This is a genomic window from Streptomyces sp. NPDC001634, assembly GCF_040298185.1.
Lineage (GTDB): Bacteria > Actinomycetota > Actinomycetes > Streptomycetales > Streptomycetaceae > Streptomyces.
In genome coordinates, this window is sequence record NZ_JBEOZU010000072.1 from 1 (window position 1) to 52,686 (window position 52,686).

Consider the following 52,686-nt stretch of genomic DNA (forward strand, 5'->3'; position numbering starts at 1 on the left):
CTCCCCCACCTCCGCCTCCGCCCCCGCCGCCCGGGCGGCCCCGGGGCCACGACTGACCGGCCCGGCCCTCCCGCCGTCCGCTCCACGCCCGCACCCTGCGACTTCGCTGCCGCTCAAGGCTTATGTCATCTGCTCGCCACCCACTGTTCCGTGTCCGCTAGACGGACCGGACACGCGGAGGCACTGGGTGCCGGATACGGTGGAAACACCATGAGCGCTTCGCAGACCTCCGACGCCCCCACCCTCCTTGTCAAGATCTTCGGCAAGGACCGGCCCGGCCTGACCGCCGGCCTGTTCGGCATCCTGGCCACCTACAACGTCGACGTGGTCGACATCGAGCAGGTCGTCACCCGAGGCCGGTTGGTGCTCTGCGCCCTCGTGACCGAGCCCCCGTCCGGGCTCGAGGGCGATCTGCGGGCCACCGTCCACAGCTGGGCGGAGTCCAAGAAGATGCAGGCGGAGATCATCTCCGGTATCGGTGACAACCGTCCGCGCGGTCTGGGGCGTTCGCTCGTCACCGTCCTCGGCCACCCGCTCACCGCCAGGTCGACGTCCGCGATCGCCGCCCGTATCGCGGCGGCCGGCGGCAACATCGACCGTATCTTCCGGCTCGCCAAGTACCCCGTGACGGCAGTCGAGTTCGCCGTGTCCGGTGTGGAGACGGAGCCACTGCGCACCGCACTGGTGACCGACGCCGCGGCACTCGGTGTCGACGTCGCCGTCGTCGCGGCCGGTCTGCACCGGCGGGCACAGCGACTTGTCGTCATGGACGTGGACTCGACGCTCATCCAGGACGAGGTCATCGAACTGTTCGCCGCGCACGCCGGCTGCGAGGCGGAGGTCGCCGAGGTGACGGCCGCCGCCATGCGGGGCGAGCTGGACTTCGAACAGTCGCTGCACGCGCGTGTGGCGCTGCTCAAGGGGCTCGACGCGTCGGTGGTGGACAAGGTGCGGGCCGAGGTCCGGCTCACCCCGGGCGCGCGCACCCTGATCCGCACGCTGAAGCGGCTCGGCTTCCAAGTCGGCGTCGTCTCAGGCGGGTTCACCCAGGTCACGGACGATCTCAAGGAGCGGCTCGGGCTCGACTTCGCCCAGGCCAACACCCTGGAGATCGTCGACGGGAAGCTGACCGGCAAGGTCGTCGGGGAGATCGTGGACCGCGCGGGCAAGGCGCGGCTGCTGCGCCGGTTCGCCGCCGAGGCGGGCGTGCCGCTGGCGCAGACCGTGGCGATCGGCGACGGCGCCAACGACCTCGACATGCTGAATGCGGCCGGTCTGGGCGTCGCCTTCAACGCCAAGCCCGTCGTCCGCGAGGCCGCGCACACCGCGGTGAACTTCCCGTTCCTCGACACCGTCCTCTACCTGCTCGGCGTCACCCGGGAAGAGGTCGAGACGGCGGACATGCACGACGGCGCACGCTGAGGCCGCGCGTCGCCCACCGGGTCCGCACCCTCGTACGCCGCCGGGGCCCGGCACCTGTGCGGTGCCGGGCCCCGGCGTATTCCGTAGGGGGTTACTCGCTCGGCGCCCAGTTGTCGATCAGGGTGGCCACACCCGGCTCCAGTGACTTCCAGGAGCCTTCGAAGGAGAGCACGGCGAAGGCGGCGGCAGGGAAGCCGCGCCGGTTCATCCGCTCCCGGGCCTCCTCCTCGGCCGACCCGGAGAGGATCTCGGCGAGACCCTGGATGCCCGGGTTGTGACCGATCAGGATCACGTTCTGCGCGTCGTCGGGGGTTTCGTTGAGCACGGCGATCAGCTCGCCGGGCGAGGCCTCGTAGATCCGCTCCTCATAGACGGTTTTCGGCCGGTGCGGAAGCTCCTGGACCGCGAGCTTCCAGGTCTCGCGGGTGCGGGTCGCGGTGGAGCAGAGGGCCAGGTCGAAGGGGATGCCGGTGTCTGCCAGCTTGCGTCCGGCGACGGCGGCGTCCATACGGCCCCGGTCGGCGAGCGGACGCTCGTGGTCGGGCACCTGTGGCCAGTCGGCCTTCGCATGCCGGAAGAGGACAATCCTGCGGGGTTCTGCGGAGCTCATGGGTCCCAGCTTCGCATGAAACAGGCCAGAGAGCCGAGGGAGTTGGCGGCGCCGGGGGCCCGCCCCCCGTACCGGCGGCTCATCCGGCCCGCCGACCGCCCCCACCCGGTGTGAACAGGCCGTTGTCGCCGCCGGGCGGTCCCGGCGCGGCTCGCGCGGCGGGCGGGCGGTGTCACGGCGCGTGGTGCGTCACGACCTGCTGGACACGGTCGACGAGGTGGCTGAGGGCGGGGTCGCCGCCGGCGTGCGCGTCCGCCGGGTTGAGTATCAGCGCCAGCAGAACGGTGAAGGCGAGCGTGGGCAGCGCGAGGGCCCACCAGGGCAGCCGGATGTCGACGCCGCCCGTGGTCGCCGGGTGGGGCCGGGTGTGCGTGCGGGCCGACATGACTGCCTCCGTGGACTTCGAATGGCCGGTGGTCCGCTTCTCGCGGCCACACTTCGAAGGTACGGACTACGCTGCCCTCAACCCATCCGGTGATCCACCCACTTGACCCTGACACTTACCCCCTAGGGGATGGTGGGGCCAGCCCCACCCCCGGGTCGTGGGCGCGTCCCGTCACAGGGAGGCGAGCGTCACGGGCAGGGGCTCGTCACGGCGATGCGAGCGTCACTGGCAGGGGCTCGTCACGGCGATGCGAGCGTCACGGCGATGCGAGCGTCGCGATGACGGCGATGATCACGAAGATGGCGAAGAACGTGCCGAAGACGAGCAGCATCTTCTTCTGGCCGTTCTGGGGGTTCGGGTCGAGCACGGGCATACCGCCAGTTTCGCACCCCTCCCCCGCCCCGGTTCGGGCGGGGTCGGCCACAGCCGCGCTGCCGTCGCCCCGGCCTTCGCTCAGCGCAGCGCCTCGTCCTCCACCGTCCGGTCCCGGCCTGCCAGGACGCCCACCACGATCTGGGGGACCATCAGCCCGGCCATGAGGGCGAGCGGCAGGCCCCAGCCGCCGCTGTGCTGGTAGAGGACACCGACCAGCAGCGGCCCGGGGATCGACAGCAGATACCCGGTGCTCTGCGCGAACGCCGACAGCTTGGCCACGCCCGCACCCGTCCGGGCCCGCATCCCCACCATGGTCAGCGCCAGCGGGAAGGCGCAGTTGGAGACGCCGAGCAGCAGCGCCCAGGCCCAGGCGCCGCCCGCCGGGGCCCAGTACAGTCCCGCGTACCCGGCCAAACCGCACGCGCCGAGCGCGACCACGATCGGGCCCTGGTGCGGGAGCCGCGTCGCCAGCCGCGGGATGACGAAGGCGAGGGGCACGCCCATCACCATCGTGACGGCCAGGAGCACCCCGGCCGTGCCGGCGGGCACCCCGGCGTCACGGAAGATCTGCGCCATCCAGCCCATCGTGATGTACGCGGCGGTGGCCTGGAGCCCGAAGAAGACGGCCAGTGCCCACGCGGTACGGCTCCGGGTGATGCGCAGCCCGTCGGTCTCAGCGGGGACGGAGGCCGCGGTGGGGGCGCTCCCCGCGGAACCGGCACCCCGCGCGCGTACGAACGGAATCCACGGCAGCACGGCCACCGCCGGCAGGACCGCCCAGACGGCGAGCCCCGACTGCCAGCTTCCGCCCAGCGCATCGGTCACCGGCACCGTCACCGCCGCCGCGGCCGATGTGCCCAGGGCGAGCGCCATCGAGTACAGGCCCGTCATCGAGCCCACCCGGTCGGGGAACCAGCGCTTGACGATCACCGGCATCAGGACGTTGCTGACGGCGATGCCCATCAGGGCGAGCGCACTGGCCACCAGGAAGCCGGCCGTGTTCCCGGCGTACGGGCGGATGACCAGCCCTGCGGTGATCGCGACCATCCCGGCGCATACCACCGTGCCCGGTCCGAAGCGGCGGGCGAGACGCGGCGCCATGACGCCGAAGACGCCGAAGCAGAGCGGCGGGACGGAGGTGAGCAGTCCCGCGACGGTGCCGCTCATGCCGAGCCCGTGACGCACCTCTTCGAGGACGGCGCCGAGGCTGGTGATGGCGGGCCTCAGGTTGAGCGCGGCAAGGACGATGCCGACGACCATCAGCCGCGTCGTCCACGCGCGCGTGGCCGCCTTCCCGGCTTCTGTCCCCGTGCCTGCGGAACTGCGTATCGGTGCGGACGTCAGCGTCCCGGTCTCCCTGTCTGCCATAGCACCATCATAGAATCATAGGATGATTGGTCCGCCAATACCCTTGCGTTACGCTCCGGATCATCCGGCCCTGCACACAGGCCCCCACGAAGGACCGTCATGCCGCTGAGCCATCCCCGTCGATCCGCACTGTCCGAGCAGGTCATCGCCGAACTGCGGAACCAGATCACGTCGGGCGAATGGCCGGTGGGCTCCCGCATCCCCACCGAGCCCGAGCTGGTCGAGCAGCTCGGGGTCGCCCGCAACACGGTCCGCGAGGCCGTCCGCGCGCTCGCGCACAACGGCCTGCTGAACATCCGCCAGGGGTCCGGCACCTACGTGGTGGCGACCAGCGAGCTGGCGGGCGTGATGCACCGCCGGTTCGCCGACGCCGACCCGAACCACATCGCCGAGCTGCGTTCCACCCTCGAGTCGGGCGCCGCCCAGCTGGCCGCCGAGCGGCGGACCGAGCGCGACCTCAAGCAGCTGGACACGCTCCTCCTGCGCCGCAACGAGGCCTGGGAGTCCGGGGACACGGAGGCGTTCGTGACCGCGGACGCGACGTTCCACATGGCCGTGGTGGCCGCCTCCCACAACGACGTGATGACGGCGATGTACGCGGACCTGGGCGAGGTGCTGCGGGACTGGCTGCGCGACGACGTCGGCGAGGAGCTGACACCGGAGACGTACATGGACCACACGGGGCTCGTGGACGCGATCCGTGCGGGTGACGCGGCCGCGGCGGCCGCGGAGGCGGCGAGCTATCCGTTCGGGTGCCGTCCGGGGCGCGCGAAGTCCGCCGGCCGCTGACCGCGGCTCACTTCGCGTGGTCGACCCACGCCGAGCGGACCTCCTCCCAGCACCGGCCGGTCAGCCGTACGGTCATCGCGGGCCCGGCGTCGACCGGGGCGGAGTCGGTGTCGAGGTCCCACCAGCGGTCGCACTCGATGTGCAGGGTCACGTGATCGGTGTCGGGATAGGGGTTGTGGCAGTACGCGACGACATGCGAGCCGGTCACCCGGACACGGCAGTCGGCCCCGAAGGGTTGCGGGTCGGGGGCCTTGCCGGCCTTCACGCCCGCGTCCGGAACGGCGTGCTTCACGCGCGCGTGCGGGACGGCGTCATACGGCAGGGCCATCACCAGCGAGGCGCCGACGAGGAACGGGGCGATACGGCGGGACAGGCGCACAACGGGACCTCCTGGGCCGTACGGCTGCGGGGCGGTGCGTACTCCCAGCGTGCGGGGCGGGGGGTCCCGAACGCCCGGTCAGGTACTCCGAACGGGCGACGCCCCGCTCGCCGCGCGGAGCGGGAAACGGGGCATCGACCTCGTACGACAGGGCGAAGGGCGTGCGTAAGTGATTGCGCAAGCGGTTACGCGCCGTTCGGGGACACTCAGGCGCCGATGGCGTGCAGACCGCCGTCCACGTGGATGATCTCGCCCGTGGTCTTCGGGAACCAGTCGCTCAGCAGGGCGACCACGCCACGGCCGGCCGGCTCGGGGTCCTTGAGGTCCCACTCCAGCGGGGAGCGGCTGTCCCACACGGAGGCCAGCTCGGAGAAGCCCGGGATGGACTTGGCTGCCATGGAGCCGATCGGGCCCGCGGAGATGAGGTTGCAGCGGATGTTCTGCTTGCCCAGGTCGCGCGCCATGTAGCGGTTGGTGGCCTCCAGGGCGGCCTTGGCGGGCCCCATCCAGTCGTACTGCGGCCAGGCGAACTGCGCATCGAAGGTGAGGCCGACGACCGAGCCGCCGTTCTGCATCAGCGGCAGGCAGGCCATGGTCAGCGACTTCAGGGAGTACGCCGAGACATGCATGGCGGTGGCCACGGACTCGAACGGCGTGTTGAGGAAGTTGCCGCCCAGGGCGTCCTGCGGGGCGAACCCGATGGAGTGCACGACGCCGTCGAGGCCGCCCAGCTCCTCGCCGACGACGTCGGCCAGGCGCCCGAGGTGCTCGTCGTTGGTGACATCGAGCTCGATGACCTTGGTCGGCTTGGGAAGCTTCTTGGCGATGCGCTCGGTCAGCGTCGGCCGCGGGAACGCGGTCAGGATGATCTCGGCGCCCTGCTCCTGGGCCAGCTTCGCGGTGTGGAACGCGATGGAGGACTCCATCAGCACACCGGTGATCAGGACGCGCTTGCCCTCGAGAATTCCGCTCATGGTGATCAGTGACCCATTCCCAGTCCGCCGTCAACGGGAATGACGGCTCCAGTGATGTACGAGGCGTCGTCGGAGGCGAGGAACCGCACCGCTGCGGCGATCTCCTCGGGCTGCGCGTACCGGCCGAGCGGCACCTGCGACACGATGCCGGCGCGCTGCTCGTCGGTGAGCACCTTGGTCATGTCGGTGTCGACGAAGCCGGGCGCGACGACATTGAAGGTGATGTTGCGGGAGCCCAGCTCACGGGCGAGGGAGCGCGCGAAGCCGACCAGGGCGGCCTTGGAGGCCGCGTAGTTCGCCTGCCCGGCGGAGCCGAGCAGCCCCACGACCGACGAGATCAGCACCACGCGGCCCTTCTTGGCGCGCAGCATGCCGCGGTTGGCGCGCTTGACGACGCGGAACGCGCCGACGAGGTTGGTGTCGATGACCGAGGTGAAGTCCTCCTCGCTCATGCGCATCAGCAGCTGGTCCTTGGTGACGCCGGCGTTGGCGACAAGGACCTCGACCGGGCCGTGCTCGGTCTCGATCTCCTTGTAGGCCTGCTCCACCTGCTCGGTGTCGGTGATGTCGCACTTGACCGCGAGGAAGCCGGCCGGCGGTTCACCCGAGCGGTATGTGATCGCGACCTTGTCGCCTGCGTCGGCGAACGCGCGGGCGATGGCGAGGCCGATGCCCCGGTTGCCTCCAGTGACGAGAACCGAGCGGCTCAACGGATCACCCTTTCGATAGCGGTCTGTAACCCCTGCAGAACAGGTGCCTTCGTCGAAAACCTATCGGTCCCGCTCGCCGCAGGGGCAATCGGGCACCGACAGTGACGTAGGGGACTCGCTGTCGGATCCCTACAGAAGTGCGGCCTTGACAGGCCCCGAGACGGTCACCGGACGCAAAGGTCCGGCCGTCGGGCGGAAAAATGTGGTCCGTCCGCCCGCTCCCACGACATGATCGGACCCGACAGGCAACGACAGCAGGGAGACCTCCGTGCCTCATTCCATCGACGAAGCCTTCACGGCACTGCCGCTGCGGGCCCTGGCCGACGCCGCGCTGGCACGCGCGCGGGCGCTGGGGGCACAGCACGCGGACTTCCGGTTCGAGCGGGTGCGCAGTGCCGCATGGCGGTTGCGCGACGGCAAGCCCTCGGGGTCGTCGGACACGACCGACCTGGGGTACGCGGTGCGGGTCGTGCACGGGGGGACCTGGGGGTTCGCATCGGGGGTCGATCTGACGCAGGACGCCGCCGCCAAGGTTGCATCGCAGGCGGTGGCGATGGCCAAGCTGTCGGCTCAGGTGATCAAGGCCGCGGGATCCGACGAACGCGTGGAGCTCGCGGACGAGCCGGTGCACGCCGAGAAGACCTGGGTCTCGTCGTACGAGATCGATCCCTTCACCGTGCCCGACGAGGAGAAGACGGGGCTGCTGGCCGACTGGAGCGCGCGGCTGCTCGCGGCCGCGGGCGTCAACCACGTCGACGCCTCCCTGCTGACGGTCCACGAGAACAAGTTCTACGCCGACACCGCCGGGACCGTGACCACCCAGCAGCGTGTGCGGCTGCACCCGCAGCTCACCGCGGTCTCCGTCGACGAGTCGACCGGCGAGTTCGACTCGATGCGCACCCTCGCGCCGCCTGTCGGCCGCGGCTGGGAGTACCTGACCGGCACCGGCTGGGACTGGGACTCCGAGCTGGAGCAGATCCCGGAGCTGCTCGCCGAGAAGATGCGCGCGCCGAGCGTCGAGGCGGGCGTGTACGACCTGGTCGTCGACCCGTCCAACCTGTGGCTGACCATCCACGAGTCCATCGGGCACGCCACCGAGCTGGACCGGGCGCTCGGGTACGAGGCCGCGTACGCGGGCACCTCCTTCGCCACCTTCGACAAGCTGGGCAAGCTGAAGTACGGCTCCGAGCTGATGAACGTCACCGGCGACCGCACCGCCGAGCACGGCCTCGCGACGATCGGGTACGACGACGAAGGCGTCGAGGGCCAGTCCTGGGACCTCGTCAAGGACGGGAGGCTGGTCGGCTACCAGCTGGACCGGCGCATCGCCAGGCTGACCGGGTTCGAGCGGTCCAACGGGTGCGCATACGCCGACTCGCCCTCGCACGTTCCGGTGCAGCGCATGGCCAACGTGTCGCTGCAGCCGGATCCGGCCGGGCTGTCCACCGAGGACCTGATCGGAGGCGTGGACCGCGGGATCTACGTCGTGGGTGACCGGTCCTGGTCGATCGACATGCAGCGGTACAACTTCCAGTTCACCGGCCAGCGGTTCTTCAAGATCGAGAATGGCCGGCTCACCGGTCAGCTGCGGGATGTCGCGTACCAGGCGACGACCACCGACTTCTGGGGCTCCATGGCGGCCGTCGGCGGCCCCCAGACGTACGTCCTCGGCGGCGCCTTCAACTGCGGCAAGGCCCAGCCGGGCCAGGTCGCGGCCGTGTCACACGGCTGCCCGGCGGCCCTCTTCAAGGGCGTCAACATCCTCAACACCACGCAGGAGGCCGGCCGATGAGCGCCCGTAGCAACAAGCCGCACGAGATCGTCGAGCGTGCCCTCGAACTGTCCCGCGCGGACGGGTGTGTCGTCATCGCCGACGAGCACTCCACCGCCAATCTGCGCTGGGCGGGCAACGCGCTGACCACGAACGGGGTCACGCGCGGGCGCACTCTCACCGTCATCGCGACCGTCGACGGCAAGGAGGGCACGGCGTCCGGGGTCGTCTCCCGCTCGGCCGTGACTCCCGACAAGCTGGAGTCTCTGGTCCAGGCCGCGGAGGCCGCCGCCCGTGGCGCGGGCCCCGCCGAGGACGCGCAGCCACTGGTGACGGGCGTGCCCGAGACTCCGGACTTCACGGACGCGCCCGCCGAGACCTCGTCCGCCGTCTTCGCTGACTTCGCGCCGGCGCTCGGCGAGTCGTTCGCACGCGCGCGTGCGGGCGGCCGCGAGCTGTACGGCTTCGCCAACCACGAACTCGTCTCGACATATGTCGGTACGTCGACGGGGCTGCGCCTGCGTCACGACCAGCCCAACGGCACGCTGGAGCTCAACGCCAAGTCGCCGGACCGTACGCGCTCGGCGTGGGCGGGGCGTTCGACCCGGGACTTCAAGGACGTCGACCCGGCCGCCCTGGACGCGGAGCTGGCCCAGCGGCTGGCCTGGGCGGAGCGCCGGATCGAGCTGCCCGCCGGCCGGTACGAGACGCTGCTGCCGCCCACCGCGGTGGCAGACCTGCTGATCTACCAGATGTGGTCGGCGGCGGCCCGGGACGCAGCCGAGGGCCGCACGGTCTTCAGCAAGCCCGGTGGCGGCACGCGCGTCGGCGAGAAACTCTCCGAGCTTCCGCTGACCCTGCGCAGCGATCCGAACGAGCCCGGCCTGGAGACCGCACCCTTCGTCATCGCGCATGCTTCCGGCGACGACGCGTCGGTGTTCGACAACGGGCTGCCGCTGGGAGCCACCGAGTGGATCAGCCGCGGCGAGCTGAAGCACCTGACGTCCACCCGGCACAGCGCGGGCCTGACCGGCCTTCCGCTCGCGCCCTCCATCGGGAATCTGATCCTGGACGGCGGCGCCGACCGGTCCCTGGAGGATATGGTCGCGAACACGGAGCGCGGACTGCTGCTGACCTGCCTGTGGTACATCCGCGAGGTCGACCCGGCGACCCTGCTGCTCACCGGCCTGACCCGGGACGGTGTGTACCTGGTCGAGAACGGCGAGGTCACCGGCGAGGTCAACAACTTCCGCTTCAATGAATCCCCTGTCGACCTGCTGGGCCGCGCCGCCGAGGCCGGGCGCACGGAGAAGACGCTGCCGCGCGAATGGAGCGACTGGTTCACCCGCGCCGCGATGCCTCCGGTGCGGGTGCCCGACTTCAATATGAGCTCTGTCAGTCAGGGCGTATAACCTCGTACTCGGCTGTCACCCGACTGCCCGAAGATCATCCAAGGAGACGCGAGAACCGTGACGGACATCGTCGACGAGCTGAAGTGGCGCGGGCTGTTCGCCCTGTCCACTGACGAGGACGCTTTGCGCAAGGCGTTCGCGGACGGCCCCGTCACGTTCTATTGCGGCTTCGACCCGACCGCGCCGTCCCTGCACGTGGGACACCTGGTGCAGGTGCTCACCGTGCGCCGGCTCCAGCAGGCCGGCCACCGGCCGCTGGCGCTGGTGGGCGGCGCGACGGGCCTGATCGGCGACCCGCGCCCGACCGCGGAGCGCACGCTGAACGACCCGGAGACGGTGGCCGGCTGGGTCGAGAAGCTGCGTCGTCAGATCGAGCCGTTCCTCTCCTTCGAGGGGGAGAACGCGGCCGTGATGGTGAACAACCTCGACTGGACCGCGGGGCTGTCCGCCATCGAGTTCCTCCGGGACATCGGCAAGCACTTCCGCGTCAACAAGATGCTGACGAAGGACTCCGTGTCCCGGCGCCTGGAGTCCTCCGAGGGCATCAGCTACACGGAGTTCAGCTACCAGATCCTGCAGGGCATGGACTTCCTGCAGCTCTACCGGAGGTACGGCTGCACGCTCCAGCAGGGCGGCAGCGACCAGTGGGGCAACCTCACGGCCGGGCTCGACCTGATCCACAAGCTGGAGCCGCACACCGAGGTGCACGCGCTGGCCACCCCGCTGATGACCAAGGCGGACGGCACCAAGTTCGGCAAGACCGAGGGCGGCGCCGTCTGGCTCGACCCGGAGATGACGACGCCGTACGCGTTCTACCAGTTCTGGCTGAACGTGGACGACCGGGACATCTCGCAGTACATGCGGATCCTGTCCTTCAAGTCCCGCGAGGAACTGGAGGAGCTGGAGCAGCAGACCGAGGAGCGTCCGCAGGCCCGTGCCGCACAGCGTGCGCTGGCCGAGGAGCTGACGACGCTGGTGCACGGAGCGGACCAGACGGCCGCCGTGATCGCCGCGTCCAAGGCCCTCTTCGGCCAGGGCGACCTGGCCGAGCTGGACGGCAGGACGCTGGCCGCGGCCCTCTCCGAGGTGCCGCACATCGAGGTCACCGAGCTTTCCCCGGTCGTGGACCTCTTCGCGGAGGTCGGCCTGGTTCCCAGCAAGTCCGCCGCACGGCGCACGGTGAAGGAGGGCGGCGCGTACGTGAACAACGTCAAGGTGACCGCCGAGGACGCCGTCCCCGCCAAGGAGGACCTGCTGCACGACCGCTGGCTTGTGCTGCGCCGCGGCAAGAAGAACCTGGCCGCGGTCGAGGTCACGGGCGTCTGAACCACGGCCGTACGCATGCGCAAGGGGGCGGTCCCGCTGCGGGCCGCCCCCTTCCCCGTACGGTCATGCTCTCTCCTTGCTGCCCTTCGCCGCCGTGTAGGCCATCTCACCGAGGAAGACGAGGACGACCGCGGCGGCGAGCTGGAGGCCGTGGCGGCCCCAGTCGATGCCACGGGTCTCCGCGATGCCGAGGCCGCGGGCGATCGCGTTGCCGGCGATGCCGCCGATCATGCCCATGAGGGTGGTCAGCCAGAGCGGGCTGTGCTGCTTGCCCGGCAGGATCAGCTTGGCCAGCAGGCCCAGCACGAATCCGACGATGATCGCCCACAACCAGCCCATGACTGCCTCCTCGTACGGCTCGACGTGAGCAGTACGCCCAGTTTCTGGCTGTCCGCCATACGGCGCATGTCGGGCAGACCCGTACGCGGTAGTGCGCAGCACGTTCGCCCAGGCAGGAGGTGCCCCGCTCTCGAAGGCGACGGAGGCGCGGCGTAACGTTATGAATGTTCGGACTCGGCTCCTGACCGGGTACGGATCAGGTACGGGCCGGGGAGAGTCCGAGGCAGGCGGGTGGTGGAATGTGATGCGGAAGCTGAACAACGTCGGTAACGCTCAGGTGTTCCGGATCACTGGTGCCCGGCAGGGTCTCGAGGCGGATGTGCGCGGGCGGCAGCGCCGTTACGTCATCTCGATGAGCGTGCGCACGGTCTCGGTGGTCCTTGCAGCCACCCTGTGGAACGTGTCCCGTCCCGTCGCCGTGGTTGCGCTGGTCCTGGGTGCTGTCCTCCCCTACATCGCCGTCGTCATCGCCAACGCCGGACGCGAGAACGCGCCCTCGCTCCCCTCTTCGTTCATCAATGTCCCGACGCGCCCGATGATCGCCCCGCCGACCGGCGAGGGCACCGCTCGTTCGAGTGAAGCCGCAAGCGGCGGAGGCTTCACGGAATCCGAGCCGGAAGACGTCCCGGTGGAGCCCGCGGGGGGAATCCGGAGCGAGCAGCGCGAGCGGACCTGACCACGGCGGATTGCCCGGATGCGGAATCGCACCCCGCACCAAGCTCAGGAAAAGCTCAGATCAATCATGTTGTTCCAGTGCCGGGCAGCGGGTTACCCGTGACATACTTCGTACGCGCTCCGCATCCCCCGTCGGAGCGACAGACCGACGCCGGGCAGCTCCCCCCGTGGCTGCTCGGCGTCGCCTTTGGTGAGCACGCTAGGGTCGTGGATGTGATTGGCCCTGATCCCGACTCGCCCATGTGTTCCGCCAAGGGGTGCCGTGCCGACGCCGTATGGGTGCTCGCCTGGAACAACCCGAAGCTGCACACGCCCGAGCGCCGCAAGACATGGCTGGCGTGCGAGGAGCACCGCGAGTACCTGTCGAAGTTCCTCGGCGTCCGAGGGTTTCTGAAGGACGTCGTCAAACTGGAGGACTGGGAGTCCCCCGGGACCGACTGACGCACCGGCGGGCCGCATCACCCCCCGATCGCCGACATCGGCCTCTCCGGCTGGAGGAACGACGGATCGTCCAGCCCCGAGCCCGCCTTCTTGCCCCACATCGCCAGGCGCCAGATGCGGGCGATCTCCTCGTCGGGGGCACCGGAGCGGAGGGCGCCGCGCAGATCGGTCTCCTCGGTGGCGAACAGGCAGGTGCGTATCTGCCCGTCGGCCGTCAGCCGCGTACGGTCGCAGGCCGCGCAGAACGGGCGGGTGACCGAGGCGATCACGCCGACGCGGTGCGGACCGCCGTCGACGATCCAGCGCTCGGCCGGGGCGGAGCCGCGTTCCCCGGCGCCCTCCGGGGTCAGCTCGAAGCGCTCACGCAGCGAGGCCAGGATGTCCCCCGCGGTGACCATGCCCTCCCGCTTCCAGCCGTGCTGGGCGTCCAGGGGCATCTGCTCGATGAACCGCAGCTCGTAGTCGTGCTCGACGGCCCAGGCGAGCAGGTCCGGGGCCTCGTCGTCGTTCAGGCCCGGCATCAGGACGGAGTTGACCTTGACGGGGGTCAGGCCCGCCTCACGGGCGGCGTGGAGGCCGTCGATGACGTCCTGGTGGCGGTCCCGGCGGGTGAGGGATTTGAAGACGTCCGGTCGCAGGGTGTCCAGCGAGACGTTGACCCGGTCCAGTCCCGCCGCCTTCAGGGCCGTCGCCGTGCGCTTGAGGCCGATGCCGTTCGTGGTGAGGGACATCTGGGGGCGCGGCTGCAGTGCGGCGACGCGCTCCACTATCCCGACCAGGCCGGGGCGCAGCAGCGGCTCACCTCCCGTGAAGCGGACCTCCTTGATGCCCAGGGAGGTGACCGCGATGTCGATCAGACGGACGATCTCGTCGTCAGTCAGCAGATCGGGCTTGGCAAGCCACTGCAGGCCCTCTTCGGGCATACAGTACGAACACCTCAGATTGCACCGGTCGGTCAGCGAAACCCTCAGGTCGGTGGCCACCCGGCCGTAGGTGTCGATGAGCACGTGGGCCCCCTCCCTCTTCGCGGATCACGCATTTTCCGTCACTTGCGAGCCTACGTGACCCCACTGACAACGACAGCGGCCGGATCCCACGAGCCGCGACGCGGCCGCGTCGTAGATCCCTACGACGCGGCCGTCGGTACGGGCGGGTCAGTGCGCCCCGGTGCCGGTCAGGGACCGCACCTCCAGCTCCGCGTATTTTCCGGCGTCCGGCTCCTCCTTCGACAGGAGCGTGCCGACGACGCCCAGAAGGAAGCCGACCGGGATGGAGATGATGCCCGGGTTCTCCAGCGGGAACCAGTGGAAGTCGACGTGCGGGAACATCGACGACTCCTTGCCGGAGACCACCGGCGAGAACAGCACCAGGCCGACGGCGGTGACCAGACCGCCGTAGATCGACCACAGGGCGCCGCTGGTGGTGAACCTCTTCCAGAACAGGCTGTAGAGGATCGTCGGCAGGTTGGCGGAGGCGGCGACCGCGAAGGCGAGGGCGACCAGGCCGGCCACGTTCAGGTCGCGGGCGAGGGCTCCCAGGGCGATGGAGACGGCGCCGATGCCGACCGTCGCCCAGCGGGCCGCGCTGACCTCCTGCTTCTCACTGGCCTGGCCCCGCTTGATGACGTTCGCGTAGATGTCGTGCGCGAACGACGAGGACGAGGCCAGGGTCAGCCCCGCGACCACCGCGAGGATCGTGGCGAAGGCGACCGCGGAGATGCTGGCCAGCAGAATCGCGCCCCAGTTGGAGTCGACGCCGCCCAGGTGCAGGGCGAGCAGGGGGGCCGCCGTGTTGCCCGCCTTGTTGGACGCGATGATCTCGTCCGGTTTGATCAGAGCGGCGGCGCCGAAGCCGAGGGCGAGGGTCATCAGGTAGAAGGCGCCGATGAGGCCGATCGCCCAGTTCACGGACTTCCGGGCGGCCTTGGCGGTGGGCACCGTGTAGAAGCGGATCAGGATGTGCGGCAGGCCGGCGGTGCCGAGCACCAGGGCGATGCCGAGCGAGATGAAGTCCAGCTTCGTCGTGCCGGTGGCGCCGTACTTCAGGCCGGGCTCCAGGAAGGCCGAGCCCTTGCCGCTGTTGTCGGCGGCCTTGCCGAGCAGGTCGGAGATGTTGAAGTGGAACTTCAGCAGCACCAGGAAGGTCAGCAGCAGGGCGCCCGCGATCAGCAGCACGGCCTTGACCATCTGCACCCAGGTGGTGCCCTTCATGCCGCCGATGGTGACGTACACGATCATCAGGACGCCGACGAGGGCGACGATGCCGATCTTGCCGCCGTCGCTGGTGATGCCGAGCAGCAGCGAGACCAGCACACCCGCGCCCGCCATCTGGGCGAGCAGGTAGAAGATCGACACGACGATCGTGGAGGTGCCGGCAGCCGTACGGACCGGGCGCTGGCGCATGCGGTACGCCAGCACGTCGCCCATGGTGTAGCGGCCGGAGTTGCGCAGCGGCTCGGCGACCAGCAGCAGGGCCACCAGCCAGGCGACCAGGAAGCCGATCGAGTACAGGAAGCCGTCGTACCCGAAGAGGGCGATCGCGCCCGCGATGCCGAGGAAGGACGCCGCGGACATGTAGTCGCCGGAGACGGCGAGGCCGTTCTGGAAGGCGGTGAACTGGCGGCCGCCGGCGTAGAAGTCGGCGGCGCTCCTGGTCTGGCGGCCCGCCCACACGGTGATGACGAGGGTCGCGGCGACGAACACCGCGAACAGGGTGACGATCAGCGGCCGGTGCTTGCTCGCCTCACCGGCGGCCAGGACGAGTGCGGGGCTCATGCGTCGCCCTCCATCCGGGACTTGATGGCCTCGGCCCTGGGGTCGAGCTTGGCGGCGGCGTGCCGCGAGTACCACCACGCGATCAGGAACGTGGTGAGGAACTGGGCGAGGCCGAGCACCAGGGCGACGTTGATGTTGCCGATGAGCTTGGTGCCCATGAAATCGCCCGCATAGTTCGACAACAGGACGTAGACGAGGTACCAGGCGATGAACGCCACGGTCAGCGGAAAGGCGAACGAGCGGTGGGAGCGGCGCAGTTCACCGAATTCGGCGCTCTCCTGTACCGCGGTGAACTCCTCGGTGGACGGGAGGCCGGCTCCGGTCGTCGAGGGGGGAGGTGCGTCGGTAGCCACGGTGTCTCCTCGCGTTGCGGGTACGGGCATGCGGTTCTGACCTCACAGTGACGTGGATCACGTAGCTGATTGCGACGCTACTGCTCCGTTGCGTGATCCAACAGGGGGCCTCGATCGTCCTCGTGCTCCCTGCCCAAGGGCACGGCGCCACGCGTGGACCGGTTCAACTCCCTTTACTTTTTTCGTACCTCCTCCAAGGAAGTCATTGCTGACCAGTCCGGACGACAGATAGCTTCGCCTCTGCACCACCCGTCATGTACCTGCCGGACGCCACCCGCGGTCCGGCTCGTTCACGTTTTCGGATGTTGTGGAGATCCCATGGCTCATCTGCGTTCCAGACGCCGACTCGCCCTCGCCGTACCGGTCGTGCTGTCCCTCACCGCCTCCCTGGGCTTCCTGCCGGGTGCCGCATCGGCGGCCCCGCGCACCGCCGCCACCGCACAGACCGCCGAGGGACCCGAACTCGCCTACGTGGTCAACGCGAAGACGGACCATCACACGATCGCGACGGTGCAGCAGGCAATAGCCGAGGCCGGCGGCACGATCGTGGTGACGTACGACAGAATCGGTGTGATCGTCGTCCACTCCGCAAACCCGGACTTCGCCAAGACCCTCCGTACGGTCCCCGGGGTGCAGTCCGCAGGCGCGACCCGGACCGCGCCGCTGACCGCCGCGGGCACGACGGACGAGGGCGCCGCGCAGTACCTGACGAAGGCGGAGGCGGCGAAGATCACGAGCGCCTCGGCAACCGCGGGCGACAGCGAGCCGCTTGAGGCCGACCAGTGGGACCTGCGCGCGATAGGCGCCGACAAGGCCGCGAAGATCAACCCGGGCAGCCGCAACGTCACGGTGGCCGTCATCGACACCGGCGTCGATGACACCCACCCGGACCTCGCCCCGAACTTCTCCGCGTCGCAGTCCGCGAACTGTGTCGGCGGCAAGGCGGACACCTCGTACGGCGCCTGGCGGCCCGCGAAGCCCGAGCACTACCACGGCACCCATGTCGCCGGCGAGATCGCGGCGGCCCGCAACGGCATCGGCGTCGCCGGTGTCGCCCCGAACGTCAAGGTCTCCGCCATCAAGGTGGCCGACCCGGTCAACGAGCTCTTCTACCCCGAGAGCGTCGTCTGCGCGTTCGTGTTCGCCGCCGACCACGGTGTGGCGGTCACGAACAACAGCTACTACGTGGACCCGTGGCTGTACAACTGCATGGACGACCCGGACCAGCGGGCCATCGTCGACGCGGTCAACCGGGCCCAGCTGTACGCCCAGCGCAAGGGCACCCTCAACGTCGCCTCGGCGGGCAACTCCAACGACGACCTCGACTCGCACTCCCTCACCGACGCCTCCAGCCCCGACGACTCCACCGCGGTGACCCGCACGGTCGACCCGCACGAGTGCTTCGACGTACCGACCCAGCTGCCGGGCGTGGTCACGGTCAGCGCGACCGGGGTCACCAACGCCAAGTCGTACTACTCCAGTTATGGCGACGGCGTGATCGACGTCGCAGCGCCGGGCGGCGACAAGTACCAGATCCCGGACACGCCGTCGAAGAACGGGCGCATCCTCTCCACGATGCCGAACAACCAGTACGGCTTCCTGCAGGGCACGTCGATGGCGTCGCCGCACGTTGCGGGCGTGGCCGCGCTGCTGAAGTCCGCGCACCCGTGGGCGACTCCGGTGCAGCTCCAGGCGCTCCTCAAGGCTGAGGCGGACAACCCCGGCTGCCCGACGGCCCCGTACGACGGCAACGGCGACGGGGTCGTGGACGCGACCTGCGTGGGCGGCAAGCGCGTGAACGGGTTCTACGGCTTCGGCATCGTCAACGCACTGCGAGCCGTCAAGTAACCCTTGGCCTGCGCGCATTGACCTGCGCGCGAAGGGGGCCGGGCCCTTGTCCGGCCCCCTTCGCCATGATGATCCAGTACGCCGGGCATAGTGCCCTCATGACCGATACGGACGTGGCATGGGCGGCGCTGGGCGGGGACCCCGGACTGGTGCCGAGGATCTCTACCGTCGTACGGGAGGGGGTGCTGTCCTCGCGCCTGCCCGTGCGGGAGGTGGCGCGGGCCTGTGTCGGGGCGTGTGCTCTGGCCGCCGCCGAGTGGGGCGCACGACGGGCCGGGCTCCCGGACCTGCCCGAGGTGCGGGTCGACGACGGCGTCGTGGCCACCGCCTTCCACAGCGAGCGGCATCTGCGCGTGGACGGCCGTGAACCGGTCAACTTCGCGCCGCTGTCCCGTTTCTGGCGCGCGGCGGACGGCTGGGTGCGCACGCACGCGAACTATCCGCATCACCGGGCGCGGCTGCTGGGCGCCCTCGGGCTGGCTGCGGACGCGTCCGTGGAGACCGTGGCCGCCGCTCTCGCCGAGCGGTCGGCGGTCGAGGCGGAGGAGAGCGTGTACGCGGCCGGAGGGCTCGCGGTCGCGCTGCGCACGCCTAAGGAGTGGGCGGCGCACGAGCAGGGGCGCACCGTCGCCGTACAACCGCTGGTGGGCCGTGAGCGGCTCGACAAGGCACCCGCACGACCGCTCGCACCGCTCTCCGGGGAGCCGCTGCTGCCCGCGGCGGGCCTGCGTGTCCTGGACCTCACCCGGGTCATCGCGGGCCCGGTGGCCACCCGCACGCTGGCGCTGCTCGGCGCGGACGTGCTGCGGATCGACAGCCCTCGGCTGCCCGAACTGCCCGATCAGCACGCCGACCTGGACATCGGGAAGCGCTCGGCCGTCCTCGACCTGGCGGCGCCTGCGGACCGGCGGACCTTCGAGGAGCTGCTCGCGGAGGCGGACGTGGTCGTCACGGGCTACCGGCCCGGCGCGCTCGACGGTTTCGGGCTCGCCCCCGAGCAGCTGGCCGAGCGGCGGCCCGGACTGGTGGTGGCGCAGTTGTCGGCGTGGGGCGCGTACGGGCCGTGGGGCGGGCGGCGGGGTTTCGACAGCCTGGTGCAGGTCGCCACGGGTATTGCGGTGACCGAGGGTTCGGTGGAACAGCCGGGCGCGCTGCCCGCGCAGGCTCTCGATCACGGCACGGGGTATCTGCTGGCCGCGGCGGTACTGAGGTCCCTCACCGAGCAGTCGGAGGAGGGCGGGAGCCGGGTCGTAAGGCTGGCGCTGGCGCGGACGGCGGCCTGGCTGACGGACGGGGCCGCCCGGGACGCCGGGCGTGCGCAGACGGCGTACGAAGGCGCTGATCCATGGCTCACCGAGACGGACAGTGTGCTGGGCCGACTGCGGTACGCCCTGCCGCCGGTCCGTTTCGCGGGCGGGCCGGTCGACTGGGCGCGGCCGCCGGGGCGGTGGGGGCAGGATCCGGCGCGGTGGGCACAGGTCCCGCTCGGAGGGTGATGCGCCGTACGGCCGGAATCATACGCATGGGCGGAATGCCACTCTCTCAATTGCCCTGGCACGGTTGCCCTGTTCTATGACGGCTGGCGAAGATCGTGAGGTGAGCCCGACACGACCCGCAGCCGAAGCCGACGGAGGTGCGGCGGGCGTCGCTCCCGTGCCCGTCCCGGTCGCCGCCCCCGTCCCCCGCCCCTCCGTCCGCCGAGCGGTCACACTGCTCGCCCTCGTGGCGGTCGCCGCGCTGATCCCGCTGCTCGGACCCTCGGCCGCGCTGCACGGCACGGGCGAGGCGGCCGCACCCGGGGTCGGCGGCATCGGCCTGCTGCGCACGGTCCTGTTCGTGGCATTGTGCATACCCGTGGGCGAGCTCTTCGTCGCCCGGCTGGCCCGCCTGGTGCCGGGCGCGCCCCTGGCGGACCCTCCGCGCAGCTGGGCGCCGTACGCGGCCGGCGCGGGTGTCGTCGCCGCGCTCGGGCTCGCCTCGGTCGTGGCCACCGGCAATCTGGTCCCGCACCGGCTCGCCCAGATCGACATCGGCGGGCTCTACCGGACCCGGGACGGCTCACTGGCCCTCCTGGAGGTCAACGCGTTCCTCGTGGCGGGGCTGTGTGCCCTGTCGCGCAGGCCCTCCCTCCAGGTGTGGCCGCTGGCCGCCGTGGTCGTCGCGGAGGCGCTGCGGGCCCACCCCGCGCCGGAGCACGGCCCGCTGGTGGGCTCCAGCCTGACGCTCGTTCACCTCACCTGCGCGTCCCTGTGGGTGGGCGGTCTGCCGCACGTCCTGCGGATGGTGCGGCACTGGCGTGCGTCCCTGGGGGTGGGTGCGGCGTTGTTGGGGCTCTACGCGCGCGTGGCGACCGTTCTGTTGGCCGCGATCACCGCGACGGGGGTGTGGAGTGCTGTGCGCCGCATGCCGCCGGGCACGATCCTCGACCAGCTGACGGCGACGGCGTACGGCCGCACCCTGCTCGCCAAGCTGCTGCTCGTGGCCGCCGTCGCCGCGCTCGCCCTGATCGCGCGCCTGCGGATGCGGCGCGCCGCCGACCCGCTCGGCGCCTGCACTCCCGCGCGTGCGGAGGTGGTGGCACTGGGCCTGGTCGTCGCGGTGTCGGGGCTGCTGACGGCGCTGCCGCTGCCGATCCGCTGGTCGTGATCGGCTGCCTGTCCCGCTGGTCGGCGTCGTCGAGGCGGCGGACCTCGACCCCTCGCCGGTCTTCGACCGGACCGTCGGGCTCGGTACGCCCACAGGTCGCTGCCGCAGATACAGGCTCACAGCACGCGGACGACGGCGTCGGTGGGCAGAGCTGCACCACGGGCTCGGGCACGTCCTCCACGCGCATGTCGTAGGGGGCGTGGATGGTGGTGGCGCGCAGGGCGAGGGTCCTTCTCGTGCGATCGGTCGTGCGGGTGCGCTCAGGAGGTGGTCGAGCGCACTTCACCGTACGCCGCCGTCGGCGCCCGGCGCTCGTCGAGGGTGCCCCGGACCAGCAGGAACTGCGCGACGCAGTAGGTGAGCATGATCCAGAAGTCGGGCCGCGGGAGCTGCGGCCAGTCGGCGACGCCGGTCGCGATGAGCGTGTCGGACAGCATGAACAGCGCCCCGCCTGCGCCCACGAGAGGTCCGAGCCTCGTCGCGCCGAACGCCATCGCAGTGAGCAGCAGGCTGTAGCCGGCGACCGGGATGCGCAGGCCGGCCGGGAGGTCGGGCCACAGGAGCGTGACGGTGGTGACGAGGGCCATGGCGTAGGCAGCGGCGAGCCATGCTCCACGCGCGCGTGGAGCGCCGTGCCGCCCGAAGAGGACGAGATAGCAGACGTGCCCGGCCGCGAAGGAGGCCATACCGACGAGGAAGGCGGCGTCGGCGTGGGACAGCAGCAGGACATCGCCGCCCCACCCGAAGAGCAGCGCCGCGATCAGCGGGCGCGGTCCGCCGCGCACGCGCGCTTGGAGCGCGAGCAGGGGCATCAGGAGGGGCTTGGCGACGATGTGGCCCGGGTGGTACCCGGCGACGAGGGACGCGAGGTCGGCGACGACCGCCGCCCCGAAGAGAACGAGGAGCACGCGCGCGAGGCGCTCGCCGTGCGGTCTCACGCGGCGGGCTTCTCGGCGACGGGCGCCGCCGTCACGACGGTCCTTGCGGCCGGCTGCCAGCCGGGCCCGCGGAACACCCGCCCGGCCCGTTCCCGCCAACTGCTCGCGGCCCTGATGTCCTTGGCGATGGCCACGTACTCGTGCGTGGCGACCTTCAGCGGGTTGTACGTGCTGATGTTCTTGGTCAGCCCGTACACGGGCCGCTCGGTCTCGGGGACGAACGACCCGAACAGCCGGTCCCAGACGATGAGGATCCCGCCGAAGTTGCGGTCCAGGTACCCGCCCTGGGACGCGTGGTGCACGCGGTGGTGCGACGGCGTGTTGAAGACGAACTCGAACCACCGGGGCATCTTGTCGATGCGCTCGGTGTGGATCCAGAACTGGTACACGAGGTTCGCGGAGGAGCAGAACGCCAGCGCGGCCGGGTGCACACCGAGGGCGACCAGGGGCACGTAGAAGGGCCAGACGGTGAGCGAGGTCCAGGGCTGGCGCAGCGCGGTGGTGAGGTTGAACTTCCGGCTGGAGTGGTGGACGACGTGGCACGCCCACAGGATCCGGATGACGTGGTGCCCGCGGTGGGACCAGTAGTAGAAGAAGTCCTGCGCCAGCAGCATCAGCGGGACGGTCCACCACAGGACGGGGACGCGCAGGGGCGTGAGTTCGTAGATCGCCGTGTAGATCGCGACGATCGGGATCTTCCACATGAAGTCGAAGAACAGACTGCCGAGCCCCATGCCGACGCTCGTCGCCGCGTCCTTCGCGTCGTATCCCTCCTCGTCGTCGTCGGGATGGATGCGGTAGCTCACCACCTCGATCACGGTGAGCAGCACGAAGGCGGGTATCGACCACAGCACGACATCGGGCAGGTTCGGCATGGGTGCACCGTAGAACCGCTGGTCGGCCGGGGCTAGACGTTGTTACCCACAAGTATTACCGGGGGTATGCGCTTGCTTGTTGGTGATCTCCGCCAATGCCCGGGCTAGACCCCGGCGGCCCCCAGCAATGTCCCGGCCGCATATGTGACACCCATGGCCAGCGCCCCGCCCGCCACGTTCCGCAGCACGGCCCGCCCCGGCTTCGCCGCGCCCAGTCGTGCGCTGCTCCAGCCGGTGAAGACGAGTGCGGCCAGGACGGACACCACGGTCACGGGGAGCCGCAGGTCCGTGGGAGGCAGCACGATGGCCAGCAGGGGCAGCAGCGCGCCCACCGTGAACGCCAGGAAGCTGGCCCAGGCAGCATGCCACGGGTTCGTCAGCTGGTCGGGGTCGATGCCGAGCTCCACGCGCGCGTGCGCACGCAGCGCGTCCCGGTCCGTCAGCTGGGCCGCCGCCTCACGGGCCACCTCCCGCGTCAGGCCCCTCCGCTCCAGCAGTTCCGTCAGCTCCTCCAGTTCCTCCTCCGGCTGCTCCCTCAGCTCCCGCCTCTCCAGGGCCAGCGCCGCCTTCTCCGAGTCCCGCTGGGTCGACACCGACACATACTCGCCCGCCGCCATCGACATGGACCCGGCCAGCAGCCCGGCCAGGCCCGCCGTCAGCAGGGCCGAACGGGCCGTCGTCGCGCCCGCGACACCAACCACGAGGCCCGCGGTGGAGACGATGCCGTCGTTCGCGCCGAGGACCGCGGCCCGCAGCCAGTTCAGCCGCTCCCCCAGCGCGCCCCCGTGGGCCTCGTCATGCGTTGGTGGTTCCGTCACACCCCGGAGGATGACACCCCGGGCATCACCAGACCCGCACCGACCCGCCCCGCGCGAACACCGGGCTCGTCGCGTCCGCCGGGGGTACCGCGAGGGGCTGTGCCAGTTCCTCCACCGTCGGGCCCACCTTCGCCGCGATCGGGTCCAGGACGGACAGGTCGAAGCCGTACACCCGTGCCGCGTTGCCTCCGACCATCGCCGCCACCTCCTCGCGCGGCACGTCCGCGTACGCGAACCTCAGGCCCTCCCGCGAGTACGGGTACGTCCCCTCGTCGTGCGGGTAGTCGCTGCCCCACATGATCTTGTCGAGGCCGATACGGTCCCGCAGCGGCACCTCGTGCGGGCGCATGAAGCTCGCGCCGACGAAGCAGTTCGAACGCCACACCTCCGAGGGGCCCTTGCCCATCGACGCCGCCAGGCCCGCGCCGAACTTCGCCTCCGCGGTGGACGCGCGCGTCGCCGCCGTGACAAGACGGCCGTGGTAGTAGTCCAGCATGTCGAGCACGCCGGGGATCCAGCCCGAGCCCTGCTCGGTCAGCACCAGTTTCAGCCCTGGATGGCGGCGGAAGGCCCCGCCGAAGACCAGGTGCCAGAGCGCGCGGTGCGAGAACCATGTCGTCTCGACCATGAACACCGCCCGGGCGGCCGGTTCGTCGCCCAGCGGCGGCGACGCCGATCCCGCGTGGTGGTTCACGGGGACGTCCAGTTCCTCGCACACCGCCCAGATCGGGTCGTACGACGGCGAGTACAGCTCGGGCAGGCCCGAGCCCGGCGGTGTGCCGGGCAGCAGCAGGCCGCCGCGCAGGCCCGCCCCGACCGCCCATCTGATCTCCTCGACCGCCGCCCGTACGTCGTTGAGGAAGATCTGGAAGACGCCCGCGCGGCGGTCGGGGGCCACGGAACAGAAGTCCGCCAGCCAGCGGTTGTGCGCTTTGAGGCCCGCCCACCGCAGCTCGAACTCCTCCCGCGTCGGCGCCGGAGCCGACAGCGATCCGGACGGGAAGAACGGCGGGATCGTATTCGGGAAGACGACCTCCGCGACGATCCCGTCCGCCTCCAGCTCCGCGAGGCGCTTGTCCGAGTTCCAGTTCCGGTCGGCCGCGTCGGCGAGCAGGTCCTCGTACGGATTGACGTACGTGGCGGCCCACGCGTCGAAGTCGTCGTGGTACCGCTTTTCCAGATACGGCCTGTAGTCCAGGAGGTCGGCCCCGGCGTGGCAGTCCGCCGAGATCACGGTGTAACGGTCCTCGCTCACCGGTCCACCCCCAGGACCGGGAAGTCCTCGCCGGTCAGCCAGTGCCTGCCCACCTCACGCGAGCGGGCCCAGGACGCCTCCACGGCCGCCTGGTCGTCGGACTGGCCGAGGTCCGCCGGGGTGGGGCCGATGCGCCGGGCGACCGGGGTCAGCTTGTCGACGTCGAAGCCGAAGACCTCCGCCGCGGCCAGGCCGAGCATGCGGCGGGTCTCCGCCACGGGGATGTCGTGGAAGGTGCGCTTCAGCCACGCGCGCGTGTCGGGCCAGGTGCCCTCGGGGTGCGGGAAGTCGCTGCCCCAGAGGATGTTGTCCACGCCGATCTCGTACCGCTGGGCCAGTTCACGCCGTTTGGTGTTGGTCGCGCAGACGAAGACCTGACGGTCCAGGTACTCGTGCGGCGGCCGCTTCAACTCCGCGAAGGGCGAGAGCTTCTTGCCTCCGTGGGCTCCCAGGTAGAGGCGGTCCATGAACCACAGCAGGTTGGGCAGCCACCAGCATCCCGACTCCGCCACTCCGAACCTCAGCCCGGGGTGACGTTCGAAGGCTCCGGACCAGAGCAGGAACCAGAGGGGGCGGGCCGGCCACCAGGTGACCTCGGAGACGTAGATCCCCAGGTGGTCGCCGTACTCGTGGCGCGGTGCCGCCCCCGAGTGGGTGAGCACCGGCATCCCGCACTCGGCCGCCGCCGCCCACACCGGGTCGTAACGGCGGTCGTGGTACGGCTCCTTGTCGACCCACATGGAGGGGATCATCAGCGCACGCAGGCCCGACTCCCTGGCGCGGTACACCTCGGCGACGACGCGGTCGGTCCGAGCCGTGACGGGCAGCAGGGCCACCCCGCAGTGCCGTTCGGGGTGTTCGGACACGAAGTCCGCGAGCCAGCGGTTGTGCGCCTGCGCGCCCGCCATGCCCAGCTCCGGGTCCTGGTCGCCGGAGAGGCCGAGTCCCACGCCGAAGGGCGCGGCGGTCTGGCTGTCGACCGCGTCGGCATCCGGGAAGACCACCTCGGCGGCCACGCCGTCGCCGTCCAGTTCCTTGAGGCGCTGCGCGGTCTCCCATCCCCCGCGCAGGCCCTCCTCGTTGTCCTGGAACCACTTGGTGGCGAACGCCTCGTTGCGGATGCCGAGCCGTGTCATCTCCTCGCGGCGGCGCTCGCGCCCCGCGAGGAACTCGTCGAAGTCCCGGTGGAAGCGGGTCTCCAGGTAGGGCCGGTACTCCTCGGTGGGCAGCCCGGCGTGGCAGTCGGAGGAGATGATCAGGTACGGGTCCTGGCCGATCACAACAGCCCCCTCATCAATCGAGGATGAAGCTCTCCAGGTACGACGGGTTCGCGCGGTCGAGCATCGACCGCGCCCGCGCCGTGATCTGTGCGTCGCTGTGCTCGCTCTGCGGCAGCAGCCAGAAGCGGTCCGCGCGGATGCCGTCCACGACGAGGTCCGCGACCTCCTCGACCGGCGTGAACCGCACCTGGTGGCCGGCGTCCTTCATGGCCGCCTCCCACTGGGCGAGGCTGCGGTAGGGCGTCCTGCGTGGCTTCTGCTTGGCGTAGCGGGCGGGCCGGTTGCGGTGCGACTCCCACAGCCCCGTGCGCAGCATGTGCGGCCCGGGGAAGAGCACGGAGGCGCCCACGCGCGCGTGCTCCGCCTTCAGGTGCGCGTACAGGGACTCGGTCATCGTCACGACGGCCGCCTTGGTGACGGCGTACACGGAGGCCGTGGGCAGCGGTGCTATGCCGCCGTCGCCCGACGAGGTGTTGACGACATGGCCCGGCTCGCCCCCGGCGATCATCCGCGGTACGAACGCCTGGACACCATGGAAGACGCCCCACACGTTGACCGCGAAGGCCCAAGCCCAGTCGTTCGGGTCGTGCTCCCACATGCGGCCCTCGGCGCCCGAGCCGACGCCCGCGTTGTTGCACAGCACATGCACGGCGCCGAAGCGTTCGTACACGTCGTCCGCGAGCGCCAGTACCTGGGCGCGCTCCCCGACGTCCACCACGCGCGCGTGCACGACGGCGCCCTCCTCGCGCAGCAGGGCCGCCGCCTTCTGAAGGGCGCCCTCCTCCACGTCCGCGAGGACGACCCGCAGGCCCTCGGCCGCGAACCGACGCGCCATCGCGAGCCCGATGCCGCTCGCCGCGCCCGTGACGACGGCGACCTGTCCGGCGCTCAGCCGCATCACACGCTCCCCTCGGGTGGCCCGTCGAGAACCTGCTGCGGGTCGTCGTAGCGCTGGTGGACATACGGCAACAGAGCCTCGGCGCTGACGCGTTCGGCCACCGTGCCCCGCTGATCGCTGGTCTTCTCACCGATGGTGATCTCGACGAGCCGGCGCACGGGAAGGTCCGCGACGGGGTCGTACGCCGACTCGCGCAGGACCACGTCGCCGGTGATGCGTTCCAGCCTGCGCACCTTCTCGTTGCGCACGCAGTGCACGAGGACCGGGCCGGCATCGAAACCCGAACCGTCCACCGCCGGCAGGAACTTGAAGTAGAAGTCGGTCTTCCGGGTCGGCTCCGGCAGGGGCAGTTCCCCGCTCACCGCGCCGCGCACCTCCACGAAAGCGATGCCGTGCCGGGCGAGGAAGGCCCGGACGACGAGCCCGTCGCGCTCCACCGTCACCTCGCCGAGCTTCTTCGGCTCCCCGAAGACCTCGCGGCCCGCGGTCAGGGCCCGTTCGTGGGTCATCGGCATGACGAGCGGGTACCAGCCCTCGACGCCGTCGTGCGCCGCGGCGACCGCGAACGAGCCCGCGCCCAGCGGGTATCCGGGTAGGTCGACCTTGCTGATGTTCACCCGCACCAGGGGGCGCCCGGTGGGTTTGAGCGGGGGCGGCAGCACCGCCGCGACCGCGTCCGGGTCGCTCTCCCAGACGGCCACCACACCCGTGGACCAGATGTCGGGGAGCTTCGCCTGCGCGGTGCGCGAGGCGGCGATCTCCGCCTCGGTCCGCGCGCCGTAGCGCACTCGTGATGCCATGTCGTACCGCCCTTCTTCTGATGGGCCGTCACCTGTAACACAGTTACAGCAGACCTCGTTCCGGGTAAACAGGTCTGCACGAGCGGAAAGCGGAGGGGGTCATGGCGAGAGCGGCACTCACCCGGGACGAGGTCCTGGACGCCGCCGCGGACCTGGTGAAACAGCACGGCCCGGACGCGCTGACGATGCGCAGGCTCGCCGCCGGGCTGGGCACCGCCGTCACCTCGATCTACTGGCACGTCGGCAATCGTGAGTCCCTGCTCGACGCGCTCGTCGAGCGGACCGTCGCCGACCTCGGCGAGATACGTCCCTCGGGGCGCACGCCCGCGCAGCGCATCGTCTCCGTCGCGCGCGCCCTGCGCCGGCAACTGCGCGACCACCCCCATCTCATCGCGATGGTCCACGAACGCGGTCTGACGGAACGGATGTTCCTGCCCGCCCAGCAGGCGCTGGTGCGCGAGGCACACGCGGCGGGGCTGCAGGGCGCCGGGGCGGCCGACCTCGTACGGGCCGTGCAGTTCCAGGTCGTCGGTCACGTTCTGGTCGAACGCAACCGGGAGCGCGCCCCGGTGCAGCGCCCCGGCGAGGAGGAGCTGTGGAGCGCCGCGCCCACCGGGGGCGATCCGGCCCTGGCCCGTGCGCTGGCCGGCCCGGTGGACACCGAGCGGCTGTTCGCCATGTCCGTACGGGCGTTGGTGCGGTCCCTGCTCCCGCCGGCCGCGTCGGAGTGACTCACCGACGCACGTCCTGAAAGCCTCACGGGCGAACAACCCGGACAATGAGTGACAGCTCCGGCCGCGAACTCTTGTGCGGCGCGCCGGGGTTGCGCGCGCCCGCGCGAACGCGGCGCGACCCGGCTCCCGGCGACGGGCACGCGCGGCACTGTCGGTCCCGGCCCGTATCCTCAGTGACCATGCTCGAAGACCCTACGACCGCAGCGTCCCCGGCCCCCTGGCCGGCCGCGTATCCCGAGGGGTACGCGGTCGTCGACGTGGAGACCACCGGCCTGGCCCGGGACGACCGGATCATTTCGGCCGCCGTCTACCGGCTGGACGCGCGCGGCGAGGTCGAGGACCACTGGTACACGCTGGTCAACCCGGAGCGCGATCCGGGCCCCGTCTGGATCCATGGTCTGACGAGCGAGGTACTCGAAGGGGCGCCGCTCTTCCGGGACATCGCCGGGGATTTCGCCGCCCGGCTCGACGGCCGCGTCCTCGTCGCGCACAACGCGGTCTTCGACTGGTCGATGATCGCCAGGGAGTACGCGCGCGCGGAGCGCGAGGCGCCGGTCCGTCAGCGACTGTGCACCATCGCGCTCTCCAAGGAACTGGGCCTCCCGCTGGCCAACCACAAGCTGGAGACGCTGGCCGCGCACTTCGGTGTGGTCCAGCAGCGGGCGCACCACGCCCTGGACGACGCGCGCGTGCTGGCCGAGGCGTTCCGCCCGAGCCTGCACGCCGCCGCGCGCGACGGCGTGCGGCTGCCGCTGCTGGAGTGCCGCCCGCTGACCGAGTGGTCCGCCTCCCCGACGATCGGCCGCCAGGCATCCGGGGGCTACCGCCCCGGCAGTTGGCGCCCCTCTCGCAAGCGCCCCGTCTGCCCCTACCCCAACCCGGGGCGGTACGAAGAGGGCAAACGACTCAAGCAGGGCATGCGGGTCGCCTTCTCGGGGGACACCTCGATCGACCGCGAACTGCTGGAGGACCGGGCCGTCGAGGCAGGGCTGCACGTCGCGACGAGCCTGTCCCGGCTCACCAGCCTGCTCGTGACCAACGACCCCGATTCGGGCACATCGAAGACGGTGAAGGCGCGGCAGTACGGGACGCCGGTGGTGGACGAGGCGGCGTTCGGGCAGCTGCTGCGGGACGTCGAGCCTGCGGCGGAAAGCGGGGCGCCTGCGGCGGAGAGCGGGGCGCGCGCGACGAAGCAGGGGGCGCCCGCGGGCACGGAGGCGGCGGTGCGGGTTCCGGAGGGACGCTGACGGACGTACGGGTGATTACCGTGCGACTCGCCCGGCGCCCGCTCGATCGCGCGGCGGCGACGGCCCACCCTGTGGCGCATGGCGAGATGTGAAGTTTGTGGCAACGACTACGGAATGACCTTCGAGGTGCATGCGCAGGGAGCGGTGCACGTCTTCGACTGTTTCTCCTGCGCCATCCACCGGATGGCGCCCATCTGCGAACACTGCCGGGTCCAGATCATCGGCCAGGGGGTCGAGGTCGACGGACACTTCTACTGCGGAGCCCACTGCTCCCGCGCGGAGGGGAAGGTGGGGATCGTCGACCACGTCTGAGCACCCCCCTGAAGGCACCCCACGTCCCGAGATGTACGGTCGTGGGGTGTACCGCTTCCTGCTGTCCCGCCAGTGGGTGATCCTCACCCTCGTGGCCCTCCTGCTCACCCCGACGATGATCAGGCTGGGTTTCTGGCAGTTGCACCGCCACGACCACAGGCAGGCGCTGAACAAGGTGATCAACGACTCGCTGGCGGCACGGCCCGTGCCCGTCGAGTCGCTCACCTCGGTCGGCGGGACGGTCGCGCACGGCGACATCTACCGCCGGGTGACCGCGAAGGGCCACTTCGACACGGCGCACGAACTGGTGGTGCGCCGTCGTACGAGCTCGGACGACCAGGTCGGCTATCACGTCCTGACCCCGTTCGTCCTGGACAACGGCAGGACGTTGCTCGTCAACCGCGGCTGGATCGCCTCCCCCGCCTCGCAGACGGCCTTCCCGAAGATCCCGGCACCCGCCGGGGGTGACATCACGGTCACCGGCCGGCTGATGCAGGACGAGACGACGGCCGCAAGCGGCATCAAGAACGTCAAGGGGCTGCCGGACCGCCAGATCATGCTGATCAACAGCGAGCAGATCGGCACGCTCCTGCGCGAGACGGGCGACACCTCCGCGAAGGACGTACTCGGCGGCTACATCGAACTGACCTCCCCCGCCCCCAAGGGCGGCAGCCCCGAGTTGATCCCGTCGCCCAAGGAGGACACCAGCTGGATCGGACTCGGTGACATCAACCTGCCGTACGCGGTCCAGTGGTGGCTGTTCGCGGCCGGCGTCCCCCTCGGCTGGGTGATCCTGGTCCGCCGCGAGGCCCGGGAGCGGGCGAGGGCGGCCGAAGAGACGAGCGACGAACCGGAGCCGGCCGCGGTCTGAACCGTCCGGTCCATGGGCCGGTCCACGGACCGCGCCCGGCCCACGGACGGCCCACGGACCGGACGCGCCCATGGATCAGCGACGGCTGCGTGTGTTCGACAGCGCGTACGCGCCCAGCAGGCAGAGGCCGCACCCCGGCACCCAGGCGAGCTGGTACCAGTAGAAGAACGGCGTCCCCGCGAGCCGCGGGGACGCACCGGCGTACCAGGGGACCCACAGCAGGCCTGCCGCGGGGGCCAGGAGCAGCACGGCGACCGCGACGCGCCGTAGCCGCTGATGACCGGTCCGTGCCATGACCTGCACCCCTCTCCCGCTCGGGGACCGCCTGTGCAAGAGTTGCCCACCCGCCCGAAACGGTTGACAGCGGATTTCCCGCAGATTTCCCGCCGGTTCCGTGTCCTCCGATCCGACCGTCCGCGCAACTCTCCAGCGAGGGCTCAGGCACACCAAGGACGGTGACCCATGGCCGACGGCGCCATGACCGCGACGTTTCTCGCCGTGATCGGCGGAGCGTCGCTGCTCGCCGTCACGGCACGCCATCTGCGCCCGAGCGACCGACTGCCCTCCCTGGAGGGCTGGGCCCTGGCCGACCGGAGCCTCGGCCCCGTGTGGACCTGGTTCCTGCTGGGCGGCACGATCTTCACCGCGTACACCTTCACCGCCGTACCGGGACTGGCGTACGGCAACGGTGCACCCGCTTTCTTCGCGGTGCCGTACACGGTGATCGTCTGTCCGCTCGCCTTCGTCCTGCTGACCCGGCTGTGGACCGTGGCCCGCCGGCACGGCTATGTCACCGCCGCCGACTTCGTGCGCGGCCGGTACGGGTCGCCGCCGCTGGCCCTGGTGGTCGCGCTGACCGGGATACTCGCGACGATGCCGTATCTGGCGCTGCAACTGCTGGGCATACGAGCGGTGCTCACGGCCGGGGGCGTGTATCCACGGGGCGCGGCCGGCGATGTGGTGATGGTGGCCCTCTTCGCGGGGCTCGCGGTGGCGACGTACCGGCACGGACTGCGGGCGCCCGGCGTCATCTCCGCGCTGAAGGCGGTGGCCGTGTTCGTCTCGCTCACCGCCGTCTGCTGGCTGGTCCTCGACCGGCTCGGCGGCCCCGGCCCGGTCTTCGACGGCGCGGCACGGCGGCTCGGCGGCACGGACCCGGCCCACTCCCCGCTGCTCCTGACCCCCGCCCAGCAGCCCGCCTACGCCACGCTCGCCCTGGGCTCGGCGCTGGCGCTGCTGATGTACCCGCACGTGCTCACCGCCGGTTTCGCCGCCGACGGCCCACGCACCCTGCGCAAGGTCTCGGTGGCGCTGCCCGCCTGGACCGGGCTGCTCGCGCTCTTCGGCTTCCTCGGCATCGCGGCGCTCGCGGCAGGGGTGCGGGCGCCGAAAGGCGGCGCCGAGGCGGCCGTGCCGATGCTGGTCGACCGGCTGATGCCGGGGCCGCTGGCCGGGCTGGTGTTCGGCGCGATCACCGTGGGGGCGCTGGTCCCGGCCGCCGTGATGTCGATCGCGGCGGCCACGAGTTTCGTGCGGAACGTGTACGTCGAGTACGTCCACCCGACGGCCACTCCCAAGCGGCAGGTGCGCATCGCCAGGACGGTGTCGCTCACCGCGAAGGTGGGGGCGGTGGCGTTCGTGTTCGGGCTGCGCGACCAGGACGCCATCAACCTCCAGTTGCTCGGCGGGGTCTGGATCCTGCAGATCTTCCCGGCCGTGGCCGTGGGGCTGTTCACCGGGCGGCTGCACCCCCGGGCGCTGCTCGCCGGGTGGGGTGTGGGCATGGCGGCCGGCACGTTCCTGGTGGTGCGTGAGGGGTTCTCCTCGATCGTGCCGCTCGGCACCGGGCACCCGCCGCTGCAGATCTACGCGGGGCTCGCGGCCCTGCTCCTCAATCTGACCGTCGCCGTGGCCGGGACCGCGGCCCTCGAACGCCTCGGCGTCCCGCGCGGCGCCGACGCGACCGACCTACCGTCGCGCCTGACCGTCAGGCGGCGCCCCGAGACGGGAGCGAACAACCCGTGAGACGCAGACACAGCACGCGCACACCGGTTCCGCAGGAGCCGCTCACCCCGGTCCCGCAGGAGCCGCTGCTGGCGCAGACGGCCGTCCCGGCCGAGGCGCTCGCCACCGCGGCCGGGCCCCTCAGCGCTGCGGCAGGACCCCTCACCCCCGCGGTGAGCGACCCGGCCGACCTGGAACGCGAGGTGGGTCTCGCCCGCCTGTTCGAGATGCACTACGCCTCGATGCTGCGCCTCGCCGTGCTGCTGGGCGCCGACGACCCGGAGAACGTGGTGGCCGAGGCCTACTACCAGATCTACCGGAAGTGGCGGCGGCTGCGGGACACCGAGGCGGCGGAGGCGTATCTGCGCTCCACGGTCTGCAACCTGACCCGGATGCGCATACGCCATCTCCAGGTGGCCCGCAAGCACGAGGAGAAGCCGACGGAGGAGGTCGTCGCCTCCGCCGAGAGCACCGCGCTCCTCCACGACGACCAGCGTGTGCTGATCGACGCGCTCCAGCAGTTGCCGGCCCGGCAGCGCGAGGCGCTCGTGCTGCGGCACTGGCTCGGGCTGAAGGAGCAGGAGATCGCCGCGGCGATGGGGATCTCCTGCGGATCCGTCAAGACACACACGGCGCGCGGCATCGCCGCCCTGACCCAGGCGATGGAGGCCCGGCGATGACGCATCGAGATGCGACTCCGTCGCGTGGCACCAGTCCGGACCGGACGGAGCGGGAGCTGCGCGAGGCCCTCGCCGCGCTGGCGGACGGGGTGCGGGCCGCGCCCGACGCCTATCGCACGGCGCGCGGCGAGTGGCTGCGCCGCGAGCGCCGGCGCCGGCTCGTCCTCGCCGTGCTGATCGCGGTGGTCTTCACCCTGGCCACACTGATCGGCCTGTGGGTCCTCAACCAGACCCCGTCGGACCCCGGAGTGATCTTCTCCGGCGCGGGTACCACGATGACCGAGAGGGTGAGCCACTGGGCATCGTAGGCGACGTGTTCACTCCCCCGGCCCCGCCTCTGATTGCCTCGTCGGCCCACCGGGAACCCGGAATTCCGTGCACCTGCGCATCGAGGACTACGCGCTCATCGGCGACCAGCAGACGGCCGCGCTGGTCGGCCGCGACGGCTCCATCGACTGGCTGTGCCTGCCCCGCTTCGACTCGGCCGCCTGCTTCGCCAAGCTGCTCGGCACCAAGGACCACGGCCACTGGAGGATCGCGCCGAAGGGCGCCGACCTGTGCACCCGCCGCGCGTACCGCCCTGACACCCTCGTCCTCGACTCCGAGTGGGACACCACGGACGGCTCGGTCCGCGTCACCGACTTGATGCCCCAGCGCGAGCACGTCCCCGACGTCGTACGGGTCATCGAGGGCCTCGACGGCCGTGTCACCCTGCGCAGCGAGCTCCGGCTGCGCTTCGACTACGGCTCGATCGTGCCGTGGATGCGCCGGGCCGACGGCCACCGCGTGGCCGTCGCCGGGCCCGACTCGGTGTGGCTGCGCAGCCACCCCCAGGTGCACACCTGGGGCAAGGACCTGGCCACCCACTCCGAGTTCACGGTCGGCAAGGGAGAACAGATCGCCTTCGTCCTCACCTGGCACCCCTCGCACCAGCCCCGCCCCCCGCTGGTCGACCCGTTCGAGGCGCTGGACAGCAGCGTCGAGGACTGGCGCGCGTGGACGGCGCAGTGCCGTTACCGGGGCCGGTACCGGGATGCCGTGGTCCGCTCCCTGATCACCCTCAAGGCCCTCACCTACGCACCCACCGGCGGCATCGTCGCCGCCCCCACCACCTCGTTGCCGGAGTCGCTGGGCGGCGTCCGCAACTGGGACTACCGCTACAGCTGGCTGCGCGACTCGACGCTCACCCTGCAGGCGCTGCTGGAGGCGGGCTACCACGAGGAGGCCGAGGCCTGGCGCGACTGGCTGCTGCGCGCGGTGGCCGGCGATCCGGCGGACCTGCAGATCATGTACGGCCTGTCGGGTGAGCGGCGGCTGCCGGAGTACGAGTTGTCCTGGCTGCCCGGCTTCCAGGGGTCGGCGCCGGTCCGGATCGGCAACGAGGCGGTGAAGCAGCTGCAGCTGGACGTGTACGGCGAGGTCATCGACTCGCTCACGCTGGCACGGCGTTCGGGCCTGCCGGTCAAGCCGCATATGTGGCGGGTGCAGTGCGCGCTGATGGAGTTCCTTCGGTCGGCCTGGCGGCAGCCGGACGCGGGGCTGTGGGAGGTGCGCGGCGAGCGCCGCCACTTCGTGTACTCGAAGGTGATGGCGTGGGTGGCCGCCGACCGTGCGGTCCAGGCCCTGGAGAACCACCCCGGACTCGAAGGCGATCTCGAGGGCTGGCGGGCCATGCGCGACGAGGTGCACGGGGAGGTGTGCGAGCGCGGCTACGACCCGGAGCGGAACACGTTCACGCAGTACTACGGCTCGCGCGCACTCGACGCCTCGCTGCTGTTGATCCCCCGCGTCGGCTTCCTGCCACCGGACGACCCCCGGGTGACCGGCACGATCGACGCGGTACGCACGGAGCTGGCACACGACGGTTTCCTGCTCCGGTACAGCACGGACCGCTCCGACGTGGATACGCTGCCCGGCAGCGAGGGCGCCTTCATCGTCTGCTCGTTCTGGCTCGCACAGGCCCTGCACCTCAACGGCCGTACGGACGAGGCCCGCGAGCTGTTCGAACGGCTGGTGGGGCTCTGCAACGACGTCGGTCTGCTCGCGGAGGAGTACGACCCGGTCGGCGACCGACTGCTCGGCAACTTCCCGCAGGCCTTCAGTCATCTCGGCCTGGTGGGGACCGCCCTCGCCCTCTACGGGGACGAGACGGCAGGATAGGGGCCATGGATCTTGGACTGAAGGACCGGGTGTACGTCGTCACCGGCGGCACTCGAGGACTGGGCAACGCGGCCGCGCGGGAGCTCGTCGCCGACGGGGCGAAGGTGGTCGTCACGGGCCGCGACCAGCAGCGGGCCGCCGAGGCCGCGGCCGAGCTGGGCGGGAACGCGGTGGGCGTGGCGGTCGACAACGCCGACTCCGGGGCGCCGGCCCGGCTGATCGCCGCGGCGCGCGAGCACTTCGGCGGCTTCGACGGCATTCTCATCAGCGTCGGCGGGCCGCCGGCCGGGGGTCTCGCCGACAACACGGACGCGCAGTGGGCGGCCGCGTTCGAGTCGGTGTTCCTCGGTGCGGTGAGGCTGGCCCGCGCGGCAGCCGCGGAACTGACCGAGGGCGGCGTCATAGGCTTCGTGCTGTCCGGTTCCGTGCATGAGCCGATCCCGGGCCTGAGCATCTCCAACGGGCTGCGCCCCGGACTGGCCGGCTTCGCCAAGTCGATCGCGGACGAGCTGGGCCCGCGCGGCATCCGGGTGGTCGGCCTGCTCCCGGCGCGCATCGACACCGACCGCGTCCGTGAACTGGACGGTCTCTCAGCCGACCCGGCGGCGGCACGCACGGCCAACGAGTCCCGCATCCCGCTGCGCCGCTACGGCACCCCGGAGGAGTTCGGCCGCACGGCCGCTTTCCTGCTGTCGCCCGCGGCGTCGTATCTGACGGGCATCATGGTTCCGGTGGACGGCGGCTACCGGCACGGGTTCTGACCCACGAGCGTGACCCGGTGCCCCGCCCGCCCCGGCCGTCAACTCACCCTCTCGGGCCGGTGCTTGACGCCGTGCAGCCGCACCTCGACGGGCAGCGCCGCGAGACCTGCGGAGTCACGGGCATGAACCAGCGGCCCGGCGGCCAGGCGGTGCAGCGCGTCCAGGGGATCCACATGCGGTGCCAGCACGAGCCGTATGCGTGCCCGGGGCGCGCTGCGGCGCCCGGTCAGCAGCACATGCGCCCGTTCGACGCCGTCCAACTGTCCCGCCTCACCGGCGAGTACGTCCTCCAGGGCCCGTCCGCGCAGCAGGGCGCCCTCGCCGTCGCCGGTGTCGACGAGCACCTCCACGAGCCGGCGCCGGCGCAGCACCGCCGACAACCGCCACAGGGCGAGCAGGACGAGCAGGGCGAGCACGGCGATGACGGTCGGCCACCACCAGCCCTGGTCCCGCCACCGGGTGCGCTCGGCATCGCTGAGCAGGACGTCGTGCGGCCCCTGGTGGATCCACCACGAGGGGGGCGCCGTGCCCAGCCCGATGGCGAGCACGGAACCACCGAGGACGAACAGGACCAGGCCGACCAGCCCGATCAGCACACGATTGGCGATCCGCGGCACCATCCCTCACCCCTTCCGTCCGGGCCGCCGCACATGCACCGACAGCGAGTGCGGTCGATGGAGGCCGAGGCCCCGGACCGCGTCGGCGAGCGTCGCATCCAGGTCGGCACGCACATGGTCGAGCTCCCGGAAGTGCGACACCACCCGTACATCCGCCCTCCTGCGTCCCAGGCGGACGCGTACGGACTGCACCCCGGAGACCTCCATGGCCCGGTGGCGCAGCACCGTCGAGGCGGCGACCCGGTGCAGTCCGGCCCGGATGTCGGTGTGCGCCGGCCGCATCGTCAGCACGCCGCGCATTCCGGGCGTCGTGGCGAGGACCAGCAGCCAGAGACCGATGACCGCCACCACGCCGGCGCCGACCAGCACCCAGGTGTCGTCGAGGGGCCGCTCGGCGAACTGCCGGGCGAGGGTCTTGCGCCACTGCATGGCGGGCCGGTGGGCCCGGACGGCCGCGATGTCGTACAGGAAGAGGCCCGCGCCGATCAGGAGGAGCGTCGCGACGACGCCCGCGGCGACGCGGCGCGACGACCAGAAGCGGCCGCCTCCGCCGTGCGGTTCGTCGACCGGCTCGTACGCCGCCGCGGACGAGGACTGCCCGAGTCCTCCGTCCGCGGTCTTCTCCATGACCGGGAGCCTCTGGGTGCTCTCATGGCCCTGGGACTCGCTCATTGCGTCCTCCCGTGTGCCGTGCCGGGTGCCGGTACCGGATGCAGCCGTTCCACCTGGACGGCCACCTCGTGCACCTCCATCCCTGCCAAGGCGCCTACCCGCTCGGCGACCCGGCGACGCACGGCACGGCACCGGCCACCGATATCGGTGGGGTAGTCGAGTTCGACGCTGATGTGGACGCGCGCGGTCTCGTGGTGCACGACGACCGTCGCGTGGGGCGTCGCGGCGTCCGGCGGCAGCCGGTCGAGCGCCTCGCGCGCCGCCTGCGTGGCGATCTTCGCGACAACGCGGTCGGCGATCCGGGTGGCGCCGCGCGCGCCCGGCGGCACCACGGTCCGGGGCCGCCCGACCTCGCCGCTGTGCTCACGCTCACCGGTCCGGCCGGGCATACGTCACCTCCGCCGGTCGTGACGGGGGCGGAAGAAGTCACCGAGATCCAGATCCCCCTCCAGGAACCGACCGACGACAAGGCCGACAGCGCCCAGGGCTGCCACCAGCAGGAACGCACCGAATCCACCGAAGTACCCGGCGAACCCCAGCGCCATTCCGGCGATCATGCCGATCACGGCCAAGCTCATGCTGCGCTCCTCAGCTCGCGGTCACCCGGCTACTGGAGCCGCCCCTCTGGTTCTTCTTCCTCTTCCTCCGGCAGATGAACATCGCTGACGGCGATGTTGACCTCGACGACCTCAAGGCCGGTCATGCGCTCGACGGACGCGATGACGTTCTCCCGCACGGCGCGCGCGACCTCGGCGATGGACACGCCGTACTCGACGACGATCTCCAGGTCGAGCGCGGTCTGCACCTCGCCGACCTCGGCCTTCACACCGCGGGTGGCCGCGGCCTTCGCGCCGGGTACCCGGTCGCGCACGGCGCCGAAGGTACGGCTGAGCCCGCTGCCCATGGCATGCACACCGAGCACGTCGCGCGCCGCCATCCCGGCGATCTTCTCCACGACACCGTCGGCGATGGTCGTTCGCCCTCGGGTCGCCGGATCGCCGCCGCCCCGCCGGACGGGCTTACGCATCTGCGGAGTCTCCCTCGCCCCCTCGGAGGTCGTCTCCGGCCGGTTCTGCTGCGTCATGTCGCTCATCGCCGTACGTCCCTTTCGGTCGTCCTCCTTTGCCCACAGTAATTTGCCCGCAGTTGAAAGGGGGGTTCCTCGGGCGCGTGCCGGGGATGCGGCAGGCTGGAGGAATGACGGCGCAGCGGTGGACGCAGACTGCGGGACGGCAGACCGGACTCGGGCGACTGCTGCCGCTGGGCGGCCCGCGCGACGGCGCGTGGATCGCGGAGGGGGCGGCCGTCTCGGGGCTACGGCATGCGCTGGACGGTACGCGCGGGGTCCGGCTCGGCGCGCTGCGGATCGTGCTCGCGGACCCGGAGGACGGGGGCACCTCCCACGCCGTTGAGGCAGTGGGGGAGTACGAGACGGCGGTGCCGCCCCCGCCGGGTGCGCTGCCGCCCGGGCCGCTGCGGATCGGCGCGGAGTTCGCCGTCGTGGTGGATCCCACCGCTCCGGACGCCGAACCGCTCCCCACGACCGCGGCCCGCCTCCGCTTCGTCCTTGCGATGGCGGCGGCGGAACGCCTCGGTCTGACGGTGACGGAGGTGGACCTCCATGTGACCGGCCTGCTGGACGAGGAGCCTGCCGCCGTACGAAGCCCCGCGCCGCCCCCGTCGGCGGAGCGGGATCCGGCGCTCGGGCCAGACGAGTCGGCGGTGGCCTCGGCGGTCCGGCCCGTCCCGGGCGTGGTCCGTCTCATGGGCGCGTTCGGCGGCCTGGGGCGTGCGGTGCACATCGAGGAACGGCAGGACGAAGCGGCCCTGCCGCGCCGCCACGTCCGGGTGGAAGTGGCGGTCGCGGCGGACAGGCGGGCGGTGGATGTCGCCCGTGCCGTACGGGGAGCGGTGACGGAGGCCCTGCTGGACCACCCGTCGGTCGCCGTACTGGTGACGGCCGTCGTGGCCCAAGGCCTGCCTTTGGGATCAGGGCCCGCGACGCCGAGCTGATCCCGAAGAAAGACAGGTCCTAGTCGCCGACCCCGGCCAGGTCCCGCAGCCGGCGGGCCTGCGCGGCCCGCTCCGCGGCGCGTTGCTCCTCGTACGGGCGCTCCTGCGCCCCGTGCAGCAGTGCCTTGGTCTCGATCACGGCGTCACGGGGCGCCGCGAGCAGTGCGGACGCCAGGTCCCGTACGGTGTCGTCGATCTGGTCGCGCGGCACGGCGATGTTCGCGAGCCCGGTGTTCACCGCCTCCTCGGCCAGGACGAAGCGGCCCGTGGCGCAGATCTCCAGCGCACGGGCGTAGCCGACCAGGCTGACGAGCGGATGCGTGCCGGTGAGGTCCGGTACGAGGCCCAGGCTGGTCTCGCGCATGGCGAACTGCACGTCGTCACCGACGACGCGCAGATCACACGCGAGGGCGAGCTGGAACCCGGCACCGATCGCATGCCCCTGCACGGCGGCGATGGACACGATGTCGTTGCGCCGCCACCAGGTGAAACCCTCCTGGTACCCGGCGATGGTCGCGTCCAGCTCCGCGTCGCTGCTGCGCGCGATGTCGACGAAGGTCGGTTCGCCCTCGATCCCCTCGGGCGTGAACATCTGCCGGTCGAGCCCGGCCGAGAACGACTTGCCTTCGGCGCGCAGCACAACCACCCGCACGGAACCGGGCAGCGCCCGCCCGGCCTCTGCCAACGCCCGCCACAGAGCGGGGCTCTGGGCGTTGAGCTTGGCCGGGTTGGTCAGCGTCACCGTGGCGATCGCCTCGTCGACGGTGAGCCGTACGCCGTCCTTGTCGAGTACCGGGTCGAGCGAAGCCATGGGGCGCCTCCGATGGGTGCGGTCAGGTGAGGACGCCGTACCACGACATCCACAAGTGACTGCACAGTAACCACCCGGCCGGTCACCCGACCGACCGGGTGGCCACCACCGAAGCCGATGGGCCGCCCGGCGTCAGGCCGACGTGGCTTTCTTGCCCCGCGTCGCCCCGCCACGCCCACGCAGCGTGACACCCGACTCGCTGAGCATCCGGTGTACGAAGCCATACGAGCGGCCGGTCTCCTCGGCCAGCGCCCGGATGCTCGCACCGGAGTCGTACTTCTTCTTCAGGTCTGCCGCGAGCTTGTCGCGCGCGGCGCCGGTCACCCGGCTGCCCTTCTTCAGAGTCTCGGCCACCCGTGCCTCCTCATGGGAAGTGCGCTCTGGTCCCCTCATGATCACCCCTCGGGGGCGTGATGGCCACCCATTCGGCAAGGTCCGTGCGACAAGGTTGTGACGACAGGAGCGCATCCCCACGAGTGGAATCTGGGGTTCCGCCCGGCGTCGTCCGTACACCCGAACGGGTTCATCCAGGAAGCACCAGGTCAGCGACGCGCGACGGCCGACCCCATGGGACGAAAGGGCCCAGCCGTCGATTCGGTGTAGGACACACCTCGGTACGAGGAGATCTCACACAGATGATGGATCACGGATCGGCCGAATGATCCATACGCAGTGGATCAGTCATTCGATCAAGCGTTCCTGACCGCCCGCGGCGCGGGTGGTCAGGAACGGGCGGTCAGGCGAGGGCGACGAGGTCCGCGTAGTCGCTGCCCCACAGATCCTCGACGCCGTCGGGCAGCAGGATGATCCGCTCCGGCTGCAGCGCCTCGACGGCACCCTCGTCGTGGGTGACCAGGACGACCGCGCCCTTGTAGGTGCGCAGCGCGCCGAGGATCTCCTCACGGCTGGCCGGGTCGAGGTTGTTGGTCGGCTCGTCGAGGAGCAGCACGTTCGCGGACGAGACCACGAGGGTCGCGAGCGCGAGCCGGGTCTTCTCGCCGCCGGAGAGGACGCCGGCCGGCTTGTCGACGTCGTCGCCGGAGAACAGGAACGAGCCGAGTACCTTGCGGACCTCGACGAGGTCCATGTCGGGCGCGGCGGAGCGCATGTTCTCCAGGACCGTGCGGTCGGCGTCGAGGGTCTCGTGCTCCTGGGCGTAGTAGCCGAGCTTGAGGCCGTGGCCGGGGACGACGGCACCCGTGTCGGGCTGCTCTACGCCCGCGAGGAGTCGCAGCAGGGTGGTCTTGCCGGCACCGTTGAGGCCGAGGATGACGACCCTCGACCCCTTGTCGATGGCCAGGTCGACGTCGGTGAAGATCTCCAGGGAGCCGTACGACTTCGACAGGCCCTCGCCCGTCAGCGGGGTCTTGCCGCAGGGCGCGGGCTCCGGGAAGCGGAGCTTGGCGACCTTGTCGGACTGGCGGGCGGCCTCCAGCCCGGCGAGGAGCTTGTCGGCGCGGCGGGCCATGTTCTGCGCGGCGACCGTCTTGGTGGCCTTGGCGCGCATCTTGTCGGCCTGCGCATTGAGCGCGGCGGCCTTCTTCTCGGCGTTGACGCGCTCCCGCTTGCGGCGCTTCTCGTCGGCCTCGCGCTGCTGCTGGTAGAGCTTCCAGCCCATGTTGTAGATGTCGATCGTGGAACGGTTGGCGTCCAGGTAGAACACCTTGTTGACGACCGTGTCGACCAGGTCGACGTCGTGCGAGATGACGATGAAGCCGCCGCGGTAGGTCTTCAGGTAGTCCCGCAGCCAGATGATCGAGTCGGCGTCGAGGTGGTTGGTCGGCTCGTCGAGCAGCAGGGTGTCCGCGTCGGAGAACAGGATGCGGGCCAGCTCGATACGGCGGCGCTGACCACCGGAGAGCGTGTGGAGCGGCTGGCCCAGCACCCGGTCGGGCAGATTGAGCGCGGCTGCGATGGTGGCGGCCTCGGCCTCGGCGGCGTACCCGCCCTTGGTGAGGAACTCGGTCTCCTGGCGCTCGTACTGCTTGAGGGCCTTCTCCCGGGTGGCGCCCTTGCCGGTGGCGATGCGCTGTTCGTTGTCGCGCATCTTGCGGATCAGGACGTCGAGGCCGCGGGCGGACAGGACGCGGTCGCGGGCCAGCACGTCCAGATCGCCCGTGCGCGGGTCCTGCGGGAGATAGCCGACCTCGCCGGAGCGGGTGACGGTGCCCGCGGCGGGGATGCCCTCGCCCGCGAGGACCTTGGTGAGCGTGGTCTTGCCGGCGCCGTTACGGCCGACGAGGCCGATGCGGTCGCCCTTGGTGACGCGGAAGGAGGCGTTCTCGATGAGGATGCGGGCACCGGCGCGCAGCTCGATACCGGAGGCGGAGATCACGGACAGACTCCAGGGAGGTGGCGGGATGGGCGGCTGAGGACGTTCCCGCCGTCTAATGCGCGAGGAGAATGGCCATGGGCCCAAGTCTAACGGGGCCGGGCAAGCGCTTTTCCGGTGTGCGGGCGTTCTGTGGTGTGACGCTCATTGCCCTGCCGGTCGCCCCGGTCCGGTGCCGAGCGGGGGCGGTGCGGGAGAAGCCGCCGCGTCGCGGGCGAAGCGTAGGCGCGGATGCGGCGGGTGGTCGTGCGACACGGCCGGTGTGTCCCCCGTTCGGACCATGGCGCGCCACCCCGCCCCAGGGACCGTACGAAGATGCATCGGCCCGGACCCGATCGGCCCGGCTCGCCCGGTCCTCCCGGCTCGGGGGCGTTGTCAGTGGCCGGTGCAAGACTGGGCGACAGGTCTTGATTCCCTCCGGCAGGACACCAAGGGAGTGATCGGAATGGCGGGCATGGACGGCAGGCGTCCGAGCATCTACCCGACGCTGCTGTACACGGACGCGAAGGCGGCCATCAAACAGCTCACGGAGGCGTTCGGCTTCACGGAGCTGTCGGTGTACGAGGGCGAGGACGGCTCGGTGCTGCACGCCGAGCTGGTGCAGGGCAACGGCGCGGTGATGCTCGGTTCGAAGGGCCGCGGCGGTGCCTTCGACGAGGCGATGAAGAAAGCGGGTCCGTGCGGGGTGTACGTCGTCGTGGACGACGTCGACGCACACCATCAGCGGGCCGTGGAGCACGGCGCGGAGATCCTGATGCCCCCGACGGACCAGGACTACGGTTCGCGGGACTACATGGCCCGGGACGCCGAGGGCAACATCTGGAGTTTTGGCACGTACGCCCCCGAGATAGCCGTCTGAGGAAGGGTCAGCTGCCTCCGGTGTGGACCTGGAATGCGGCGCGGCGCACGGCCCTGGCGAGCGCGGGGTCCGGGTGGGCGGCGGCGAGCGCGACCAGCACCTGCACGGTGCGGGGGTGCCCCACCGCGCGCACCTCGTCGAGAAGCGCCGGCACCGTGGGCTGCACCGCGGACTCCAGATGGCGTACGAGGAGCGGGGCTTCGCCGTGGTCGGCGACGGCCGCGGCGGTGTCGACCCACAGCCAGGTGGCCTCCTGACGGGTGAGCACCTCGTGGGCGTCCTCCGGGTCGGTGCCGTCGTGCTCGGCGAGCCAGAGCAGGGCGTAGGGGCGCAGCGGGGTCTCGTCCGCGGCGGCGCGCACATCGGGCTCGGCGGGGGCTCCGACCACGCGCAGCGCCTCGAAGGCCAGACCGCGCAGGAGGGCGTCCTCGCCCCGGGCGGCGTCGAGGAGTTCGGTGACGGCGCTGCCTACGGTGCGGGCGGCGAGCCAGGCGCGGTACTCGGCGCGTGCCGCGTTCGGGCGCAGCTGGGCGCAGCCGCGGAGCATGTCCTCCGCGTTCTGCTCGATGTTCCCGGCGGGGCTCTGGGCGGCGACGCAGATCTGCTCCAGTTTGACCCAGACCGCCCAGCTGCCGAGGGGCGTGAGAGTGGCCTGCCCGTCGGCACAGGTGAGGGCGCCGACGTAGGCGAGCGCGTCGAGGGCCCAGTCGAGCAGGGGCGCGAGCGGGGTGTCCTCGACGGAGTTCTGGTCCGGCGCCTCGACGGGGTGAGAATCGGAAGGGGCGGCGCGAAGCGCCTCTTCATAAGGGGGGTGGTGGGCGACGGGCGGGACATAGGGGATCTCGCACCGCTCGGTGCGCAGTTCCGTGACCCGCTGCGCGAGGAGGTCGAGAAGCTGCTCGACGGGGACGGGCCCGGCGGACAGCTGCAGAAAGGAGAGCACTTGGGGCATGGCCGAGACGACCTCGGCGACCGCGGCGTGCTGGTGGTCCTCGGGCTCGGGGTAAGCGAGCGACCAGGCGTCGAAGAAGGCGACCCAGCCGCGCAGTACGGCGGAGTCGTCGCGGTTCCAGGCACGAAGACGCCAGCCGGGGCGGGCGCTGTCGCCGTGCACCTCGACGAGTCCGGCCAGGCGGGCGGTGTCCCAGTCGGCGCGAACCTGAGCGACGGTCAGGCCGAGGTCGGCGGCGGCGCGTTCGGCAGTGGTGTCGGAGAGGGTGCCCTTGCCGTCGGAGGTCGCGCCCTCGCGTCCGGGGCGGAGCGCGGCATCGGCCCAGTGGGCGACACGGGCCGCGTCGGCCAGGCGGGTACGGGCCATTCCGGCCAGTTCAGCGGGTGGGGGTGTGCCCTCCGGCGGCCGGGGGGCGGGGCGGCGCGAGCGGCGCTGGGTCACCGCTCGGGGAGCGGCGGCCAGGGGCCGCGGGCCGACGAGTCGGAGCCTGGAGTCGCGCGGGTTACGGGACGTCACGGGTGCAGTCTTCCGGTTGACGGTCCGAAAACCCAAACGGAATGTCACGACGGGCGACAGGGCTGGCCAACGCACGGGGCGTGGAGAGGGCGTACACAGGGGGAAAGGGCTTGTCCGGCGGGGCCAAGCGGAAGAGGGTGCTCGTGGCCGGGCCACCCTGGCCCGGCCGCCGTGGACACCCGTTACATGAGCGGGGTCAGAAAGCGCCTCATGGCCTCTTCGTAGGCCTCGGGATCCGCGTTCCACATGGCGCCGTGCGGAGCGTCCCGCACCGTCTGCAGGGTGACCAGGTCCCTGCGGCTGTCCGCCAGACGGCGGGACGGCCCCCAGGGGGCGATCGCGTCGTCCGGGCCATGGAAGATCAGGACGGGCACCTTGAGGTGCTCCGGGTCGGCGGCCGCGTGGATGCGGTCGCCGTGCAGACCCGTGCGGCCCTGGGCGGCGCGCACGGCCAGCGGCAGCAGCGCTCCGGGGGTGCGACGGGCCGAGGCGAGGGCACGCAGCGTGGTCTCCCAGCTGAGCACGGGCGAATCCAGGACGAGCCCGGAGATCCGCTCCCGCAGCGCGGAGTGCGCGGCGGCCCGCAGCGCCATGGTGGCGCCGATGGACCAGCCGTGCAGCACGACGCGCGCGGCCCCGTGGCGCACGGCGTAGCGGATGGCGGCGTCCACGTCGCGCCACTCGGTCTCGCCGAGGTGGTTGAGGCCGTCCGGGGGACGGGGTGCCCCGAGGTCGCCCCGGTAGGCGAGGTCGAGGACCGGGAAGTGGTACCGGGTGAGGAACTCCATGACGTTCATGGGGTGTTCCCGGGTGGTGCCGAGCCCGTGCACGGTGATCACCCAGGTGTCGCGGACGCCGGGCACGAGCCAGGCAGGCAGGGTCCCCGATTCGCCGGGCACATCGACGTCGGTGTGGTCGAGGCCGAGGGCGGAGCCCGGGTCGCCGATGTACAGGCTGGGGGTGAGCCAGGCCTTGTCGCCGGGTTCGAGCGTGCCGTGGGTGACGCGTTCCAGGCGGCGTACGACGGTGTCGGCGGAGTGGGGGGCGGTGTTCAGGACCGGGCCGACGACCGCATGGGAGCCGTCACCGGAGAGGCCGTAGGTGCCGGGGCGCTGGGATGCCAGGTCACGGGTGAGCGTGATCTGACCGGCGGCCGTGGAGTGCACGGTGAGGCGGGGCTCCGTGGGCAGCGGGCGGCCGGGCGACGCCTTGAGCGCGGCGTCGCTGGCGAAACGGCCCGCGGCGATACCGGCGGCACCCGCGGCTATGGCTACGGTGACGGCTGCGGCCGCCGCTTTGACAGTGCGCACCCATCCAGTCTCGCGGCGGATCCCGCCTCCGGCCAGCGGACGGCTCCACCGGGGTCGCCGAGGGCCTCCCCCTACTCCCGGGGCTGCCCGTACCCCCGCAGCCGTTCCCCGGCCTCCGCCACCTGCTCACGGGTGAGCAGCGTCGGCGACAGCCCCGGTACCGACGACGCCGTCAGCCATACGCGGCACATCCACTCCAGCTGGGCGGTGCGGTCGTAGGCCTCGGCCGGCGAGGCGCCGTAGGCGATCGTGCCGTGGTTCTGGAGGAGGCACGCGGTGCGGTCCGTCAGCGCGCCCAGTATGTTCTCGGCCAACTCCGGGGTGCCGTACGTCGCATAGGGCGCGACCCGGACCGCCCCACCGAGCGCGCCGGCCATGTAGTGGATCAGCGGCAGCTCCCGTACCAGGGTGGAGACGGCCGTCGCGTGCACGGCGTGAGTGTGCACGACGGCCCGCGCCCCCGTCGTGCGGTAGACGGCCAGATGCATCGGCAGTTCGCTCGTGGGGCGCAGCGAGCCGAGCACCTGCCGCCCGTCGAGGCCGACCCCGACCGCGTCGTCCGGCGTCAGCCGCTCGTAGGGCACTCCCGTGGGCGTGACCAGCACGGTGTCCCCGACGCGTACGGAGACATTGCCGGACGTGCCGACGACCAGCCCGTCCGACACCGTCCGGCGGGCCGTCGCGACGAGCTCCTCCCACGCCCGCGCCACCTCGCTCCCCGCATCCGGACCCCGCCCGCCCTGTGTTTCCTCCCCTGCGTCCCGCGCGTCATGTCGCTGCTCAGCCATGCCGCGATCCTGCCAGGCGGGTGCCCGGCCGTCGGTGACCTCGGGCACTGTAGGCCGGAAGCCATGCATCCGTAAGGGCGCATATACGGATACATCTTCTTCAAGCAGGGATTGGCCTGTGATCGACCGACTTCGGGTGATCTTCCAGTAGCCTCTGGACGATTTGTCGTCCACGTCGCCATTCCGGGGGGAAACATGGCCCGTGATCGCAAACCGTCCCGTCGTCATGCCCGCGTCATCGCAGCCGCATTGTCCGTGACGGCACTCACCTTGGGGGGAACCGCTCTCGCCGGGATGCCGGTCTCGGCGGCCGGCGAGCCGAAGGGAAACGACGTCTCCTCGCACCAGAAGGACGTCGACTGGGCCGGCGCGAAGGCGAGGGGCGCCCGGTTCGTCTACATCAAGGCGACCGAGTCCACCACCTATCGAAGCCCCTACTTCAGCCGGCAGTACAACGGCGCCCGCAACGCGGGCATCCTGCGGGGCGCGTACCACTTCGCCGTGCCCGACCAGTCGTCCGGCGCCACCCAGGCCTCGTACTTCGTGCGCAACGGCGGCGCCTGGCGTGCGGACGGCTGGACGCTGCCGCCCGCGCTCGACATCGAGTACAACCCGTACGGCAAGGACAAGTGCTACGGCCTGAGCAAGGCCGGAATGGTCGCCTGGATCAAGTCGTTCAGCGACGAGATCAAGCGGGAGACCGGCCGCCGCCCGGTGATCTACACAACGGCCCACTGGTGGAACACCTGCACCGGCGGCAGCCGCGCCTTTGCCTCGAACCACGCCCTGTGGATCGCCCGCCACAACTCGGCGGACGCGGGGGCACTGCCCGCCGGCTGGTCGTTCTGGACGTTCTGGCAGTACGACAACGGCGGCAGTTTGCCGGGTGACCAGAATCTCTTCAACGGCTCCATGGACCGGTTGAGGGGCTTCGCGAGGAACTAGCCGAGGGACGAACAGCGGGACGAACAAAGGCCCCGAAGGCTTCCGGAAGCCTTCGGGGCCTTTGTTCGAAAGCGCGACCGTCGCCGCTCCGTCGCAAGCGGAACGGCGGCGCTCCGATCGGTACACCCCCAAGCCTGCTTCAGTTCACCTTCCGTTCACCCAGGTTGCCTACGGTTCACGCGCCACTGACCTCCCACAGAAGCCTGGGTAAATGGAACACATCACGCTCCTCCTTGGAATCGTGATCGTCACCGCTCTCGTGTTCGATTTCACGAACGGTTTCCACGACACAGCCAACGCGATGGCGACGACCATCTCGACCGGCGCCCTGAGGCCCAAGACGGCGGTGGCGATGTCCGCCGCACTGAACCTCGTCGGCGCCTTCCTCTCCGTCGAGGTCGCCAAGACGATCTCCGGCGGCATCATCAACGAGCAGGGCATACGCGTCGAAGTGATCTTCGCCGCTCTGGTCGGCGCCATCCTCTGGAATCTGTTGACCTGGCTCCTCGGTCTGCCCTCCAGCTCCTCCCACGCCCTCTTCGGCGGTCTGATCGGCGCCGCCGTCACCTCGGCCGGCTGGTCCGCGGTGAACGGCTCGACGATCGTCACCAAGGTCCTGATCCCCGCGGTCGCCGCACCACTCGTGGCGGGACTGGCCTCGATGCTGGCGACGCGCCTCTCCTACGCCATCGGCAGCCGCACCGACGAGAAGACGACCGCCAAGGGCTACCGCGCCGGGTCGATCGCCTCGGCCGGCCTGGTCTCCCTGGCGCACGGCACGAACGACGCCCAGAAGACGATGGGCATCATCACCCTGGCGCTCGTCACCGGCGGCGTCATCGCGCCCGGCTCCAACCCTCCCACCTGGGTCATCGTGTCGGCCGGTCTGGCCATCGCACTCGGCACCTACCTGGGCGGCTGGCGCATCATCCGCACCCTGGGCAAGGGCCTGACGGACCTTGCGCCGCAGCAGGGCTTCGCCGCCCAGACCAGCGCAGCGACCGCGATCCTCGCCTCGTCGCACATCGGCTTCTCGCTCTCCACCACCCAGGTCTGCTCCGGCGCGGTCATGGGCGCGGGCCTCGGCCGCAAGGGCGGCGTGGTCCGCTGGTCCACCGCGACCCGGATGTTCGCCGCCTGGTGCCTGACGCTCCCGGCCGCCGGCCTGGTCGGCGCGGGCGCCGAACTCCTCACCAAGCAGGGCACGTGGGGCAAGATCGCCACCGGTGTGCTGCTGGTCGCCGGGGCGGGCGTCATCTGGACCCTGTCCCGCCGCAAGCCGGTCACGGTCGACAACGTCAACGACGTCGAGGCGGAGCCCGCGGGCGTCGTCACGGCGGCGATCGCCGCGGTGACCCCGCCGCCTGCGGGCCCGGTCGTCACGGCCGACGCCGCGACGGACGCCGCCTCCGGCCTGAAAGCCACCATCCCGGCCCCGGACGCCGGCCCCTCCGCGGAGCCGACCCGCCCCGCGACGGTTTAAGGAAACACACCAATGAAGATCGACTGGGCAGCCCTCGGCTCCGTGTTCGGCGTCAGCCTCGTGGTCACCGTGGCCCTGGTGGGCCTGTTCACCCTGGGCGTGGCGGGTCTGACGAAGAAGGAATCGACCAGGGGCGGCAGCGCCACTCTGGCGGTCACCGGCGCCTACGCCTGTTTCGCCGCGTGCACGGCGGCGGTGGGCTACGGGATCTATCTGATCGTGTCCTGACACCGGGCGGACCGTCCGCCGCTTCCGCCGCTCTCGTAAAGCCCCCGCAGGGATTTTGATCTCTGCGGGGGCTTGCTCATTTGATCTTTACATGCCGCATAAGCCAATATTTGCGAAGTTATGCCACATTACCTATGGTCTACACCACATGGCGACCTGCGTCGAAGAGACATGTGTCGGACTGCCAACGGTCTGGCCGCTCTCGTCGAACTCACCTAGTCTATTAGATGAGTTGCTGCTCGACGTTGGCCGCTCGACCAGTCGAGGACGACGTGTAGCAAGGAGCGACATGGCCAGGGACATCGATCCGAGTCTGAACCGACGCAGGCTCCGCATCGAGTTGCGGAAGGCGCGTGAGGAAGCCGGCCTCACACAGCGGGAGGCTGCGAGCGCGCTGGAATGGTCCCTGTCGAAAGTGATCCGGCTGGAGGCCGGGACGGTCAGCCTCAGCGTCACGGACCTGCGCGCGCTGCTCCAGCTGTACAGCGTCACGGAGCCCCATCTTGTGGCCGAGCTGGAGGACGCCGCCCGTGGCTCGAAGGGGCCGTCCTGGTGGGCTCCGTACAACGACATGGTGCAGCCGACGTTCGCGCAGTACCTGGGCTACGAGAGCGCCGCGAGCTCACTCCGCCTGTACCACCCGACGCTGATCTCCGCACTGTTCCAGACCGAGGACTATGCGATGGCCCAGCTCGCACCACGCGCGACCCCCGAGCAGGCACGGCGCTCGGCGGAGCTGCGCACCACCCGTCAGGAGCGCCTGTTCGACCGGGAAGAGGGGCCGGAGGTGGAGGTCGTGCTCGACGAGGGGGCGATCCGGCGGGTCGTCGGCGGCCCGGGCGTGATGCGCCGGCAGTTGGAACACCTCAAGACGATGTCGCAGCACCCGCGGGTCACCATGCGGGTGCTGCCGTTCTCGGCGGGCGCCCACTACAGCGTCGCCGGTTCCTTCATCGTGCTCGGCTTCAAGGACGACGACGACCTGCTCTACCTCGAAAGCATCACCGACAGCGTGGTGGACCGCGACGACCTCGGTCTCACGGCGCAGTACCAGGAGTGCTTCGAGGACATCAGCAACAAGGCGTACGTAGGGGACCGCATGATCGAGCTGATCGACGCGGTCAAGGAGAGTCTCGACAACACCTGACCCGGGGGACGGACCGGGCAAACAACGGGGAGGGCCCATGGCGGTCTTCGGGTTCCTTGAGTGGTGCAGGCGGCTGCACGTGGCGCGTTTCGTCGTGGCGGGGGAACCTCCCGCTGTCCCGCCGGAGGCGGGCGGCACCGAGGAAGACGGCTCCGCCGGCCTCGACGACGTCACACTCAAGGCCTACGCCATGCAACGACGGGAGTGGGCCGAGGCCCTCATCGACGTCGAGAACGCCAGGGTGGACGGCGAGATACGCCTCCTGGCGGTCCGTCTGCTGCTCGGGACGGCGTGCGGCAGCGTTCTGCTGTTCAGCATCGCCGTCTCCGCCCGGGTGGCGCCCAGCCTGGGGTTGGGCGCCCTGACCCCCCTCACCACCACGGTGCTGGGGGCACTCGGCGCGGCCGTCGTCACCGCCCTCGCGGCAAGTGCGGGCAGGGCCCTGCGCGGTCGCTCGGGAGAGACGCGCGGTCCCGGGGTCAACGGCTCTGCGAGCCCCGCGGACGAACGGCCGCCGCAGCACGATCCAGAACCCGGAGACGTTCCGTGACCGGGGTGAGGCCCCACCACAGGCCGGCACAGGAGGCGGCCACGACCGTCACCACCAGCCAGACGAGGGCCCGCGCCGGGGATCCTGGCACGAGCAGTGCCGCCAGCGCGCCGATACCGACCGCGAACACCCCCGTCATCAGGGAGAAGAGTGCCAGCGGGGCCGCCGCCGACAGCGATGTGCGCGGAACGTGAGGACCTCCCGCGCGCGCCGAGACTTCCTTGGCCCTGTCCCCCATGTGGGTCCCCTCCCGTCCTCTGGACGGATCGTCAGAAATCGTCCACTGCCGGGTTCTCAAGTCCAGCCAGCAAACCACACCATGCGGCACGGCGAAAGACGAGCACCGGCCCAGCGCGCCGTTTCGAGTCACGCACCAGAACGTGCGCCCCCTCGACGGCCACCTCGAGGCAGTTGTTGGTGTCCCCTCCCGAATAACTGCTCTTCCACCACACATGCGCCGACGACACCCTGCCGATCACACCGACCTCCCTCTCACCAGTCAGCGCACCGACACAGCGCCCTACCGTGACTCACCCGAGCGCCGTGTCCCGCCGCCGCCCGCAGGCAACGGAAGCCGGCCACACCAGGTTCGTCTCCCCGCAACGAATCACCCAATGCCGCTCGTCGGCGCTCTCCGCGTCCGTCATGCCGTATTCGTTCGTACTGTCGTTCCCTAGTCTTCCCACCTTCCGCGCCTGGAAAGAGCCCAGAAACCGCCGATTCGGGCAGCTGACGATATTTCAGCGGTGTGGGGCTCAGCACACCGCAGCGTCGCAGGTCAAGAGCAAGTTGACGGGTGTTCCGGGGGCGTGGTGGACTGCCGGGGCCAATACGGCGGCAGGAGAGGAAGCCGGTGCGAGTCCGGCGCGGTCCCGCCACTGTCACCGGGGAAGAACTCCCCGGGAGCCAGGAACTCTCACCGCCGGTCTCGTCGAACCAGGGCGCGGACACCCTGAGTGAGGACATATCGCCATGCGCGGCTGCCGATCGAGGTTCAGTACCCGACTCCTGCCCGACCCCGCGGCCGGCTGAGCCGATGGGTGCCGATCGCGTCTTCGCGTACGGCGCCGCCGCCGGCCTTCTCGGTGACCTGCTGCTCGGCGATCCACGCCGCGGGCATCCGGTCGCCGCGTTCGGGCGGGCCGCGGGCGCCGTGGAGCGGAAACTGTGGCGGGACCACCGTGGGTGGGGCGCGCTGCACACCGCCGTGTGCGCCGGCGGCGCCGTGGCGCT

Annotated in this window: 57 protein-coding genes, 1 pseudogene and 1 riboswitch; of the genes and pseudogenes, 27 read left to right on the forward strand and 31 right to left on the reverse strand. The window is 71.0% G+C overall.

Going from position 1 to position 52,686, the window contains the following annotated elements; translation table 11 throughout:
* Nucleotides 1-210 precede the first annotated feature (210 nt).
* Nucleotides 211-1,422, forward strand: coding sequence for a phosphoserine phosphatase SerB (serB, locus tag ABT186_RS35070; RefSeq protein WP_351928494.1), 1,212 nt, complete (start codon nucleotides 211-213; stop codon nucleotides 1,420-1,422).
* A gap of 91 nt (nucleotides 1,423-1,513) precedes the next feature.
* Here serB and ABT186_RS35075 read toward each other — a convergent pair whose 3' ends face one another.
* The 4 genes from ABT186_RS35075 to ABT186_RS35090 form a co-directional block, all read right to left on the reverse strand.
* The gene (locus ABT186_RS35075; RefSeq protein WP_351928496.1) at nucleotides 1,514-2,032 is read right to left on the reverse strand and encodes a SixA phosphatase family protein; all 519 of its coding nucleotides are present in this window, start codon (nucleotides 2,030-2,032) and stop codon (nucleotides 1,514-1,516) included.
* Between the two features lie 172 nt (nucleotides 2,033-2,204).
* Entirely contained in the window at nucleotides 2,205-2,417 is a 213-nt protein-coding gene (locus ABT186_RS35080; protein WP_351229226.1) for a hypothetical protein, read from the reverse strand.
* A 256-nt stretch (nucleotides 2,418-2,673) separates the two neighbouring features.
* Nucleotides 2,674-2,790: an SGM_5486 family transporter-associated protein gene (locus ABT186_RS35085; RefSeq protein ID WP_107309247.1), complete on the reverse strand. Its 117-nt coding sequence runs from the start codon at nucleotides 2,788-2,790 to the stop codon at nucleotides 2,674-2,676.
* Nucleotides 2,791-2,870: 80 nt separating this feature from the next.
* Nucleotides 2,871-4,160: a CynX/NimT family MFS transporter gene (locus ABT186_RS35090; protein ID WP_351229228.1), complete on the reverse strand. Its 1,290-nt coding sequence runs from the start codon at nucleotides 4,158-4,160 to the stop codon at nucleotides 2,871-2,873.
* 99 nt (nucleotides 4,161-4,259) lie between these two features.
* Between ABT186_RS35090 and ABT186_RS35095 the strand changes: the two genes are divergently transcribed.
* Nucleotides 4,260-4,949: a FadR/GntR family transcriptional regulator gene (locus ABT186_RS35095; protein ID WP_351229230.1), complete on the forward strand. Its 690-nt coding sequence runs from the start codon at nucleotides 4,260-4,262 to the stop codon at nucleotides 4,947-4,949.
* A 7-nt stretch (nucleotides 4,950-4,956) separates the two neighbouring features.
* Here ABT186_RS35095 and ABT186_RS35100 read toward each other — a convergent pair whose 3' ends face one another.
* From ABT186_RS35100 to fabG, 3 genes are all read right to left on the reverse strand, one after another.
* Nucleotides 4,957-5,328 carry a hypothetical protein gene (locus tag ABT186_RS35100; RefSeq protein WP_351928498.1) on the reverse strand — a complete coding sequence of 124 codons (372 nt, stop codon included), beginning with the start codon at nucleotides 5,326-5,328 and terminating at the stop codon, nucleotides 4,957-4,959.
* 206 nt (nucleotides 5,329-5,534) lie between these two features.
* Complete coding sequence (gene fabI, locus ABT186_RS35105; protein ID WP_351229234.1) at nucleotides 5,535-6,302, reverse strand: enoyl-ACP reductase FabI; 768 nt, start codon at nucleotides 6,300-6,302, stop codon at nucleotides 5,535-5,537.
* A 5-nt stretch (nucleotides 6,303-6,307) separates the two neighbouring features.
* Complete coding sequence (fabG, locus tag ABT186_RS35110) at nucleotides 6,308-7,012, reverse strand: 3-oxoacyl-[acyl-carrier-protein] reductase (protein WP_351229236.1); 705 nt, start codon at nucleotides 7,010-7,012, stop codon at nucleotides 6,308-6,310.
* Nucleotides 7,013-7,280: 268 nt separating this feature from the next.
* On the opposite strand from fabG, the gene ABT186_RS35115 reads away from it, so the two are divergent.
* Genes ABT186_RS35115 through tyrS form a run of 3 tightly spaced genes read left to right on the forward strand, consistent with a single transcriptional unit; the run spans nucleotide 7,281 to nucleotide 11,521 of the window.
* Entirely contained in the window at nucleotides 7,281-8,804 is a 1,524-nt protein-coding gene (locus tag ABT186_RS35115; RefSeq protein WP_351229238.1) for a TldD/PmbA family protein, read from the forward strand.
* Nucleotides 8,801-10,195, forward strand: coding sequence for a metallopeptidase TldD-related protein (locus ABT186_RS35120; protein WP_351928500.1), 1,395 nt, complete (start codon nucleotides 8,801-8,803; stop codon nucleotides 10,193-10,195). The genes ABT186_RS35115 and ABT186_RS35120 overlap by 4 nt, the downstream gene beginning before the upstream one ends.
* A 57-nt stretch (nucleotides 10,196-10,252) precedes the next feature.
* The gene (gene tyrS, locus ABT186_RS35125) at nucleotides 10,253-11,521 is read left to right on the forward strand and encodes a tyrosine--tRNA ligase (protein ID WP_351229242.1); all 1,269 of its coding nucleotides are present in this window, start codon (nucleotides 10,253-10,255) and stop codon (nucleotides 11,519-11,521) included.
* 63 nt (nucleotides 11,522-11,584) lie between these two features.
* Here tyrS and ABT186_RS35130 read toward each other — a convergent pair whose 3' ends face one another.
* Nucleotides 11,585-11,860, reverse strand: coding sequence for a GlsB/YeaQ/YmgE family stress response membrane protein (locus tag ABT186_RS35130; protein ID WP_351229244.1), 276 nt, complete (start codon nucleotides 11,858-11,860; stop codon nucleotides 11,585-11,587).
* Nucleotides 11,861-12,104: 244 nt separating this feature from the next.
* Here ABT186_RS35130 and ABT186_RS35135 point away from each other — a divergent pair, with 244 nt between their 5' ends.
* Nucleotides 12,105-12,536: a DUF3099 domain-containing protein gene (locus ABT186_RS35135; RefSeq protein ID WP_351928502.1), complete on the forward strand. Its 432-nt coding sequence runs from the start codon at nucleotides 12,105-12,107 to the stop codon at nucleotides 12,534-12,536.
* 239 nt (nucleotides 12,537-12,775) lie between these two features.
* The gene (locus ABT186_RS35140; RefSeq protein ID WP_351928534.1) at nucleotides 12,776-12,976 is read left to right on the forward strand and encodes a hypothetical protein; all 201 of its coding nucleotides are present in this window, start codon (nucleotides 12,776-12,778) and stop codon (nucleotides 12,974-12,976) included.
* A 17-nt stretch (nucleotides 12,977-12,993) separates the two neighbouring features.
* On the opposite strand, the gene moaA is transcribed toward ABT186_RS35140, so the two are convergent.
* The 3 genes from moaA to ABT186_RS35155 all read right to left on the reverse strand — a co-directional run bounded on the left by moaA (nucleotide 12,994) and on the right by ABT186_RS35155 (nucleotide 16,103).
* On the reverse strand, nucleotides 12,994-13,983 hold the full coding sequence (gene moaA / locus ABT186_RS35145) for a GTP 3',8-cyclase MoaA (RefSeq protein WP_351928504.1): 990 nt from the start codon (nucleotides 13,981-13,983) through the stop codon (nucleotides 12,994-12,996).
* A 147-nt stretch (nucleotides 13,984-14,130) separates the two neighbouring features.
* On the reverse strand, nucleotides 14,131-15,750 hold the full coding sequence (locus ABT186_RS35150; RefSeq protein WP_351229250.1) for a monocarboxylic acid transporter: 1,620 nt from the start codon (nucleotides 15,748-15,750) through the stop codon (nucleotides 14,131-14,133).
* On the reverse strand, nucleotides 15,747-16,103 hold the full coding sequence (locus ABT186_RS35155; protein WP_351229252.1) for a DUF485 domain-containing protein: 357 nt from the start codon (nucleotides 16,101-16,103) through the stop codon (nucleotides 15,747-15,749). The genes ABT186_RS35150 and ABT186_RS35155 overlap by 4 nt, the downstream gene beginning before the upstream one ends.
* Before the next feature lie 318 nt (nucleotides 16,104-16,421).
* On the opposite strand from ABT186_RS35155, the gene ABT186_RS35160 reads away from it, so the two are divergent.
* The 3 genes from ABT186_RS35160 to ABT186_RS35170 all read left to right on the forward strand — a co-directional run bounded on the left by ABT186_RS35160 (nucleotide 16,422) and on the right by ABT186_RS35170 (nucleotide 20,597).
* Nucleotides 16,422-17,951: a S8 family serine peptidase gene (locus tag ABT186_RS35160; protein ID WP_351928506.1), complete on the forward strand. Its 1,530-nt coding sequence runs from the start codon at nucleotides 16,422-16,424 to the stop codon at nucleotides 17,949-17,951.
* 98 nt (nucleotides 17,952-18,049) lie between these two features.
* A complete protein-coding gene (locus ABT186_RS35165; RefSeq protein WP_351928508.1) occupies nucleotides 18,050-19,447 on the forward strand; it encodes a CoA transferase in 1,398 nt (465 codons plus the stop codon).
* A gap of 76 nt (nucleotides 19,448-19,523) precedes the next feature.
* Nucleotides 19,524-20,597 carry a CopD family protein gene (locus ABT186_RS35170; RefSeq protein WP_502973423.1) on the forward strand — a complete coding sequence of 358 codons (1,074 nt, stop codon included), beginning with the start codon at nucleotides 19,524-19,526 and terminating at the stop codon, nucleotides 20,595-20,597.
* A 260-nt stretch (nucleotides 20,598-20,857) separates the two neighbouring features.
* Here ABT186_RS35170 and ABT186_RS35175 read toward each other — a convergent pair whose 3' ends face one another.
* The 7 genes from ABT186_RS35175 to ABT186_RS35205 all read right to left on the reverse strand — a co-directional run bounded on the left by ABT186_RS35175 (nucleotide 20,858) and on the right by ABT186_RS35205 (nucleotide 27,461).
* Complete coding sequence (locus ABT186_RS35175) at nucleotides 20,858-21,535, reverse strand: lysoplasmalogenase (protein WP_351229260.1); 678 nt, start codon at nucleotides 21,533-21,535, stop codon at nucleotides 20,858-20,860.
* Nucleotides 21,532-22,410, reverse strand: coding sequence for a sterol desaturase family protein (locus tag ABT186_RS35180; protein WP_351229262.1), 879 nt, complete (start codon nucleotides 22,408-22,410; stop codon nucleotides 21,532-21,534). The genes ABT186_RS35175 and ABT186_RS35180 overlap by 4 nt, the downstream gene beginning before the upstream one ends.
* A gap of 104 nt (nucleotides 22,411-22,514) precedes the next feature.
* On the reverse strand, nucleotides 22,515-23,228 hold the full coding sequence (locus ABT186_RS35185; protein ID WP_351229264.1) for a VIT1/CCC1 transporter family protein: 714 nt from the start codon (nucleotides 23,226-23,228) through the stop codon (nucleotides 22,515-22,517).
* 25 nt (nucleotides 23,229-23,253) lie between these two features.
* Entirely contained in the window at nucleotides 23,254-24,483 is a 1,230-nt protein-coding gene (locus ABT186_RS35190; RefSeq protein ID WP_351229266.1) for an amidohydrolase family protein, read from the reverse strand.
* A complete protein-coding gene (locus ABT186_RS35195; protein ID WP_351928510.1) occupies nucleotides 24,480-25,763 on the reverse strand; it encodes an amidohydrolase family protein in 1,284 nt (427 codons plus the stop codon). Before ABT186_RS35195 ends, ABT186_RS35190 begins: the two co-directional genes overlap by 4 nt.
* Before the next feature lie 13 nt (nucleotides 25,764-25,776).
* Nucleotides 25,777-26,661, reverse strand: coding sequence for an SDR family NAD(P)-dependent oxidoreductase (locus ABT186_RS35200; RefSeq protein WP_351229270.1), 885 nt, complete (start codon nucleotides 26,659-26,661; stop codon nucleotides 25,777-25,779).
* Nucleotides 26,661-27,461, reverse strand: a complete 801-nt coding sequence (locus tag ABT186_RS35205) for an acetoacetate decarboxylase family protein (RefSeq protein ID WP_351229272.1) — start codon at nucleotides 27,459-27,461, stop codon at nucleotides 26,661-26,663. Before ABT186_RS35205 ends, ABT186_RS35200 begins: the two co-directional genes overlap by 1 nt.
* Before the next feature lie 101 nt (nucleotides 27,462-27,562).
* Here ABT186_RS35205 and ABT186_RS35210 point away from each other — a divergent pair, with 101 nt between their 5' ends.
* The 4 genes from ABT186_RS35210 to ABT186_RS35225 all read left to right on the forward strand — a co-directional run bounded on the left by ABT186_RS35210 (nucleotide 27,563) and on the right by ABT186_RS35225 (nucleotide 30,625).
* Nucleotides 27,563-28,192, forward strand: a complete 630-nt coding sequence (locus ABT186_RS35210; protein ID WP_351928512.1) for a TetR/AcrR family transcriptional regulator — start codon at nucleotides 27,563-27,565, stop codon at nucleotides 28,190-28,192.
* 182 nt (nucleotides 28,193-28,374) lie between these two features.
* Nucleotides 28,375-29,442: a DEDDh family exonuclease gene (locus tag ABT186_RS35215; protein WP_351229276.1), complete on the forward strand. Its 1,068-nt coding sequence runs from the start codon at nucleotides 28,375-28,377 to the stop codon at nucleotides 29,440-29,442.
* Nucleotides 29,443-29,520: 78 nt separating this feature from the next.
* Complete coding sequence (locus ABT186_RS35220) at nucleotides 29,521-29,754, forward strand: metallothionein (RefSeq protein WP_310775258.1); 234 nt, start codon at nucleotides 29,521-29,523, stop codon at nucleotides 29,752-29,754.
* Between the two features lie 46 nt (nucleotides 29,755-29,800).
* A complete protein-coding gene (locus ABT186_RS35225; protein ID WP_351229279.1) occupies nucleotides 29,801-30,625 on the forward strand; it encodes an SURF1 family cytochrome oxidase biogenesis protein in 825 nt (274 codons plus the stop codon).
* A 75-nt stretch (nucleotides 30,626-30,700) separates the two neighbouring features.
* Here the strand turns inward: ABT186_RS35225 and ABT186_RS35230 are convergent, their stop codons facing one another.
* The gene (locus ABT186_RS35230) at nucleotides 30,701-30,919 is read right to left on the reverse strand and encodes a DUF3311 domain-containing protein (protein WP_351229281.1); all 219 of its coding nucleotides are present in this window, start codon (nucleotides 30,917-30,919) and stop codon (nucleotides 30,701-30,703) included.
* Nucleotides 30,920-31,087: 168 nt separating this feature from the next.
* On the opposite strand from ABT186_RS35230, the gene ABT186_RS35235 reads away from it, so the two are divergent.
* From ABT186_RS35235 to ABT186_RS35255, 5 genes are all read left to right on the forward strand, one after another.
* Nucleotides 31,088-32,650 (forward strand): sodium:solute symporter family protein, encoded by a 1,563-nt coding sequence (locus ABT186_RS35235; protein WP_351229283.1) that lies wholly within the window; start codon nucleotides 31,088-31,090, stop codon nucleotides 32,648-32,650.
* Nucleotides 32,647-33,309, forward strand: coding sequence for a sigma-70 family RNA polymerase sigma factor (locus ABT186_RS35240; RefSeq protein ID WP_502973424.1), 663 nt, complete (start codon nucleotides 32,647-32,649; stop codon nucleotides 33,307-33,309). Before ABT186_RS35235 ends, ABT186_RS35240 begins: the two co-directional genes overlap by 4 nt.
* The gene (locus ABT186_RS35245) at nucleotides 33,306-33,617 is read left to right on the forward strand and encodes a hypothetical protein (protein WP_351229285.1); all 312 of its coding nucleotides are present in this window, start codon (nucleotides 33,306-33,308) and stop codon (nucleotides 33,615-33,617) included. The genes ABT186_RS35240 and ABT186_RS35245 overlap by 4 nt, the downstream gene beginning before the upstream one ends.
* Nucleotides 33,618-33,684: 67 nt before the next feature.
* On the forward strand, nucleotides 33,685-35,469 hold the full coding sequence (locus ABT186_RS35250) for a glycoside hydrolase family 15 protein (protein ID WP_351928514.1): 1,785 nt from the start codon (nucleotides 33,685-33,687) through the stop codon (nucleotides 35,467-35,469).
* A 5-nt stretch (nucleotides 35,470-35,474) separates the two neighbouring features.
* The gene (locus ABT186_RS35255) at nucleotides 35,475-36,230 is read left to right on the forward strand and encodes an SDR family oxidoreductase (protein ID WP_351928516.1); all 756 of its coding nucleotides are present in this window, start codon (nucleotides 35,475-35,477) and stop codon (nucleotides 36,228-36,230) included.
* Nucleotides 36,231-36,268: 38 nt separating this feature from the next.
* Here ABT186_RS35255 and amaP read toward each other — a convergent pair whose 3' ends face one another.
* The 5 genes from amaP to ABT186_RS35280 are packed head-to-tail and all read right to left on the reverse strand — an operon-like array spanning nucleotide 36,269 to nucleotide 38,612.
* Entirely contained in the window at nucleotides 36,269-36,850 is a 582-nt protein-coding gene (gene amaP, locus ABT186_RS35260; protein WP_351928518.1) for an alkaline shock response membrane anchor protein AmaP, read from the reverse strand.
* Between the two features lie 3 nt (nucleotides 36,851-36,853).
* Nucleotides 36,854-37,519, reverse strand: coding sequence for a DUF6286 domain-containing protein (locus ABT186_RS35265; protein ID WP_351928520.1), 666 nt, complete (start codon nucleotides 37,517-37,519; stop codon nucleotides 36,854-36,856).
* Complete coding sequence (locus tag ABT186_RS35270; protein ID WP_351928522.1) at nucleotides 37,516-37,908, reverse strand: Asp23/Gls24 family envelope stress response protein; 393 nt, start codon at nucleotides 37,906-37,908, stop codon at nucleotides 37,516-37,518. Before ABT186_RS35270 ends, ABT186_RS35265 begins: the two co-directional genes overlap by 4 nt.
* Nucleotides 37,909-37,911: 3 nt before the next feature.
* The gene (locus tag ABT186_RS35275; RefSeq protein ID WP_351236517.1) at nucleotides 37,912-38,097 is read right to left on the reverse strand and encodes a hypothetical protein; all 186 of its coding nucleotides are present in this window, start codon (nucleotides 38,095-38,097) and stop codon (nucleotides 37,912-37,914) included.
* Nucleotides 38,098-38,126: 29 nt separating this feature from the next.
* Entirely contained in the window at nucleotides 38,127-38,612 is a 486-nt protein-coding gene (locus ABT186_RS35280) for an Asp23/Gls24 family envelope stress response protein (protein WP_351236519.1), read from the reverse strand.
* A gap of 104 nt (nucleotides 38,613-38,716) precedes the next feature.
* On the opposite strand from ABT186_RS35280, the gene ABT186_RS35285 reads away from it, so the two are divergent.
* Nucleotides 38,717-39,532, forward strand: coding sequence for a nucleopolyhedrovirus P10 family protein (locus ABT186_RS35285; protein WP_351928524.1), 816 nt, complete (start codon nucleotides 38,717-38,719; stop codon nucleotides 39,530-39,532).
* Nucleotides 39,533-39,551: 19 nt separating this feature from the next.
* Here ABT186_RS35285 and ABT186_RS35290 read toward each other — a convergent pair whose 3' ends face one another.
* The 3 genes from ABT186_RS35290 to ABT186_RS35300 form a co-directional block, all read right to left on the reverse strand.
* Nucleotides 39,552-40,343, reverse strand: coding sequence for an enoyl-CoA hydratase/isomerase family protein (locus ABT186_RS35290; RefSeq protein WP_351928526.1), 792 nt, complete (start codon nucleotides 40,341-40,343; stop codon nucleotides 39,552-39,554).
* A gap of 132 nt (nucleotides 40,344-40,475) precedes the next feature.
* Entirely contained in the window at nucleotides 40,476-40,697 is a 222-nt protein-coding gene (locus ABT186_RS35295) for a helix-turn-helix domain-containing protein (RefSeq protein WP_009337982.1), read from the reverse strand.
* Nucleotides 40,698-41,079: 382 nt separating this feature from the next.
* The gene (locus ABT186_RS35300) at nucleotides 41,080-42,678 is read right to left on the reverse strand and encodes an ABC-F family ATP-binding cassette domain-containing protein (RefSeq protein ID WP_351236525.1); all 1,599 of its coding nucleotides are present in this window, start codon (nucleotides 42,676-42,678) and stop codon (nucleotides 41,080-41,082) included.
* Nucleotides 42,679-43,120: 442 nt separating this feature from the next.
* On the opposite strand from ABT186_RS35300, the gene ABT186_RS35305 reads away from it, so the two are divergent.
* A complete protein-coding gene (locus tag ABT186_RS35305; protein WP_351236527.1) occupies nucleotides 43,121-43,534 on the forward strand; it encodes a VOC family protein in 414 nt (137 codons plus the stop codon).
* Nucleotides 43,535-43,541: 7 nt separating this feature from the next.
* Here ABT186_RS35305 and ABT186_RS35310 read toward each other — a convergent pair whose 3' ends face one another.
* From ABT186_RS35310 to ABT186_RS35320, 3 genes are all read right to left on the reverse strand, one after another.
* The gene (locus tag ABT186_RS35310) at nucleotides 43,542-45,002 is read right to left on the reverse strand and encodes a hypothetical protein (protein ID WP_351928528.1); all 1,461 of its coding nucleotides are present in this window, start codon (nucleotides 45,000-45,002) and stop codon (nucleotides 43,542-43,544) included.
* A 182-nt stretch (nucleotides 45,003-45,184) separates the two neighbouring features.
* Nucleotides 45,185-46,312, reverse strand: a complete 1,128-nt coding sequence (locus ABT186_RS35315) for an alpha/beta hydrolase family protein (RefSeq protein ID WP_351236531.1) — start codon at nucleotides 46,310-46,312, stop codon at nucleotides 45,185-45,187.
* A 71-nt stretch (nucleotides 46,313-46,383) separates the two neighbouring features.
* The gene (locus tag ABT186_RS35320) at nucleotides 46,384-47,100 is read right to left on the reverse strand and encodes a class II aldolase/adducin family protein (protein WP_351236533.1); all 717 of its coding nucleotides are present in this window, start codon (nucleotides 47,098-47,100) and stop codon (nucleotides 46,384-46,386) included.
* 195 nt (nucleotides 47,101-47,295) lie between these two features.
* Here ABT186_RS35320 and ABT186_RS35325 point away from each other — a divergent pair, with 195 nt between their 5' ends.
* The 5 genes from ABT186_RS35325 (at nucleotide 47,296) to ABT186_RS35345 (ending at nucleotide 51,453) form a co-directional block, all read left to right on the forward strand.
* Nucleotides 47,296-48,045, forward strand: coding sequence for a lysozyme (locus ABT186_RS35325; protein ID WP_351928530.1), 750 nt, complete (start codon nucleotides 47,296-47,298; stop codon nucleotides 48,043-48,045).
* Between the two features lie 211 nt (nucleotides 48,046-48,256).
* Nucleotides 48,257-49,528, forward strand: a complete 1,272-nt coding sequence (locus tag ABT186_RS35330) for an inorganic phosphate transporter (protein ID WP_351928532.1) — start codon at nucleotides 48,257-48,259, stop codon at nucleotides 49,526-49,528.
* A 12-nt stretch (nucleotides 49,529-49,540) separates the two neighbouring features.
* Nucleotides 49,541-49,756 (forward strand): hypothetical protein, encoded by a 216-nt coding sequence (locus ABT186_RS35335; protein ID WP_351223259.1) that lies wholly within the window; start codon nucleotides 49,541-49,543, stop codon nucleotides 49,754-49,756.
* 289 nt (nucleotides 49,757-50,045) lie between these two features.
* Entirely contained in the window at nucleotides 50,046-50,903 is an 858-nt protein-coding gene (locus ABT186_RS35340; RefSeq protein WP_351223261.1) for a helix-turn-helix domain-containing protein, read from the forward strand.
* A gap of 37 nt (nucleotides 50,904-50,940) precedes the next feature.
* Nucleotides 50,941-51,453, forward strand: a complete 513-nt coding sequence (locus ABT186_RS35345) for a hypothetical protein (protein WP_351223263.1) — start codon at nucleotides 50,941-50,943, stop codon at nucleotides 51,451-51,453.
* A gap of 269 nt (nucleotides 51,454-51,722) precedes the next feature.
* On the opposite strand, the gene ABT186_RS35350 is transcribed toward ABT186_RS35345, so the two are convergent.
* Entirely contained in the window at nucleotides 51,723-51,932 is a 210-nt protein-coding gene (locus ABT186_RS35350; protein WP_351223265.1) for a DUF397 domain-containing protein, read from the reverse strand.
* A 317-nt stretch (nucleotides 51,933-52,249) separates the two neighbouring features.
* Nucleotides 52,250-52,388: riboswitch (cobalamin riboswitch) on the forward strand.
* 101 nt (nucleotides 52,389-52,489) lie between these two features.
* Here ABT186_RS35350 and ABT186_RS35355 point away from each other — a divergent pair.
* A pseudogene (locus tag ABT186_RS35355) lies at nucleotides 52,490-52,686 on the forward strand (cobalamin biosynthesis protein); the annotation flags it as partial.

Bases quoted from the DNA above. Each gene is read 5' to 3' on its own strand.
- ABT186_RS35245 (WP_351229285.1), top strand. From the start codon at position 33,306: ATGACGCATCGAGATGCGACTCCGTCGCGTGGCACCAGTCCGGACCGG.
- ABT186_RS35095 (WP_351229230.1), top strand. From the start codon at position 4,260: ATGCCGCTGAGCCATCCCCGTCGATCCGCACTGTCCGAGCAGGTCATC.
- ABT186_RS35205 (WP_351229272.1), bottom strand. From the start codon at position 27,461: ATGGCATCACGAGTGCGCTACGGCGCGCGGACCGAGGCGGAGATCGCC.
- ABT186_RS35090 (WP_351229228.1), bottom strand. From the start codon at position 4,160: ATGGCAGACAGGGAGACCGGGACGCTGACGTCCGCACCGATACGCAGT.
- ABT186_RS35140 (WP_351928534.1), top strand. From the start codon at position 12,776: ATGTGTTCCGCCAAGGGGTGCCGTGCCGACGCCGTATGGGTGCTCGCC.
- ABT186_RS35235 (WP_351229283.1), top strand. From the start codon at position 31,088: ATGGCCGACGGCGCCATGACCGCGACGTTTCTCGCCGTGATCGGCGGA.
- serB (WP_351928494.1), top strand. From the start codon at position 211: ATGAGCGCTTCGCAGACCTCCGACGCCCCCACCCTCCTTGTCAAGATC.
- ABT186_RS35280 (WP_351236519.1), bottom strand. From the start codon at position 38,612: ATGAGCGACATGACGCAGCAGAACCGGCCGGAGACGACCTCCGAGGGG.
- ABT186_RS35160 (WP_351928506.1), top strand. From the start codon at position 16,422: ATGGCTCATCTGCGTTCCAGACGCCGACTCGCCCTCGCCGTACCGGTC.
- ABT186_RS35230 (WP_351229281.1), bottom strand. From the start codon at position 30,919: ATGGCACGGACCGGTCATCAGCGGCTACGGCGCGTCGCGGTCGCCGTG.
- ABT186_RS35285 (WP_351928524.1), top strand. From the start codon at position 38,717: ATGACGGCGCAGCGGTGGACGCAGACTGCGGGACGGCAGACCGGACTC.
- ABT186_RS35170 (WP_502973423.1), top strand. From the start codon at position 19,524: ATGACGGCTGGCGAAGATCGTGAGGTGAGCCCGACACGACCCGCAGCC.
- ABT186_RS35080 (WP_351229226.1), bottom strand. From the start codon at position 2,417: ATGTCGGCCCGCACGCACACCCGGCCCCACCCGGCGACCACGGGCGGC.
- ABT186_RS35150 (WP_351229250.1), bottom strand. From the start codon at position 15,750: ATGAGCCCCGCACTCGTCCTGGCCGCCGGTGAGGCGAGCAAGCACCGG.
- ABT186_RS35130 (WP_351229244.1), bottom strand. From the start codon at position 11,860: ATGGGCTGGTTGTGGGCGATCATCGTCGGATTCGTGCTGGGCCTGCTG.
- ABT186_RS35200 (WP_351229270.1), bottom strand. From the start codon at position 26,661: ATGCGGCTGAGCGCCGGACAGGTCGCCGTCGTCACGGGCGCGGCGAGC.
- ABT186_RS35265 (WP_351928520.1), bottom strand. From the start codon at position 37,519: ATGAGCGAGTCCCAGGGCCATGAGAGCACCCAGAGGCTCCCGGTCATG.
- ABT186_RS35325 (WP_351928530.1), top strand. From the start codon at position 47,296: ATGGCCCGTGATCGCAAACCGTCCCGTCGTCATGCCCGCGTCATCGCA.
- ABT186_RS35165 (WP_351928508.1), top strand. From the start codon at position 18,050: ATGACCGATACGGACGTGGCATGGGCGGCGCTGGGCGGGGACCCCGGA.
- ABT186_RS35330 (WP_351928532.1), top strand. From the start codon at position 48,257: ATGGAACACATCACGCTCCTCCTTGGAATCGTGATCGTCACCGCTCTC.
- ABT186_RS35340 (WP_351223261.1), top strand. From the start codon at position 50,046: ATGGCCAGGGACATCGATCCGAGTCTGAACCGACGCAGGCTCCGCATC.
- ABT186_RS35220 (WP_310775258.1), top strand. From the start codon at position 29,521: ATGGCGAGATGTGAAGTTTGTGGCAACGACTACGGAATGACCTTCGAG.
- fabI (WP_351229234.1), bottom strand. From the start codon at position 6,302: ATGAGCGGAATTCTCGAGGGCAAGCGCGTCCTGATCACCGGTGTGCTG.
- ABT186_RS35210 (WP_351928512.1), top strand. From the start codon at position 27,563: ATGGCGAGAGCGGCACTCACCCGGGACGAGGTCCTGGACGCCGCCGCG.
- ABT186_RS35275 (WP_351236517.1), bottom strand. From the start codon at position 38,097: ATGAGCTTGGCCGTGATCGGCATGATCGCCGGAATGGCGCTGGGGTTC.
- amaP (WP_351928518.1), bottom strand. From the start codon at position 36,850: ATGGTGCCGCGGATCGCCAATCGTGTGCTGATCGGGCTGGTCGGCCTG.
- ABT186_RS35120 (WP_351928500.1), top strand. From the start codon at position 8,801: ATGAGCGCCCGTAGCAACAAGCCGCACGAGATCGTCGAGCGTGCCCTC.
- ABT186_RS35180 (WP_351229262.1), bottom strand. From the start codon at position 22,410: ATGCCGAACCTGCCCGATGTCGTGCTGTGGTCGATACCCGCCTTCGTG.
- ABT186_RS35255 (WP_351928516.1), top strand. From the start codon at position 35,475: ATGGATCTTGGACTGAAGGACCGGGTGTACGTCGTCACCGGCGGCACT.
- ABT186_RS35345 (WP_351223263.1), top strand. From the start codon at position 50,941: ATGGCGGTCTTCGGGTTCCTTGAGTGGTGCAGGCGGCTGCACGTGGCG.
- ABT186_RS35305 (WP_351236527.1), top strand. From the start codon at position 43,121: ATGGCGGGCATGGACGGCAGGCGTCCGAGCATCTACCCGACGCTGCTG.
- ABT186_RS35085 (WP_107309247.1), bottom strand. From the start codon at position 2,790: ATGCCCGTGCTCGACCCGAACCCCCAGAACGGCCAGAAGAAGATGCTG.
- ABT186_RS35215 (WP_351229276.1), top strand. From the start codon at position 28,375: ATGCTCGAAGACCCTACGACCGCAGCGTCCCCGGCCCCCTGGCCGGCC.
- ABT186_RS35270 (WP_351928522.1), bottom strand. From the start codon at position 37,908: ATGCCCGGCCGGACCGGTGAGCGTGAGCACAGCGGCGAGGTCGGGCGG.
- ABT186_RS35290 (WP_351928526.1), bottom strand. From the start codon at position 40,343: ATGGCTTCGCTCGACCCGGTACTCGACAAGGACGGCGTACGGCTCACC.
- ABT186_RS35075 (WP_351928496.1), bottom strand. From the start codon at position 2,032: ATGAGCTCCGCAGAACCCCGCAGGATTGTCCTCTTCCGGCATGCGAAG.
- ABT186_RS35135 (WP_351928502.1), top strand. From the start codon at position 12,105: ATGCGGAAGCTGAACAACGTCGGTAACGCTCAGGTGTTCCGGATCACT.
- ABT186_RS35335 (WP_351223259.1), top strand. From the start codon at position 49,541: ATGAAGATCGACTGGGCAGCCCTCGGCTCCGTGTTCGGCGTCAGCCTC.
- ABT186_RS35320 (WP_351236533.1), bottom strand. From the start codon at position 47,100: ATGGCTGAGCAGCGACATGACGCGCGGGACGCAGGGGAGGAAACACAG.